Source organism: Isachenkonia alkalipeptolytica, assembly GCF_009910325.1.
In the GTDB taxonomy this organism is placed as follows: Bacteria; Bacillota; Clostridia; order Peptostreptococcales; family T1SED10-28; genus Isachenkonia; species Isachenkonia alkalipeptolytica.
In genome coordinates this window covers 1-57,671 of record NZ_SUMG01000008.1, presented here as the reverse complement: position 1 = coordinate 57,671, position 57,671 = coordinate 1, and the positions used below count along the sequence as shown (strand labels likewise).

At 39.7% G+C, this 57,671-nt stretch carries 57 protein-coding genes, 2 pseudogenes and 1 riboswitch (1 of these 60 running past the window's edge); of the genes and pseudogenes, 13 read left to right on the top strand and 46 right to left on the bottom strand.

Annotated features, from left to right (window positions below; genetic code table 11):
• On the bottom strand, positions 1-85 hold the 5' portion of the coding sequence (locus ISALK_RS08180; RefSeq protein WP_160721102.1) for an ABC transporter ATP-binding protein. Its footprint begins 788 nt before the window's first position; the window shows 85 of its 873 coding nt (coding positions 1-85); its start codon is at positions 83-85; its stop codon lies beyond the left edge, outside the window.
• 179 nt (positions 86-264) lie between these two features.
• Positions 265-1,917, bottom strand: a complete 1,653-nt coding sequence (gene hcp / locus ISALK_RS08175; RefSeq protein WP_160721099.1) for a hydroxylamine reductase — start codon at positions 1,915-1,917, stop codon at positions 265-267.
• Positions 1,918-2,663: 746 nt separating this feature from the next.
• Between hcp and ISALK_RS08170 the strand changes: the two genes are divergently transcribed.
• Positions 2,664-3,389 carry a Crp/Fnr family transcriptional regulator gene (locus ISALK_RS08170; RefSeq protein ID WP_236660329.1) on the top strand — a complete coding sequence of 242 codons (726 nt, stop codon included), beginning with the start codon at positions 2,664-2,666 and terminating at the stop codon, positions 3,387-3,389.
• Between the two features lie 114 nt (positions 3,390-3,503).
• Here ISALK_RS08170 and ISALK_RS08165 read toward each other — a convergent pair whose 3' ends face one another.
• From ISALK_RS08165 to ISALK_RS08140, 6 genes and pseudogenes are all read right to left on the bottom strand, one after another.
• Positions 3,504-4,385, bottom strand: a complete 882-nt coding sequence (locus tag ISALK_RS08165) for a VOC family protein (protein ID WP_160721097.1) — start codon at positions 4,383-4,385, stop codon at positions 3,504-3,506.
• A gap of 340 nt (positions 4,386-4,725) precedes the next feature.
• On the bottom strand, positions 4,726-5,175 hold the full coding sequence (locus ISALK_RS08160; RefSeq protein ID WP_160721095.1) for a universal stress protein: 450 nt from the start codon (positions 5,173-5,175) through the stop codon (positions 4,726-4,728).
• A 70-nt stretch (positions 5,176-5,245) separates the two neighbouring features.
• Complete coding sequence (locus ISALK_RS08155) at positions 5,246-5,692, bottom strand: universal stress protein (protein ID WP_160721093.1); 447 nt, start codon at positions 5,690-5,692, stop codon at positions 5,246-5,248.
• An 83-nt stretch (positions 5,693-5,775) separates the two neighbouring features.
• Positions 5,776-6,306: a macro domain-containing protein gene (locus ISALK_RS08150; protein WP_160721091.1), complete on the bottom strand. Its 531-nt coding sequence runs from the start codon at positions 6,304-6,306 to the stop codon at positions 5,776-5,778.
• 1 nt (position 6,307) lies between these two features.
• Positions 6,308-6,655: pseudogene (locus ISALK_RS08145) on the bottom strand (SoxR reducing system RseC family protein); the annotation flags it as partial.
• A gap of 192 nt (positions 6,656-6,847) precedes the next feature.
• Complete coding sequence (locus tag ISALK_RS08140; protein ID WP_160721085.1) at positions 6,848-8,971, bottom strand: PAS domain-containing protein; 2,124 nt, start codon at positions 8,969-8,971, stop codon at positions 6,848-6,850.
• Positions 8,972-9,147: 176 nt separating this feature from the next.
• Between ISALK_RS08140 and ISALK_RS08135 the strand changes: the two genes are divergently transcribed.
• From ISALK_RS08135 to ISALK_RS08125, 3 genes are all read left to right on the top strand, one after another.
• Positions 9,148-9,315: a rubredoxin gene (locus ISALK_RS08135; protein WP_160721082.1), complete on the top strand. Its 168-nt coding sequence runs from the start codon at positions 9,148-9,150 to the stop codon at positions 9,313-9,315.
• A 97-nt stretch (positions 9,316-9,412) separates the two neighbouring features.
• Positions 9,413-9,604, top strand: a complete 192-nt coding sequence (locus ISALK_RS08130) for a CsbD family protein (RefSeq protein ID WP_160721078.1) — start codon at positions 9,413-9,415, stop codon at positions 9,602-9,604.
• 48 nt (positions 9,605-9,652) lie between these two features.
• Positions 9,653-9,832 carry a CsbD family protein gene (locus tag ISALK_RS08125; RefSeq protein ID WP_160721074.1) on the top strand — a complete coding sequence of 60 codons (180 nt, stop codon included), beginning with the start codon at positions 9,653-9,655 and terminating at the stop codon, positions 9,830-9,832.
• 71 nt (positions 9,833-9,903) lie between these two features.
• On the opposite strand, the gene ISALK_RS08120 is transcribed toward ISALK_RS08125, so the two are convergent.
• The 5 genes from ISALK_RS08120 to pepF form a co-directional block, all read right to left on the bottom strand.
• Positions 9,904-11,007 (bottom strand): AI-2E family transporter, encoded by a 1,104-nt coding sequence (locus ISALK_RS08120; RefSeq protein WP_160721071.1) that lies wholly within the window; start codon positions 11,005-11,007, stop codon positions 9,904-9,906.
• Between the two features lie 26 nt (positions 11,008-11,033).
• Positions 11,034-11,219: a hypothetical protein gene (locus ISALK_RS08115; RefSeq protein ID WP_160721067.1), complete on the bottom strand. Its 186-nt coding sequence runs from the start codon at positions 11,217-11,219 to the stop codon at positions 11,034-11,036.
• Positions 11,220-11,230: 11 nt separating this feature from the next.
• Complete coding sequence (locus ISALK_RS08110) at positions 11,231-11,563, bottom strand: hypothetical protein (RefSeq protein WP_160721064.1); 333 nt, start codon at positions 11,561-11,563, stop codon at positions 11,231-11,233.
• 502 nt (positions 11,564-12,065) lie between these two features.
• Positions 12,066-13,376 carry an MFS transporter gene (locus ISALK_RS08105; protein WP_236660328.1) on the bottom strand — a complete coding sequence of 437 codons (1,311 nt, stop codon included), beginning with the start codon at positions 13,374-13,376 and terminating at the stop codon, positions 12,066-12,068.
• A gap of 601 nt (positions 13,377-13,977) precedes the next feature.
• Positions 13,978-15,792 (bottom strand): oligoendopeptidase F, encoded by a 1,815-nt coding sequence (gene pepF / locus ISALK_RS08100; RefSeq protein WP_160721060.1) that lies wholly within the window; start codon positions 15,790-15,792, stop codon positions 13,978-13,980.
• A gap of 192 nt (positions 15,793-15,984) precedes the next feature.
• Here pepF and ISALK_RS08095 point away from each other — a divergent pair, with 192 nt between their 5' ends.
• From ISALK_RS08095 to ISALK_RS08085, 3 genes are all read left to right on the top strand, one after another.
• A complete protein-coding gene (locus ISALK_RS08095; RefSeq protein WP_160721057.1) occupies positions 15,985-16,533 on the top strand; it encodes a GbsR/MarR family transcriptional regulator in 549 nt (182 codons plus the stop codon).
• Positions 16,534-16,633: 100 nt separating this feature from the next.
• On the top strand, positions 16,634-17,293 hold the full coding sequence (locus ISALK_RS08090) for a cysteine hydrolase family protein (RefSeq protein WP_160721055.1): 660 nt from the start codon (positions 16,634-16,636) through the stop codon (positions 17,291-17,293).
• Positions 17,294-17,372: 79 nt separating this feature from the next.
• Positions 17,373-18,278 (top strand): glycine betaine ABC transporter substrate-binding protein, encoded by a 906-nt coding sequence (locus ISALK_RS08085; RefSeq protein WP_160721053.1) that lies wholly within the window; start codon positions 17,373-17,375, stop codon positions 18,276-18,278.
• Positions 18,279-18,347: 69 nt separating this feature from the next.
• Here ISALK_RS08085 and ISALK_RS08080 read toward each other — a convergent pair whose 3' ends face one another.
• From ISALK_RS08080 to ISALK_RS07980, 21 genes are all read right to left on the bottom strand, one after another.
• Positions 18,348-19,199, bottom strand: a complete 852-nt coding sequence (locus tag ISALK_RS08080) for a glycine betaine ABC transporter substrate-binding protein (RefSeq protein WP_160721051.1) — start codon at positions 19,197-19,199, stop codon at positions 18,348-18,350.
• Between the two features lie 54 nt (positions 19,200-19,253).
• Complete coding sequence (locus ISALK_RS08075) at positions 19,254-19,751, bottom strand: thioesterase family protein (protein WP_236660327.1); 498 nt, start codon at positions 19,749-19,751, stop codon at positions 19,254-19,256.
• 11 nt (positions 19,752-19,762) lie between these two features.
• On the bottom strand, positions 19,763-20,716 hold the full coding sequence (locus tag ISALK_RS08070; protein ID WP_160721049.1) for a 3-hydroxyacyl-CoA dehydrogenase NAD-binding domain-containing protein: 954 nt from the start codon (positions 20,714-20,716) through the stop codon (positions 19,763-19,765).
• 11 nt (positions 20,717-20,727) lie between these two features.
• Positions 20,728-21,606 (bottom strand): beta-keto acid cleavage family enzyme, encoded by an 879-nt coding sequence (locus ISALK_RS08065; RefSeq protein WP_245394413.1) that lies wholly within the window; start codon positions 21,604-21,606, stop codon positions 20,728-20,730.
• A 293-nt stretch (positions 21,607-21,899) separates the two neighbouring features.
• A complete protein-coding gene (locus ISALK_RS08060) occupies positions 21,900-22,445 on the bottom strand; it encodes a TetR/AcrR family transcriptional regulator (protein WP_160721045.1) in 546 nt (181 codons plus the stop codon).
• Positions 22,446-22,598: 153 nt separating this feature from the next.
• Entirely contained in the window at positions 22,599-25,064 is a 2,466-nt protein-coding gene (locus tag ISALK_RS08055) for a glycoside hydrolase family 3 protein (RefSeq protein ID WP_160721043.1), read from the bottom strand.
• A 25-nt stretch (positions 25,065-25,089) separates the two neighbouring features.
• Complete coding sequence (locus ISALK_RS08050; RefSeq protein WP_160721041.1) at positions 25,090-25,968, bottom strand: patatin-like phospholipase family protein; 879 nt, start codon at positions 25,966-25,968, stop codon at positions 25,090-25,092.
• A 277-nt stretch (positions 25,969-26,245) separates the two neighbouring features.
• Positions 26,246-27,565 carry an acetyl-CoA hydrolase/transferase family protein gene (locus tag ISALK_RS08045; protein ID WP_160721039.1) on the bottom strand — a complete coding sequence of 440 codons (1,320 nt, stop codon included), beginning with the start codon at positions 27,563-27,565 and terminating at the stop codon, positions 26,246-26,248.
• 10 nt (positions 27,566-27,575) lie between these two features.
• Positions 27,576-28,592: a 3-oxoacyl-ACP synthase gene (locus ISALK_RS08040; protein ID WP_160721037.1), complete on the bottom strand. Its 1,017-nt coding sequence runs from the start codon at positions 28,590-28,592 to the stop codon at positions 27,576-27,578.
• The gene (locus tag ISALK_RS08035; protein WP_160721035.1) at positions 28,589-29,416 is read right to left on the bottom strand and encodes an alpha/beta fold hydrolase; all 828 of its coding nucleotides are present in this window, start codon (positions 29,414-29,416) and stop codon (positions 28,589-28,591) included. The genes ISALK_RS08040 and ISALK_RS08035 overlap by 4 nt, the downstream gene beginning before the upstream one ends.
• Before the next feature lie 215 nt (positions 29,417-29,631).
• Complete coding sequence (gene phaZ, locus ISALK_RS08030; protein ID WP_160721033.1) at positions 29,632-30,516, bottom strand: intracellular short-chain-length polyhydroxyalkanoate depolymerase; 885 nt, start codon at positions 30,514-30,516, stop codon at positions 29,632-29,634.
• 37 nt (positions 30,517-30,553) lie between these two features.
• On the bottom strand, positions 30,554-31,576 hold the full coding sequence (locus ISALK_RS08025) for a branched-chain amino acid ABC transporter permease (protein ID WP_160721031.1): 1,023 nt from the start codon (positions 31,574-31,576) through the stop codon (positions 30,554-30,556).
• Positions 31,573-32,439, bottom strand: a complete 867-nt coding sequence (locus ISALK_RS08020; protein ID WP_160721028.1) for a branched-chain amino acid ABC transporter permease — start codon at positions 32,437-32,439, stop codon at positions 31,573-31,575. The genes ISALK_RS08025 and ISALK_RS08020 overlap by 4 nt, the downstream gene beginning before the upstream one ends.
• Before the next feature lie 11 nt (positions 32,440-32,450).
• The gene (locus ISALK_RS08015; RefSeq protein ID WP_160721025.1) at positions 32,451-33,158 is read right to left on the bottom strand and encodes an ABC transporter ATP-binding protein; all 708 of its coding nucleotides are present in this window, start codon (positions 33,156-33,158) and stop codon (positions 32,451-32,453) included.
• Complete coding sequence (locus ISALK_RS08010) at positions 33,136-33,912, bottom strand: ABC transporter ATP-binding protein (RefSeq protein ID WP_160721022.1); 777 nt, start codon at positions 33,910-33,912, stop codon at positions 33,136-33,138. Before ISALK_RS08010 ends, ISALK_RS08015 begins: the two co-directional genes overlap by 23 nt.
• Positions 33,913-33,941: 29 nt before the next feature.
• A complete protein-coding gene (locus ISALK_RS08005; protein ID WP_160721019.1) occupies positions 33,942-35,159 on the bottom strand; it encodes a substrate-binding domain-containing protein in 1,218 nt (405 codons plus the stop codon).
• Positions 35,160-35,453: 294 nt separating this feature from the next.
• Complete coding sequence (locus tag ISALK_RS08000) at positions 35,454-36,911, bottom strand: sigma-54 interaction domain-containing protein (RefSeq protein WP_371723740.1); 1,458 nt, start codon at positions 36,909-36,911, stop codon at positions 35,454-35,456.
• Between the two features lie 43 nt (positions 36,912-36,954).
• Positions 36,955-39,960, bottom strand: coding sequence for a homocysteine S-methyltransferase family protein (locus ISALK_RS07995; protein ID WP_160721016.1), 3,006 nt, complete (start codon positions 39,958-39,960; stop codon positions 36,955-36,957).
• A gap of 234 nt (positions 39,961-40,194) precedes the next feature.
• Positions 40,195-40,773 (bottom strand): hypothetical protein, encoded by a 579-nt coding sequence (locus ISALK_RS07990; RefSeq protein WP_160721012.1) that lies wholly within the window; start codon positions 40,771-40,773, stop codon positions 40,195-40,197.
• An 88-nt stretch (positions 40,774-40,861) separates the two neighbouring features.
• A complete protein-coding gene (locus ISALK_RS07985; RefSeq protein ID WP_160721009.1) occupies positions 40,862-41,908 on the bottom strand; it encodes a PTS sugar transporter subunit IIC in 1,047 nt (348 codons plus the stop codon).
• A gap of 188 nt (positions 41,909-42,096) precedes the next feature.
• Positions 42,097-42,203: riboswitch (glycine riboswitch) on the bottom strand.
• Positions 42,204-42,669: 466 nt separating this feature from the next.
• Positions 42,670-43,887, bottom strand: a complete 1,218-nt coding sequence (locus tag ISALK_RS07980) for a PQQ-dependent sugar dehydrogenase (RefSeq protein WP_160721005.1) — start codon at positions 43,885-43,887, stop codon at positions 42,670-42,672.
• A gap of 294 nt (positions 43,888-44,181) precedes the next feature.
• On the opposite strand from ISALK_RS07980, the gene ISALK_RS07975 reads away from it, so the two are divergent.
• On the top strand, positions 44,182-44,529 hold the full coding sequence (locus tag ISALK_RS07975; protein ID WP_160721002.1) for a cupin domain-containing protein: 348 nt from the start codon (positions 44,182-44,184) through the stop codon (positions 44,527-44,529).
• A gap of 330 nt (positions 44,530-44,859) precedes the next feature.
• On the opposite strand, the gene ISALK_RS07970 is transcribed toward ISALK_RS07975, so the two are convergent.
• From ISALK_RS07970 to gloA, 3 genes are all read right to left on the bottom strand, one after another.
• Entirely contained in the window at positions 44,860-46,083 is a 1,224-nt protein-coding gene (locus ISALK_RS07970) for a reductive dehalogenase (RefSeq protein ID WP_160721000.1), read from the bottom strand.
• Between the two features lie 63 nt (positions 46,084-46,146).
• Positions 46,147-46,566: a molybdenum cofactor biosynthesis protein MoaE gene (locus ISALK_RS07965; protein WP_160720997.1), complete on the bottom strand. Its 420-nt coding sequence runs from the start codon at positions 46,564-46,566 to the stop codon at positions 46,147-46,149.
• Positions 46,567-46,593: 27 nt separating this feature from the next.
• Complete coding sequence (gene gloA / locus ISALK_RS07960) at positions 46,594-46,977, bottom strand: lactoylglutathione lyase (RefSeq protein WP_160720993.1); 384 nt, start codon at positions 46,975-46,977, stop codon at positions 46,594-46,596.
• A gap of 256 nt (positions 46,978-47,233) precedes the next feature.
• Between gloA and ISALK_RS07955 the strand changes: the two genes are divergently transcribed.
• From ISALK_RS07955 to ISALK_RS07945, 3 genes are read left to right on the top strand one after another with little or no spacing between them, the layout of a single operon-like run.
• Positions 47,234-47,590 (top strand): PadR family transcriptional regulator, encoded by a 357-nt coding sequence (locus tag ISALK_RS07955; RefSeq protein ID WP_160720991.1) that lies wholly within the window; start codon positions 47,234-47,236, stop codon positions 47,588-47,590.
• 14 nt (positions 47,591-47,604) lie between these two features.
• Positions 47,605-48,327: a permease prefix domain 1-containing protein gene (locus tag ISALK_RS07950; RefSeq protein WP_160720989.1), complete on the top strand. Its 723-nt coding sequence runs from the start codon at positions 47,605-47,607 to the stop codon at positions 48,325-48,327.
• A complete protein-coding gene (locus ISALK_RS07945; protein ID WP_160720987.1) occupies positions 48,320-48,874 on the top strand; it encodes a hypothetical protein in 555 nt (184 codons plus the stop codon). Before ISALK_RS07950 ends, ISALK_RS07945 begins: the two co-directional genes overlap by 8 nt.
• Before the next feature lie 113 nt (positions 48,875-48,987).
• Here the strand turns inward: ISALK_RS07945 and ISALK_RS07940 are convergent, their stop codons facing one another.
• A complete protein-coding gene (locus tag ISALK_RS07940) occupies positions 48,988-49,593 on the bottom strand; it encodes a superoxide dismutase (RefSeq protein ID WP_160720985.1) in 606 nt (201 codons plus the stop codon).
• A gap of 390 nt (positions 49,594-49,983) precedes the next feature.
• Between ISALK_RS07940 and ISALK_RS07935 the strand changes: the two genes are divergently transcribed.
• Positions 49,984-50,319 (top strand): hypothetical protein, encoded by a 336-nt coding sequence (locus ISALK_RS07935; RefSeq protein WP_160720983.1) that lies wholly within the window; start codon positions 49,984-49,986, stop codon positions 50,317-50,319.
• A 44-nt stretch (positions 50,320-50,363) separates the two neighbouring features.
• Here ISALK_RS07935 and ISALK_RS07930 read toward each other — a convergent pair whose 3' ends face one another.
• The 7 genes and pseudogenes from ISALK_RS07930 to cls all read right to left on the bottom strand — a co-directional run bounded on the left by ISALK_RS07930 (position 50,364) and on the right by cls (position 56,018).
• Positions 50,364-50,558 carry a hypothetical protein gene (locus ISALK_RS07930; protein ID WP_160720981.1) on the bottom strand — a complete coding sequence of 65 codons (195 nt, stop codon included), beginning with the start codon at positions 50,556-50,558 and terminating at the stop codon, positions 50,364-50,366.
• Positions 50,559-50,593: 35 nt separating this feature from the next.
• Positions 50,594-50,908, bottom strand: a pseudogene (locus tag ISALK_RS07925) (peroxiredoxin family protein); the annotation flags it as partial.
• A 12-nt stretch (positions 50,909-50,920) separates the two neighbouring features.
• A complete protein-coding gene (locus ISALK_RS15075) occupies positions 50,921-51,052 on the bottom strand; it encodes a thioredoxin domain-containing protein (protein ID WP_236660325.1) in 132 nt (43 codons plus the stop codon).
• A gap of 237 nt (positions 51,053-51,289) precedes the next feature.
• On the bottom strand, positions 51,290-52,639 hold the full coding sequence (locus ISALK_RS07920; RefSeq protein WP_160720977.1) for a DUF2812 domain-containing protein: 1,350 nt from the start codon (positions 52,637-52,639) through the stop codon (positions 51,290-51,292).
• Positions 52,636-52,959 carry a PadR family transcriptional regulator gene (locus tag ISALK_RS07915; protein ID WP_160720975.1) on the bottom strand — a complete coding sequence of 108 codons (324 nt, stop codon included), beginning with the start codon at positions 52,957-52,959 and terminating at the stop codon, positions 52,636-52,638. Before ISALK_RS07915 ends, ISALK_RS07920 begins: the two co-directional genes overlap by 4 nt.
• Positions 52,960-53,148: 189 nt before the next feature.
• Entirely contained in the window at positions 53,149-54,357 is a 1,209-nt protein-coding gene (locus ISALK_RS07910) for a PAS domain-containing sensor histidine kinase (RefSeq protein WP_160720973.1), read from the bottom strand.
• 104 nt (positions 54,358-54,461) lie between these two features.
• Positions 54,462-56,018, bottom strand: a complete 1,557-nt coding sequence (gene cls, locus ISALK_RS07905) for a cardiolipin synthase (protein ID WP_160720971.1) — start codon at positions 56,016-56,018, stop codon at positions 54,462-54,464.
• A gap of 183 nt (positions 56,019-56,201) precedes the next feature.
• Between cls and ISALK_RS07900 the strand changes: the two genes are divergently transcribed.
• Positions 56,202-56,687, top strand: a complete 486-nt coding sequence (locus ISALK_RS07900) for a hypothetical protein (protein ID WP_160720969.1) — start codon at positions 56,202-56,204, stop codon at positions 56,685-56,687.
• 238 nt (positions 56,688-56,925) lie between these two features.
• On the opposite strand, the gene ISALK_RS07895 is transcribed toward ISALK_RS07900, so the two are convergent.
• Positions 56,926-57,671 (bottom strand): RNA-guided endonuclease InsQ/TnpB family protein (locus ISALK_RS07895; RefSeq protein ID WP_160720967.1); only part of this gene is annotated, 746 nt, incomplete at its 5' end.

Sequence of the window (57,671 nt, the reverse complement as noted above, 5' to 3'; positions counted from 1 at the left end):
CCTCCTTGACGGTAATATTTACGTCTTCAATCCCTTTAGTTTTTCCGTAATACTTAGTCAGGTTATTGGTTTCAATAATGTTCATGGGCTAACCCCCTTTTACATCGTTAATTTTTGTACTGATACCCTTAATTCTTATCCCTTCACATAAACATCTAATATTTTTCCAAAAAGAAGAACCTGCGGGGAAAAATATACCCCACAGACTCTCTTACTCGGTACCAAATATTTAACTTCTAAATATAACTTTTAATTAATGATCTTTTATCCTAGGAACTGTTCCATGTCTTCTTCTACGGTTTGTATTCCGTTAATTCCAAATTTCTCTACTAATACATTTGCAACGTTGGGTGATAAGAAAGCCGGCAACGTCGGTCCTAATTTGATATTTTTAATACCTAAGGATAACAACGCTAAAAGTACAATAACCGCTTTTTGTTCGTACCAAGCAATATTATAGGAAATTGGAAGTTCATTGACATCTTCCAGTTCAAATACTTCTTTAAGTTTTAGAGCAATTACCGCAAGGGAATAGGAATCATTACACTGCCCTGCATCTAACACTCTTGGGATCCCGCCAATATCTCCGAGCTCTAATTTATTGTACCGATACTTGGCACATCCTGCGGTTAAAATCACTGTATCCTCGGGGAGTGCCTTGGCAAAATCCGTATAGTACTCCCGGTCTTTCATTCTGCCGTCACAGCCTGCCATAACAAAAAACTGCTTAATTGCTCCGGACTTTACAGCATCCACTACTTTATCCGCCAATTGCATTACCTGATTATGAGCAAAGCCTCCGACGAGTTTTCCTTCTTCTACGCCCGTGGGAGCAGGAAGCTTTTTCGCGTGGTCGATTACTTCGGAAAAGTCTTTTACTCCGCCCTTATCACGATTAGCGATATGTTTAAACCCAGGATATCCTGAAGCCCCCGTCGTATAAATTCGATCAGTGTAGCTTTCCTTCGGAGGCACAATACAGTTTGTTGTAAAGAGCACCGGTCCGTTAAAGGAATCAAACTCTACCTTTTGATTCCACCAGGAGCTTCCATAGTTTCCTACAAAGTGATCATACTTTTTAAAAGCCGGGTAATAATTAGCCGGTAACATTTCCGAATGAGTGTAAATATCTACCCCTTGGTCCTTTGTTTGCTCTAACAGTTCGTCAAAGTCTTTTAAGTCATGACCGCTAACCAGAATTGCGGGCCTATCTCGAACCCCAAGTTCCACCTCTGTAATTTCCGGATTTCCATAAGCGGAGGTGTTGGCTTCATCGAGAAGGGCCATCACTTCTACACCTTTAGCGCCGGTATCCAGTACCAATGCTGTTAAGTCGTCAGCGCTTAAAGAGTCATCTTCCGTAGCCAGTAGGGCTTTTTCTATAAATTCGCTGATTTCCGGATTGTGTTTCCCAAGATTGTAGGCATGTTCTCCATAGGCGGATATGCCTTTGAGACCGAAGAGCACTAAGGATCGAAGACTTCGAACATCTTCGTTTTCATCCCGAAGAATCCCCACTTTTTTCTCTGTGGATTTTTCCTCGTAATTCTTCCGGTTAGTTTCCCATGTAGCAAAGTCGCCGTAAGCTTTTTCTTCCAGTTTTCCTTCATTCTGTAGCGCTTTTTTTATTTCTTCCCTGGTAAACAGCGCTCTGTCAATTCGGTCTTTGATGGCCTCTCCGTCAAAGTTGGCATTGGTAATGGTTGAAAACAGTCCGTCCAGCATCTGCTCATCGGTTTCTGGTTTGTGCAGACCGTGTTTTCTTGCCTGTTGGTTAAATTCCGCCACCCCTTTTAACGTGTAGACCAATAAATCCTGCAGGTTTGCCACCGGTTCCGTTTTACCACAGACTCCGGCTTTCCCACTACATCCCACATTTCTAGCAGCTTCCTGACATTGATGACAAAACATACTCATTTTCTTTCCCCCTGACAAATTATTATATTTCACATCATTTATAATATACCCTAATTTTTGAATATAAACGCGATTTCAATTTTTTAATGCATTACAAAAATAATACCCCATCAATAACCATTGACAAGGCCCTATCTTTATCATGATTCCATGATATAATTAAATTTCCTGAATTTTTTAATCACTGAAATCCATTACTTTTTCAGATGACTACTAAACTCTTTTCCAAAGGCAATCCCTTGTTCCGACCCTTCTTTATTTGGAGTCCAGAGAACTTTTTAACATCATTCATAACATCAAAACTGGAATCTTTTAACCCCTTTTCTATGATTTTCAGAGATTCGCCACTCCATCCATAGCTTCCAAAAGCGGCTCCGGCTTACCCTTTGAATTTCAGTCCCTTAATCATTTCTAAGAGTCCTGCGGTATTGGATAAAATCCAGTTATTTATCGTGGATGATCCAACCAGTACTCCCTGGGATTTGAACACTTCTCTGAGTACATCGTTCCGTCGGTTTTTGCCTCGACAAAATTCCAGTATTGTTCATTATTAACCGCTCTTTTTTTTTATTTTTCCGCTTAATTTCTTTCTCATCCTAAGCTGATTTCTTTGATTTCTTAACCCTATTATAAGGGATTAGAAATTTCCTTGCTGTAATTACAATCACGCATTAACTTTCTATGTTAAAATTTATTTTGAATTTATGATAAGATATAGTTAGCGAACATAAGAAAGGAAGATCGTTATGAACAAAAACCTAACTACCCTGCCTGCCCGTTGTAAAACTTGCAATGAGACTTACTGCGTTAGTAAAATCTCTCTGTTTTCCCATTTGAGTCTAAAGCATATGGAGACGGTTATTAAAAAGATCGACCGCCGGAAATACCAAAAGGGAGACTTTTTATTTCAAGCGGGAGATGCGGCAAAGCGACTTTGGATTCTTAATGAAGGTAGCATTAAGGTATTTAACTATACCCAGGAAGGTAAGGAACAGATTCTTTATCTTCTAAGTTCCGGAGATTTCCTAGGAGATCTGAATCTTTTTAAAGAAAATGCCTATCCCTATTATGCTACAGCCCTAGAGCCCACCCGGTTATGTACTTTAAGTAGGGATAACTTTCAAGAAATTTTAAAAGAAGTTCCTGCGATTAATAAAAAGGTCCTTGCCTATGCCTACGACCGAATTACCAATTTAGAGGAACTGGTGCAAACCGTTACCGCTAAAAATGTAGGGCAACGAATCGCAAAATTACTCCTTCACTTTTTGGAACATTTCGGCCTAGAGCGAAAGGGAATCCTGGAGATTACCTTTCCTATGAGTCGGGAGGATATGGCCAATTATTTAGGCCTCACCCGGGAGACTGTCAGCCGCCAGTTGTCTCAGTTCCAGTCGGAAGGGATAATCGATATGAAAAGCAACCGCCAAATCATCGTTAAAAATAAAAAAGCCCTTGAAGACTATTCCCTGTAGCTAATTTTATCACTTCAGGGTGGTCTAACAGGGCTTTCTATTTGTATGATTTTTGACTTATTTATTCTCTGACATTCCATTACCCCTTCGTACCATAAGGATAATTAATGAACCTTAGGAATCATCACTGCTATAAAGCTTTAAGCACACCGGATTTCCCGAAGGATCTATCGTTACTAAATCCGAACCTACCCCAAGTTTTTCGATTGCGTAACCCTTACTTTCCAATCTTTTCACAGCGGTCTGTCTTTTCCATTCATTCGGGAAATTCATCGTAAAGTTTTTTAAGCCCACCTGCTTTTCATCAAGCTCCTTAGCATCTTTTACTCCCCAGGTATTAATGGCTATGTGGTGATGATAACCCCCACTGGAGAAAAACAGTGCCTGATTCGGGTATTCCATCACAAGATTCAGTCCTAATAAATCGCAGTAAAATTCCTTTGATAGCTGTAGATCTTTTACGGATAAATGAATATGCCCGATTACCGTTTCCTCCGGCATCCTTCTCCACTCTTGATCCTTTGCTTCTTTGATTAATTGTTTCATATTCAGTCGTTCGGTTTTTTCTATTATTTTACCATATTCCCATTTCCAAGTCTCCGGCGGTGTATCCTTATAAACCTCGATGCCATTTTCATCCGGGTCCTCTACATAAATCGCCTTACTGATCCCATGATCCGAAGCCCCCACAATAATGGGAGAATCAAATTTATGAATATGCTCCAACAACGAGCCTAAGGCCTTCCGATCCGGCACTAAAATAGCAAAATGATAAAGACCTATGGTTTTTTTCTTTTTTCTTCTAGCGCCCTTTACCTCTTCTAAAACAATTAATGCTTTTTTTCCATCGGCTGTAAGGCTGACAACATTGTCTTTACGCTCAAGAATTTGGAAACCTAGCACCTCTTCATAAAATTCTAAAGATAAATCAAGACTGCTTACTTTTATTTGAACCTGTTCTACATAAATATTCGGGGGTTGATGAAATTCTGACATAGTTCTCCTCCTTTGGGTTTGTTCTTTTCCTTTTTTGTGTGTACATATTTTAAGCCAATATCAGAAAATTGTAATTTTTCATATAAATATATTTTAACAGGTTTTAATCTTAGATACAATTCTTTTTCTCATATTTCAGACTGAACTTCGACGTCAATTTATAATCCTGATATATGGGGTGGAAGCGGAACATTTGTACAATTAACAAAACCCCCGCTAAGACCGCAAAAAGCCCTTAGAAGGGGTTCTCTATTTAACTTAATTACTCATTTTCTTATTCTTCCTCGGTTGTAGACAACTGTTCGCCGAAACGCTTTTTATGATTACTACATGCTTTTGATTACTTAACCACCATTACGCTTATATTTGTACCTTGTATTACTGAATTGCTAACGCTTCCTAGGACGACTCTTTTTAGCCCGCCAAGGCCTCGACTTCCCATAATAATCAAATCATATTCCCCTTCTTCCGCCACTTCCGTTATAACACTGGCAGGGTGTCCTTGTACTAATTTCACTTCCAGTGTTGCATTGGTATCTTCAAATTTCTTTCCTTCAGTAAAAAGAAATTCTTTTTTTTCTTCAACTTTTTTTGCTTCTAAATCCCTAAGCTTTGATAGGTTTTCGGGAGATGGGGCATATCCATCAGCTGAGGTAGCTACCCAGGAGTAGTCCTCATAGGCATGTAATAATGTAACTTCATGGATCCCACAATCAGTAGTTAGTTGATGAGCCTTATCGATGGCTCTTTGACTGGCCTCAGAACCATCATAACAAACAAGTATTTTCATCGAATCCCTCCTCGTCTTTCAAGTCGCTATTGGACAACAATTATCTTGCTACTACTTACAGTGGCAGCCATTATTTGACCACCATCACGCTTACTTTAGTTCCCTGCATGACAGCATTGCTCACGCTTCCTAAAACCACTTTCCGAATCCCTCCAAGACCACGACTTCCAATGATTATTAAGTCGTACTCTCCCTCTTCCGCTACTTTTGTAATCACTCTTGCCGGATGACCGTGTATTGTTTTTACATCCAAAGAAACTTCAGTATTATCAAAAATTTTTGCAAGCTCTAGAATTTTCTCTTTTTTTTCTTGAACCTGACTCTCTTCAAAATTTTCCAGTTTTTTCAACATGTCCGGAGAAGGAGCATATCCATCTCCCATGGAGAACCAGTAATTTTCTTGATAGGCATGAAGAATTGTGACCTCATGAACTCCAGAGTCTCCTGTTAGTTTATGAGCTTTTTCGATGGCCCGATGGCTTGGATCCGAACCGTCAAAACATACCAATAATTTCATTTTCACCACTCTCCTTAGGTATCCCTAGTATATTCTTAGTATATTTATACCCTGTGTTATGTTTAACAAACCTAAATAAATACTTAATATAGCTTTTTTAATGCCTCTTGATAAACTCTAAGGTCTTCATTGTTATGAAGTACAAATCGTATTGTTTTTACATTTTCTAATGTCGGTATTACTTCTTTAATCGTTAAAAAAACAATTTTTTTCGCTTCATCTATTGGATAACCAAAAGCTCCCGTGGAAATAGATGGAAAAGCAATGGATACAATCCCGTACTCCTCGGCAATCTTCAAAGCTTTTCTGTAGCAATCCCCCAACAATTTATCTTCGGGCTTATCCTGTCCATAAACAGGTCCTAAACAGTGGATCACATGATTGTTAGGCAAATTATAGGCCCCTGTAATCACTGCCTCTCCTGGAGGAATCGGTGCTAGTTTCCGTGTTTCCTTTTCAAGCTTCGGGCCCGCTTCTCGGTGTATGGCTCCCGCGACCCCGCCGCCAATCCGAAGTTCTGCATTCGCTGCATTTACAATCGCCTCCATATCCTCTTGATGAGCAATGTCCCCTTTACTACATTGCACAACTACCTGATCAACTCTTTTCTCCATATTACTCCTCCTTTTCTTTAATAATTTCTTTCATTTGAATACGTGATTCTTCCTGTAAATTATTTTTTCTTCGTTTATCCAAAAGGCTTAGTAAGAGGTAGCTGAGAACCAAAAATATCAACCCAGTGACAACACTGATGATCTCTGCAAAAGCCTCATAGCCAATGTTTTGTCCTACTCTTAAACCTACCAAAACCCCAATTATCATTGCCACCAAGGGGATAATATAAACATAAAATGCACTGCTTGAAATTTTGGGATATTCAATCTCTACCAATACCCTTTGCCCTTGTTTTGCTCCTAATGTATTTTCAACCTCCACGAGTTGATCCTTGCCGGCACAATGGCTGCAAGACTTTTGTGCTCAGCCGCAACCACTTGAGGGCGCAATTAGAACCGTCGCCTTCTTATTTTTCACTGCGGTTATACTTCCAATGGTTTCCATAAATGAATCGCCTCCCTATGATCTGAAGCTTTACTCCGTATTTACCCCGATATCAGGACTTATAATAATTTATTTCTATGATTTAATCCCAGTCTATTATTCCAACCATTTTTTCAAATAACCAATAATCCCTTTCCGTTTTTCATTTCTATTTTTATGACCATGACTTTTATTTGTTTTTCTCCGTTTATTATCAACGGCTTTACTTTTCTCACTTGTTATTTTATCAGAATCAGATTCCATCTTTCTTGCCTGCAAACTATTTTCTTTTTGATTTTGGATCCTTTCGATAAGATTCTCAAGCCGTTTCAAGTCTATCGGTTTACTTAAATATCCGTCCATACCCGCAGCCCTACACTTTTCTTCATCTTCTTTCATGGCATAGGCACTCATTGCAACGATTTCAGGTTGATCAAGTTCCATCTCCCGTATTCTTTTCGTGGCCTCATAGCCATCCATTACCGGCATTTGACAGTCCATTAAAATCAAATCATAGGGTTCGTCCTTTAATCGATCCACGGCTTCGGCTCCATTATCGGCTACATCACAGTGAACCCCCTTTTTTTCTAAAAGTTCCATCATAATCTCCTGGTTCAACTCTTGATCCTCCGCTACTAAAACCTTAGGCTTTTCGAAAATTTCTTCCCTTCCTTCTTTTTTATCTCTTTTATTTTTTTTCACTGTTTTTTCTAATGGATTTCGAGCACTATCAAATGGCAACCTAACCGTAAATATACTTCCCTTGTCATAATCACTTTTCACTTCAATCTCACCGTCCATTAACTCCACTAAGGTTTTGGTAATTTTCAAGCCTAAGCCCGTTCCTCCATATAAGCGGGTGTGACTCTGGTCGATCTGGGAAAATGTTTGATAAAGTTTATCAAAGTCCGTTTCCTTGATTCCAATGCCTGTGTCCTGAACATCAATAATTACGATTATGGTATCGCCCTCATTATCTACTTCCCCTTTGGCGCGTAGCACAACCTCTCCCTGCTCAGTAAATTTAATCCCATTGCTTATCAAATTTGCCAGCACTTGATGCAATCGGGTGGGATCCCCTTTTACAAATTGGGGAAGGCTTTGATCTAAATTCATATGAAGTTCCAACCCTTTCATTTTTGCTTGCTGATAAAACATCCCTATTGCGAACTCCATAGTTTTTCTTATATCAAAGGGAATGGATTCCAGGGCCATTTTATTCGATTCGATTTTTGATAAATCCAATATATCGTTTAGGATATTCATGAGATTTTTCGAGGCATTTTGTACGTTCTCTAAATAACTTCTTTGCTGTTGGCTCATTTCAGTATCAGAAAGAAGCTCTAAAAATCCGATGATCCCATTCATGGGTGTTCGGATTTCATGACTCATATTAGCAAGAAAAGTGGATTTTGCCTGATTTGCAGTTTCCGCTTCTTTTTTTGCCTGACGCAGTTCTTTTTCAATGTTTTTCCGTTTTGTGATATCTATATAAACACCCCGCATTAAAAGAGGGTCTCCTTTTTCCGTCCATCTAATCACTTTCCCTTTTTCTTCGATCCACACCCAATGACCTTCTTTATGTTTCCGCCGGATTTCCAAAGCATAGTTCTTTTGCTCCTTATTAACTACTCTTTGAATTTCAGCCTCCACCTGGGGTAAATCTTCGGGGTGCACAAATTTTTTCCAATTTTCAAGGCTTAAGGGTAAAAGATCTTCCAGTTGGAAACCGCTTATTTTGGTTAAATTTTCAAAATATAAAACCTCACCGGTTTGAATATTCCATTCCCAGGTGCCAATATTTCCAGCCTCTAAGGTGTCGGATAACCGTTGTTTTTCCAATTTAAGATAATTTCGGGTTTCAATCAAAGGGGTTTGATCAACTAAATACCCGCGGATCTGTTTCAGTTTCCCGGAACTATCACGGTCCACCTTACTGTAATCATAGAACCAGCGATAGTTGCCTCTCTTTGTTTTGATACGATAAAAGAGTTCATAAGTATCCTTTTTACTTTTAAGTTTCTCTGAAGATTCTCCCTCGATTCGCTGCAAGTCTTCAGGGTGAATCAAATCCTCGTAGGAAAAATTCGGTGCTACCATTTCTTCAGAAGTATATCCTAAAATATCCTGAACATTTTTAGACACATACTTAATAGGCCAGCCTTTTTCCGGCCCCCATGCAATGATAAGCACCGGACCTGCAAAGAATAGATCTGCTTTTTCATCGTTTTGCTCCGTCATAGTATCACCCCTAAAAAATGCATTCGTATAGCTTACATTCACTTATATAATACCCTATCTTGATGATATATACCTTCTATACCAAGATTTTTCCAGATTTCTTTTTAATTTCCGGTGTTAACATATCTTCTTCCGGGTATATATCCCACACATTATTCATAGAGAGGAGACTTTAAATGAATCATTATAAATGTACCGTCTGTGGTTATACCTATCGTCCGGAAAAAGGAGATAGAGTTCGGGACATCGAACCGGGAACAAGTTTTGAAAAACTTCCGGAGCATTGGCGATGCCCTACATGCAATCAGTTTAAGATGGCCTTTACGGAAATTGACAGTCATTAACCTTTCCAAGCAAGGACTCTTCGGATTCATATTCCAATGTTTATAAAAATATTTTTTCGGGTATGAAATTATTAACACTTCTTAAGGAGGGATTGTTATGTCAAATAAACAACCGGATAGTAATTGGGAGGAGTTTAAGTCAAAAATAAAAAAAATCTGGCAGGACCTCAGCGATGAAGAACTTAATGAATTTGAAGGCGATAAAGACAAAACCTATGAACAAATCGGAAAAAAATACGGTCTGTCACGGGAGGAGATCGATAAAAGAATGGATGAATACGATATATAGAAAGTCAAGATTAAATAGAGCTTTTAAATCTAAGAAGGGGGGGGTATTATGACAAATAAAGACCAAGGGAAATTAAAAGAAAAAATACTGCAGGAATGGCCGGACCTAAATCAAAAAGACTTAGGCGATGTATTGGGAAACCGAGACCAATTGATCCAAAAGCTCGTACGCGAATATGGAATTTCCCACGAAGAAGCTGAAAGACGCCTGAATGAAATCGACGCTTAAAACCACTCCTGAACCTTGACGTCAAAAAACCACCCTTTGGTGGTTTTTTTGACGTCATTAAGATATAACCATTACTCCTCATAACCGGGAAATTTTTTGATAGGATTTTTTTTAATCTTCCATATTTTTCGCCCATGGGTAAACAGGACCCGGACAGATGCAAACAACGGCACCACAAATATCATGCCAATGAGACCCACCAATTGTCCTGCAATCAAAATTAAAAAGATGATGACCAAGGGATGTAAATTAAGTTTTTTACCGATGATTTGAGGAGAAATCAAATTACTCTCAATTTGTTGAATGATAATTATCGCAAGCACCGTAAACAATGCGGTTAAAGGTGATAAAAACAGAGCTACAATCACCGCAGGTACGCTTCCAATCCATGGACCGAAAAACGGAATAATATTGGTAAGGCCGGCGATTATTGCCAATAGCAAAGCATAATCCAAACCGATGATCAAGAAAGCTATCAAACATAGAATACCAACAAACAAACAAACCAATCCCTGTCCTTGTATATAAGAACTAAGAGCTCGGTCTACATCCTTTAAAACCTCCCGAACTTCAGATTGTTGGTTTTGTTGAAACATTTTAACGAAAATATCTTGAAACTTCTTAGAATCCTTCAATACATAAAACAAAACAATCGGAAGCAATATCAATGTAAAGACCGCCGAAGCCACAGATCCTATAAAACTTCCCATACCGGTTAATACTCCTCTTCCCCAATTGTTCAAAGTTTCCATAGCACTGTCAATATATCCGTCGATATCCAAAAACTCCTCTTGCTGAAGCTGACTGATCCGGTTAAACAGATCAATTTCTAAAAACCATTCCTGAATTCCCTCCACAATTTGCGGGATATTGTTGGCAAGTCCCATGACCTGCGATTGCAACACCGGTCCAACAAGTGCCAAACTTAAAATAATGATGCCAAGAAAAAGTAGATAAATCATTAAGATTGAAATTCCCCGGGGCATTTTTTTGTTCAGAAGGTTTACGAAAGGTCTGAGAAGATAAAACAATAGCCCCGCAAGAATTAAGGGAACAAACAGAGTTTGGAATGCCACACGTATTGGATTGAACACCCAAGCAATCAAACTTCCTATGTAGATGATTAAAAATAAAATCAAAATGTTTTTTCCAATAGAGTAGAATTTTTCAATCATTAATCAGTGCTCCTTTACGGTTATTTTTAAAGCATGGGCTCAATGGGTCCCACCATTCTTTTTCCTATTTCCAATAAAATTTTCCGAACACTAAGTTCATTCTGTAAGCTTGCTAAGTCTTCTTCTAACTCATAAGCAATGCTGGAATCTTCTACATTCAACATTTCTTCTTTTAATTCCGCAGTGAAACTTTCACTATGAATGACTACCATACTTTCAGTGCCTAAAAAAACATTACGAGGATCCAGATTAAAAGAAGCCAGGGTACTGGATTATCATTCATCACATAGGTCTTAGCATAAAGAAAATTTTCATTGTTGTATGCATATAGCTTGGAGGATTTTCCAGCAACCGCCTCTTTATATTTATAAGCTGCAACTCTTGCAAACAAATTCGGGTTGGATTTTACAGCGATGGTCATCAAAAAAATCTTCGTAGTATGTTCTTCATCTATTTCCTCAATGTTCGATAGACTATTGATTACTTGTTGCATTTCACCGGTTGAAATAATATATGGACTTTGTACTAAAATTTTTCTTGAGGAATTTTCTGTCAAGGATGACAGTTCCATCAATCTACAAGGTTCTTTTTTCCAACGTTGTATGGGATTTTGAATAAAATTTCCTGGTTTCGTGAGGGGTCTTTAATGCCTCGGGCTTATTAGGAAAATACTTTGGACGATGGCACCTTCCTTTTGAAATTCTATAAGAACAGCCTCGTCCGCTCCTTCAGTATCTCCATAAAATTCTTCAAAGTCGATATCTTCCTGATAACCGGAATCGGAGTAACTGATGAAATTGAATATGAATACTCAACATATCAATACGTACAATAAATAACCAAGGAAAATTATAAGTGTTATTCTGATGATTTTTTCAAGGTTTACCTTTACACATCTTTTCACCTACTATGATTATACAAGTTCAGAACTCTAATTCCCATTTTACCCTATATGTCGAAGATTTAAAACTATCTTTTTATTAACTCGGTGATTTTATTAAAAAAACACCCTACGGTGTTTTTTAATTGTTTTTTATTGAGGTTTAATAATATTATGGCTAACCATGGTATTGATTATAGTCCGGCTTCGGAGATAGGGCGGCACCCACCAAAGCTAACAAAGGAAATATGGCTGTAACCAGTAGAATTTCCGTATAACCACCAAAGTAGTCGAAGGCAAAGCCAAAGGGCAATGGCCCAGCGGCGGACCCAATGACCATCGCCATCATGGTGAAGCCTTTAATACTTCCCAGATTTCCCCGTCCAAAGTAATTCGGCCATATCATATTATTGGTAATGGCAAAATAGCCATTGACTCCACCCCATAGAACTCCCAGGATAATGACTATCGGGATTGAAGCAAGGTTAAAATAACGAATTGACAAAAATCCCAGAAGCACGATAATAAATCCTAAAAAGGTAATCGAAAGTATTTTGTGGTCCTTAAAGCGATCGCCTACTACTCCGGCAATAAAATTGTTGAAAAATTGAGATAATGCATATACACTAAGGGCCAAGGCAGCAGTCATCGGTGCATTAGCTTCAGGAAAACCCAAGTACTCCATGATTGATGCTAAATGAAAAGTTACGCCGGTATTTAACGCCGCAGGCACGGTTACACAAAACATTAATACCCAAAAAGCTCTGGTTTTCATTGATTCCTTTAAGGTCCAGGACTTTTCCTGCTGAGAATTTGTGGCCATCGAAGCTTTCGGGTCAATCACCTCTCCATCGGGAAGAGCGCCGATATCCTCCGGTTTATTCTTCACAAACACTAAGGCTACAGGGAGCATTATCACTAGCAACAAAATCCCCCAAACCTGCCAACCGGTTCGCCATCCGTAATTTATTATGATCCAGGTATTCAACGGCGGAAGTACAAAGGATCCCCCTACGGCTCCAATAGCCATAAAACTCAGTGCCCGCCCCCGCATTTTATAAAACCACTGGGGAATTAACGTTGTAGAAGTTAATGTCATGGATCCCTGTCCAAGCAGTCTTATGGAAAAAAAGCCCACAAGCAACATCCAGGGTGCTGATACTCGGATCATCCAAAAGCAGGCAAGGGCAAATAAAGTTATTACCGCAGGCATAACCTTACGATGTCCTTTCAAGTCCACAAGCTTGCCCACAAAGGAAATTAGTAACCCTGCTGCTAATGTACCTAAAGAATAAAAACTGGACACATAAGATCTTCCCCAGCCAAACTCATCTATATAGGAATCGATAAATACCGAAACCGAATAAGTCTGTCCCGGTCCGGAAAAAAATACTCCAAGTATACTGACTAGTACAATCACCCAGCCATAAAAAAAAGGCACTCGATTTGCCAATGTATGTTTCTCTTGCATCATATCTTGTTCCCTCATCTTAGTCCCCTCCATCTACCGTCACGTTCACTTATTTATTATAAGTTATTTCGAGAGTGGAAACAACTAATTTTTTGTTATTCTATGGTTTTTCGAAAAAATACCGATAATAATTTTGGTTACAAACAACCACGCTTTCAAATTCCAAGCTTTTGGTCAGACATAAGGGCACAAGGATCCCACGGTTTTTTGAAAATATATGATTTCTCCATTATTAAAAATTCCTTTAAATACTTTAAATGCTTTCAATTCCATATATTACATTTTTAAGCATTCCATGGGAGAAAGGTCTTTCAGGTAGAGTTGTTTATACTGCAGGGATTTTTTGTGGTATTCTTTAAAATACTCTTTCCGTCATTCCACGCTGCAAAAACAATGCAATTTCTTCTGACTGCAATTATAGTCCTCATTGGGGATAAGATTTGAAATAATTCAAATAGACCTTAGCAAGCGATTTTTCACAATAAATTAACAGGCATACAAATAACCTCTGAGAAGCTTTTAAACTTATTCCTCAGAGGCCGTTTGTATTTTTGATATTATTCTTGAAACATCCTGTCCAGCAAATATAACCCTTGTTCAACGATTTTCAGTTCTTACTCTATTTCTCATGAATCTCTTCTGTAAGACGCTCAATTTCGTCAATCATGCTTCCAATATAGGCTATGGTGTCCTTCAAGGGCTTTTCCGTGGTAATATCCACTCCAGTAAGTTTAGCAAGACCCACCGGATCCTGTGTGCCCCCGGATTTCATAACTTGTAACCAATCCTTAACCGCCGATTCTCCCTCTTTTAAAATACGCTGATTTACTGCGGTAGCAACAGTTAGACCTGCACTATAGGTATAAGAATACAGTCCATCATAATAGTGGGGTTGACGCATCCAGGTAAGTTCCGCCCCATCGTTAAGTTCCACCGAATCTCCCCAGAAATCTTGTAGGGCTTGTTTTTTAAGTTTGTCTAATGTATTAGCATGAACCGATTCCCCTTGATCAGTCAGCTTGTAAACCTCTCGCTGATAGGTAGCCTCCAATAAATGGGTCACAAAGTTATGATAGTAGGTATTCGCAATCATCGACGAAAGTACCCAACGCTTAAACCGGGGATCATTACTCTTTTTCACCAAATAATTGGTCAAAAACAGTTCATTAATCGTGGATGGTGCTTCAACAAAGTACATTGAGGGATCCTGCTCCAAAAGACTTACATTTTCAGCTGACAGCATAGAATGGCCTGCATGACCGAGCTCATGAACCAATGTGAAAACCTCGTTCATCAGTCCGCTCCAGGAAAGAAGAATGTAGGGATTGTAACCATAAACACCGGCACAAAATCCACCTGTAGATTTTCCCTCATTTTGTGCAAAATCCACCCATCGCTCATCATAAGAACGCATCACTAGGTTCAGATAATCCTCTCCCAAAATGGAAAGTGCCCCCTTAATGTATTCCTTTGATTCTTCAATCGTAACTTGGGGATCATACTCCGGATCCAGGGATATTTTCAAATCTGCAAAGGTTATCTTCTCAAGTTCATGCTCTTTTTGCAAAAGTTTCGCATATCGTCTCATATGAGGGGCTAATTCCTCCATGATTAAATCAATTTGCCGATCATAAAGATTCCGTTCCACTTTTTGATCAAACAGCAAATACTCAAATATGTTCTGATGTCCTCTTAGGTCCGATAATACTTTTTCCTGTTGCAGTTTTGTATAGTAGGTTGAAGCCATGGTGTTTCGATATTTTCGTAGTTCCTTTGAAAAACACTGAAAGGCCCCCCGACGAATTTTTGTATCGGGTTCCATCTGATACTCATTTTCAAATCGCACAAAACTCATGGGATACTCCTGTCCCTCAACTATGAAATTCGGGAAACTTAAATCCGCAAGCTTCGCCTGATTGTAAATCTGATAGGGTGCCTCTAAAACCGGATCCAAATAAGCTAAAGTTTTTTCCACCTCTCGGTGGAGCTTAAAAGGTTTGCTTCGCAGAATGTCCTGAAGTACCACCCGATAGTTCTTGGTTTGTGCCATAGCTTCTTTTAGTATTTCTTCCGGAGCCTCTTTTAGCTCACTTTCAATAAAGGATAAATTTCCCATGACTTTTGAAAAGATCATTTGGGCTTTTGCCACCCGCTGTTGATTTTTTTCATCGGTCTCATCTACCGATGATGCCAAAAAACTGTAGGTACCCGCTTTGGATACTTTCTGTAAAAGACTTTCGTATTCTTCCAAGCAGTATAGAATTGTCTGGGGAGAGTCCAACTGACCTTCAAATTTTTGTTGGATATCTTCACTTTTAGGTATGAAAGTTTTCAACTCCTTTTCAAAATCATCCGCAACTGCATATAGCCTCGTCAGATCCCAGGTTAATGACTCATCCACTTCCCATCGTTTAAGCAGTTTGTTTTCGCTCATTGTTTAACCTCCTGAAATTTGTTTTTACTTTTATTTAGATCCCTTTATTAATAATTCTACACTAATATTCAATATTCCTTTGTTTTCTTTAGCAAATTTTCAAGGATTTATCTGACATCCTAAAATATTTCCGTTATATTGATCCTAGTTGTTCATTTTGTTCTGTATAAATTGAACAAAGGAGGTGTCATTATGGATAATGAGCAAGCAAAAATTCAAGAATCTCGTGATATTATCATTAGTGCCATTGCCCAAACCATGGTTATTTACGGAGTTACTCCATCTGTGGGACGCATTTACGGATTGTTATACTTTTCCGATAAACCCCTGTCCCTTGACGAAATCAAGGATGCAGTAGCCATGAGTAAGGGAAGCGTTAGCACAGGTCTCAGAGAACTATTAGAGACCGAAATGATTATCAAGGTTTGGAAAAAGGGCGATCGAAAAGATCATTACATTGCGGAAAAAGACTTCGTGAAAAATTTCATTACTTTTTTTGTGAAAAATATTCGTCTTGAACGGAGCATAACTTTAAATGCAAGCAGTAATGTGCGTCCAAAACTCGAGGATCTTTCCCAGTACGCCCAGTCCTCAGATATTCGCAGAGAAGCAAAACGTGACTTAGAACTGATGTCTGATACGGAAGCTTATTTCCGTTGGACAAAAAAAATTATTGATGATATGGAAAGCGGAGAGTTTTTCAAACACTATCCAGTTCCGGGTAATGATAAAGGGGTTTAAGAGTATTAAAAAATCTAGACCATCTGATCTGTTCGAGAGCGTCTCAAATAAGGATGTTTAAAGACACCACAAATATCAAAGAAATGAAAGCGAGGAGAAAATGAGATTAGATAAAACTGCTTTACTACTTATCGATTTACAAAACGAAAGTCAGTACGGTATTCAGAGATTAAACGAGGTCATTAACAATGCAGAAACTATCATTCATTATTGTCGAAAAAATCATATTCCGATCATCTACACTCGTCAAATCAATCGTAGCGACGGTCTTGGACTCCCCTATAATGATCCGGTTGATGCGACAGGCAAACCAAAGTTTTATTGTTCAGAGACCAGCGCTGTAGAAATAATTGATGCCGTAGCACCGAAAAAAGGAGATTTGGTCATTGATAAATTCCGTTGGAGCGGTTTTTATGAGACTTCCTTGGATCTGATGCTGAAAAGTCTTGATGTGAAAGAATTGATCATTGGAGGACTTGTTACCGACGGCTGTTTGATGACTTCGGTTTTTGACGGTTTTTTTAAAGATTACCGTATCCATCTTGTAAAGGACCTTTGCAGTACTACTAATGAAGGCGCTCATATGGCTTCAATTCTAATTATGGCCAATTGGGTATATGGAATCGAAATTTATAATAGCAAAGAAATGATTAAACGGCTTAATGGATTTGAGTATAATTCTTGGAAGTCAGAAAGCCCCGATTCTCTTCACTTTACACCAGAAAATATGCGGGAAGTTTTCCACAAACTTGATCAGTAACATTAGAATTATAATCTTCATTGATCTGTTAATCTTTAAAAACCATTAATTTATAAAAAAATAATAAGGAGGCAGTTTTATGTTTACTAGTTATAAGAGCAAAAAAGCAATATTAGTCTTTGCAGTTCTGCTACTTTCGATGATTGTGCTATTCGCTTGCGGTGATAGTGAGGAAGAGGTAGATAATGGCGGCAAAGAAGCAGAGAGTAATGAAACTATTGTATTTGGTATGTCTAATTGGAGCTCCACAAGAGTCCCAACCGATATTATCCGACTAATTCTCGAAGAAGCAGGGTATGAAACCGATGAAACCCACGCAGATCAACCTTTAATTTTTATGGGTCTAGAAAATGAGAATATCGACTTTTTCATGGATGCATGGTTACCTCACACGGAAGAATACCTTTGGGAACAATATCAAGAGTCCTTAATAAAAGTGGCTACAAGTTACGAAGACGTACCTCTTGGCTGGGTTGTACCAACCTATGTGGAAGCAGATTCCATAGACGACTTAGTCGGAAACTCTGATCAGTATACTGATCAGATTATCGGACTTAGCCCCGGTTCAGGAATGACAGAAACTTCTATGCAAATGATGGATGATTACGATCTTGAAGAGTATGAGTACGTATCTTCCAGCGAGTCTGCCATGATGGCTAATGCCGTACGCTTTATCGAAAGAGAAGAAGCAGTGATCTTCCTAGGCTGGAGACCACATTCCATGTTTACACAATTTGACCTTAAGTTCTTGGATGGACAGGATGATTATTTTAAATCTGACAATGTATATGTTATTTCCTATGACGGGATTCAAGAAAAGCATCCCGAAGTATATGATATGCTTTCTCGTTGGAGCATAGATGTTGAGGATTTAGAGGAGATTATGTATCAGCATGAAGAAAATGAAGTCCCCTTTGATGAACTTGCAGAAGAATGGGTTGAGGACAACCGGGATAAAGTGGACTACATTCTCGGAAATGAGTAGTAGATTTTATTAGTTAGTTAAAAGTGTACCAAGGGGTCCGACCCCTTGGTACACTTTTTGTGATTTCTATTAGTTGTTAATCATTTCGTCTACTTTTTCCTGATTATTATCAATCCATTCCTGGGCTACTTCTTCAGGATCTCTTCCTTCGTCTTCGATTTCAACAATCATTTGCTCCACATCACCGATATCAATACTCCAATTTTCAAGAAATGCATATACATCAGGGGCTTTTTCCTGCAACTTCTTATCCACTACCACATGTACCGAGGATTCTTCAAAGTAGCCTCGATCATCATCGATCAATTTGATATCCAGATTTCTAAACATGGTATGGGGTCTCCATCCATAGAATACCACCGGTTCTTCATTTTCCATATTTCTCATAACCTGAGCGATCATGGCGGCTTCCGATGAGTTAACCTGGGTCATTTCCAATCCGTAGCCTTCGATTAATTCATCAATAACTTCCGTAATGCTGGCTCCATCTTCAATGGAATACATTTCATTATTAAATAGCTCTTCATTTCCTAAAATATCTTCGATAGAATTAATATCTTCCATATATTCTGGTACTACCCAGCCTTGCTCTGCTTCGTCGTAGCTTATGGAAATACTTTCCACTTCATCCTCGTAGGTTTCAAAATATACTTCATGGGCAGGAATCCAACCATCCATAAAGATGTCATTGTCATCTCCTGCTAAGCCCATATAAACCCCTGCAGCGTCGGTTTCCATATAGGATACTTCATAACCCATTTCTTGGATAATCAAGCTTGCTACTTCTGTTGGTGGAACCGTACTAGTCCATGGAGTTACACCAAAGGAAATTTCCGCCGCTTCTTCTCCTTCATCATTTCCACAAGCTGTAAATAATAACACGGTTATCAATAATACTCCAAGAATTAATTTTTTCTTCATAATATTTTTCCTCCTGTTTTTTATTAGTATTGTATCACTTAAAATGAGCTGTGATTACTTTCTTCGAATACCGATTTTTCTTCCTACTTCTTTTGGGGTCACCAAATCCTTCTGTGCTCTATGGTATTTCTGTAAGTTTTCATGCATATTCTCAGGAAAGGGAGCGGGACGGTTCGTAGTTTTGTCCATTCCCATAACCATCTGTTCGCTTGTGGCCACAGGTTCTTCCTTAGAATTTTCCATGATCATAAAAAGATGAATCCGTTTTTCATCCCGATCAATCACCTGAGGAAAAACCGTCAAACGCTCACCTTCTTCCACTTCTTTTAAATAACAGATATGGGCCTCTAAGGTGAAAAAAGTGTACTGAAAGTTTTCTTTTCCCCTTTCATCCAGTCCTAAAGCATCGATCCAGTGGTCCAGACTCCTACTGAAGAGCTTCCCATACTCGGCATCATTCATGTGTCCATTATAGTCTACGGACATCGGTAATACTTTCCAAGGGCATAAAAAGATTCCGTTTTCTATATTCATTATTATTTCATCTTCCATAGCCTTCGCTCCTATTCTGTTTTATTAAATAAGGGCCAGTAATCGGAAACCAACTCCAGCTGTTTAACAAGAAACTCATTGCGTTTTTCTTCCAATTCCGCAACGGTTTTGCCTTGTCCACTACTCTCACAGCCTTCAATAACTCGCTCTTTCAAGTCTTCCGTAAGTTCCGGAGCTACGAGCTTCGTCCAAGGGAGTTTCAATGCCGGTCCAAATTGATCGAGCATATGGCGCATACCGGCATCCCCCCCTGCCATATGAAAGGTCATGAAAGGTCCCATTAATGCCCATCGAAGTCCTGCTCCATAGGTTATGGCTCGGTCCACTTCATCGGTTGTTGCTACGCCGTCATTTACTATATGCAGGGCCTCACGCCAAAGAGCTTCCATTAATCGATCCGCTACATGTCCTTCAATTTCTTGATGAATTACCAATGGCTTCATGTCAACCTCTGTAAATAAAGCCTTAGCTTGTTCGATCACCGTTTTTTTCGTTTTTTCTCCGCCTACAACCTCTACTAAGGGTAGAATATATACCGGATTAAATGGATGGGCCACAATTAGCCTTTCAGGGTTTCTCAGTCCCTCCTGAAGCGTTGTCGCTGTAATTCCCGATGTACTGGATCCAATAATCCCTTCAGGCTTTAAATGTTCGTCTATTTCTTGTAAAACTTCTTTTTTCAAGTTCTCCCGCTCCGGTACATTTTCCTGAACATAGGCGGCATCTTCTACGGTTTCTTTTATAGTATTTACAAATTTCAGTTTATCCATTGAGGCCTCTTGCGCTACACCCATATCTTCTAAGGTTGGCCAAATTCGTTCCATTAACCTTCTGGTATTTCCCTCAGCACCTTCCGCTGGATCGAAGGCAACTACATTATACCCCTTCGCCAAAAACCTTGCAATCCATCCATTGCCAATTACACCGGTTCCGACGACGCCTATTTTATTGCTGTTGTTTGCCATATCTATGCCTCCTACTTTAGTTTTCGTAATTGATAATACTCACGGGCTTCCGCTGGGGTCATGATAGAAAATCCGTTTTGCTCCAAAATATTCCCCATTTTATCCACCAGTTCCTCATTTCTTCCTGGAACTCCCTTTTCAAGGTATAAGTTATCCTCAAGACCTACACGAACATTGCCACCCAAAAGAGCTGCTTGTAAAGCCACAGGAAACTGTTTGGAACCAATTCCAAAAGCAGACCAGGAAGCATTTTTCGGAAGCTTGTTTATCATATACATCATGGTTTCCACATCAGCTTCCGCTCCCCAGGGAATCCCTAGACAAAATTGAAACATGGGATCTCCGTCGATTAAACCTTTTTTAATTAAATGTTTTGCATAACGCAGATGACCCGTATCGAAACATTCAATTTCCGGTTTTACACCACTCTCTTGGATAAGCCTCGCCTGTTTTTCCAGCCACGAAGTTGGGCTCATATAGACCATTTCTCCGAAATTGACACTTCCGCAATCCAATGTACACATTTCCGGTAGTAACTCTCCCACAGGTTTATGCCGCTCCTCAGGGGTTTGGATCAGTGTCCCTGTCCCACCAGCTGCGGGGGTATCCAAGCTAGGAATGAAATCTCCACCGCCGCCGGCGGTTATGTTAATGATCACATCAGTATCCGATGCACGAATTCGATCGACGATTTTTTTATAATGCTCGATGTCATGGCTAATGCCTCCGGTTTTTGGATCCCTTGCATGAACATGAGCAACGGTTGCTCCGGCCTTCGCCGATGCGATTGCAGAGTCGGCAATTTCTTCAGGGGTTACGGGAACATATTTGTTCTTATCCGTTGTTTCCCCGGCACCGGTCACCGCTGCTGTTAATAATATCTTTTTCATCATTTTACCTCCTTTGATTTTTACTGTACCATCCAGACGGTTTATTAATCTGTTTATGACTATAACATCTTCCGGAATTCATTTCAAGTTAAAATCTTGATTTTTCTTTTGAAGAGATTCGCTAAAGCCATAAAAAATCAGGGTTTCCTGCATAATAAATTATTCGTAAGAATTTTAAATATAAAAAAAAGACCCCTTCTTAACAGAAGAAATCTCTTATTCTTTCAAGAAGACTCCTTACAATTTCAAGCGATCTCTTCAAAAAGATTCAATTAGACTAAAAACTTTCAGTGCTACTTATCCGATTCCCGAGACCAATCCATTAAAAATTGAAATACTTGATCTTTTTTCTCTTCATTCATTCGATTAATATCAAAGAGTTCTGATAACCAAATACCATCGGCGGCTAACTGGATAACCGATGCTTTAATGGGATCGATTTGATCCTTTGCCATATCCTGCTTCCAACCTTCATAAACTTCCCGTACAGGGTCTAATAACTCCGCATCTACCGCTTTAGCTGCAAGCAGGGTTGCGTTCTTATGTTTGTTTTCTTCCGTTTCATGAAATGTCACATTTACATAAGCTCGAATCCATTTCCCCGGCTCTTTTGACTCTTGATTTTCGTCGTTTTTCACCTTTTCATCGTAGTTGCTGGCCAAATGTTCCACCATTCCCTTTAACAACGCTTCCTTTGTGGGATAATGATACAATAGGCCTCCTTTACTAAACCCTGCTTCTTCTGCAACAGCCTCTAATGTCAGGTTGAAAATACCCCGCTGATTTACAATTTTTGATGCTGCATTAAGAATATCCAGTTTTCTTGAATGTCTTCCCATTTTACCACCTGCCTTCCCTTTCCTAGGATTTTAGTATACTATACAGACGGTTTTAAAACAACCGGACCAAACAGTAAAAACGGCTCCTCAAAAAAGTAGTCAAAAGTGTACAGGCCCCCCTGGTACACTTTTGACTATTTTAGTTCATTCAATTCACCTTTTGATATCCATAATCTCTCTTAAGATTATTTGGGCACTGTGTTGAAGATCTTTTAGCTCCAGATCTTTCTTCTTTAGACTTCGAAGAATCCTCTTTTTGTCCGATTTTTGACCAGGCATGATCAGGTCATTCCCGGCTTTTATACATTGTGCAGGATCTGCAAATTTCTTACCCGTAGCATACCAGTCTGTCATCACTATACCTTCAAATCCCCATTCATTTCGAAGAATTTTTGTACACAAATCATAACTGTTGGCGGTGTAGGTTCCGTTAATACGATTATAACTGGTCATAACCCCCTTCGGCTTGCTTTCCTTAATAGCAATTTCGAATCCCCGAAGATAGATCTCTCGAAGGGCTCGCTCGTTGATATTACTTGATACCCGGTTTCGATTTTCCTCCTGATTGTTTACGCAGAAATGTTTTATGGTTGCTTTGTTTCCGGAATGCTTTTGACACCCACGAATCACAGCTGCTGCCATTTTTCCAGTGAGATAAGGATCTTCACTGTAGTACTCGAAATTCCGGCCACAAAGTGGATTCCGATGAATATTCATGGCAGGACCTAACCAAAAGTCTATATTGTATTCTTGCATTTCTACACCGATTGCTTCTCCCACTTTTTCTATAAGTTCTTCATTCCAGCTTTGAGCCAGAGCAGTGGCAACAGGAAAAGAAGTCGCGAACTGATATGCTACCGGATGTTTTTTTGGATTCCCAAAAATCCTATCTTTAATAAAATTCGGTATATATTCTAAAAACTCCATCGGAGCATCCACCATCTTGATTTTTTTTCTTGAATGAATCGTTACCCTTTTTGAAAGTCTTAACCCCGCAGGTCCATCGGTAAAAACCCCATTGGGAATTCCTTTCGATTTAAGTTTAGACGTAGTATATCCTGCTGCTCCAGGAACATTAAACTGATTCTGATTTAAAAGTGTAGCCTTCATACCGGCACCTACAACCAATTCCACTAATTCACGGACAGTTAATTTATCAAAAATTTTCTTTTTTTCTTCTCCAACGGAAACATCCCTAGTTTTATAGTCGAAGGTATCAATACTGATATCTTTGGGATTCAACTGCAGTCTCGAAAATTCCGGTGCGTCTTTCAATTTTTTTAACTCTTCTTGATAATTGATCTCCGCCGGTTTTATTTCCCGAACCTCCGATCGGGTTTTACATACATTTTGATGAATTGAAATAAAAGCCTGTTGACATAGGGATAACACTACACCGGCCACAGTATTTCTTGAAGAATTTCCGACCCGTAAAATATAATCCCCTTCATCAAGAATAAAGGCTCCCTCTTTTTCATGGTAGCTGGAAAAGCATCTTATATCAACGGTTAACTCAAAAATTTCCTCCTTCCCCGGGGGTAGTTCCGACGTCTTATGAAATGCTACCAACTTTTGATATTCTTTTTTAATATGTACTTGAGGACAGCTAACATAGAACTGTAAAATTTCTTTTCCTGGGTAAACTCCCCCTCTATTCTTTACTCTACAGCGGAGATGCAACTTGGTTTTATATACTTTTGCCTCGATAAGCTGCCATTGAAAATCTGTATAACTCATACCAAAACCAAAAGGATACTGGGGATTAATATTGTATGAATCGCAGTATCGATATCCTACATATATACCCTCTTCATAAAAAGCATTCATTGAATTTCCTCTCATGTAGCTATATTCATTATGAAAGGGAACATCTTCATAGCGTTTATACCAGGTATCACTAAGTTTAGCCGAAAAATTTTTCTCTCCTGTAATAAGGTCCCCCAAGGCCCTACCTCCTTGACTTCCCTGTTGGGCAAAAAATACAATACCTTTAATCTCGGGAATTTGCTCAGTGAAACGAAGATCGAAAGCTCCTCCCACATTAACCACAAGCAGTATGTCCGAGTAAAATCGGGCACATATTCCTATGTTTTCGTGTTCTTGTTTCGAAATACTAAAATCATTCTTTTGAATTCTACGATCGCTTCCTTCCCCGGATTGTCGAGAAATAACATAGATGCAAAGTTTCCCGTCTTTTTCATCTAAGTCTCTTTTTTCTATTCTCCGTCCATAGGGATAACGAAAGGGTAACTCCAGCATTTCCTGAAATTTTCTTCTCTTAAAGTACTCCTGCAAACGTTCTTTATAAGACTTCCGCTCCTCTTCGTATTCCCTTTCATAGTCTTCTATCCAGTCGGTGGATGTAATTTCAAAGCCTTTATCAATTAACCCTTCCATAATACTGATACTATGACGGTCATTTACTTCTCCTGATCCACTGCCCCCTTTAATAGTCCGGTTTGCACCGGCACCAAAAAGGGCTACTTTTCCAGGCTTAACCGGCAGAATGTCTTCATTTTTCAGCAGTACAATTCCTTCTAAAGCAGCTTGGTAAGACAGTTCTTCATGCTTTTTCTCCCGAAAGTTTTTATCCTCTTCAAACCTTGCTTTGGTATTCATGCTGAATCCCCCTTTAAAGTATTTCTTATTTTTCTAGAAATCTTTTCCATTTCTCAACATCTCTTTTTCCTTGCCTATAGCCTAATTCATAGGTCTTGGCAAGCTTTTCAAAATTTCTTTCCCGGTTGGATATAGGCATTTGATCAGGATATACCAAAAATGCTTTCCCTGACTTTTCCATAGCTTCCAATTCATCCAACGTTTGATTGTAGCGTATATGCCTTGTAAGCAAAGCCTCCACAACCTTGGGATATTTCCGGTAATAGGCTTTAATCAGAGGCCCAAACTTCACCGGAGATTTCCTATAGCCCTTCGGTCGGGTAAGTATGACAAAATACTTCTTATAACCATCTTTTTTTGCTGCCTCAAGGGCTACGCCTCCGGCAATCCCGCCATCTAAATAATTCCGCCCTTTAAATTCTGTGATGGGCATGAACATCGGCATGGAAGAAGATGCACGGACCATCTTCATCAAATCCTTCATTTCTCTCACTTCTTCTTTTTTTAAGTAAACAATTTCCCCTTTGTTGATGTCAAAGGCTCCCACACGCATTTTAGCAGGATTATCCATAAAGGTTTCAAAATCTAAAGGAAGTGCTGCATTCTTATGAGGAGTATCCTCATAAATGTATTTTGCCCTAAAATATCCTTCTCCTTTTATCAAGGATCCCCATCCCCCGAAATTCGGATCCTTTACCAACTCCACAAAAGATTTTCTCGTTCGTTCTTGGTCCCTGGATAAATAATTCACACTATGGCTTGCCCCGGCAGATATTCCCGCAACATAATCAAAATATAGTTCATTTTCCAGTAATTGATTTACAAATCCTGCGGTATAACTGGCCCGCATACCGCCACCTTCAAATATCAGTGCCGTGTCATAAATATTGCTTTGAATTACCATAACATATCTCCTTAGTTTAATTAATAAATTATTATAACTCCTTACCTATTACATTCTTCTATTTAATTTCGTTATATTTTTCATTATATCCTATATTTTACATTAGGTTAAGGCAGTTTAGTAAATTTTTAATCCTTAATCTTCACTTCATAATTTCTTTATAATATTTCACCAAAGAAAAACACAGCAAAAGAAAATTCAGGATTCATCCCTTAAATTTTCTTTGCTGTGCCCTTCTTGGTCTTGCTGTATTTAATAATTCTTTAAGGAGGCTATTTTACCAAATCATCAATTCTTTTGCTGATGCTTTCAAATCCTCTTTGAAATCCGGATGAGCAATGCCTATTAAACGCTTAACTCTTTCTTTCAAGGGGGTTCCCCTAAGGGAGGCCACACCATACTCTGTCACAACGTAGTCCACATCATTTCTTGATAGAGTAACGGCGGCTCCTACTGTTAAGTTCGGAACGATCTTAGAAATGGTCTTGCGCTCTCCAGTCTCCGGATCTTTCACTTTAGTTGTGGAGTAAAGGGCAATAATGGATTTCCCTTCTTTGCAAATTTGTGCTCCAATAGCAGTATCCGCTTGGCCACCGGTCCCACTAAATTGACGGTGACCTATGGATTCCGAGGCGCACTGACCGGTGAGGTCAATCTCTATAGTTGTGTTAATGGAAACCATTTTATGGTTTTTCCCTATCACATTAGGATCATTGACCCATCTCCCCCGCAAAATTTGTACCGCTGGATTGTCATCAATAAAATCATAAAGCACCTTACTTCCTAAAGCGAAGGTCGCCACCATTTTCCCCGGCATCAATGTTTTTTCGTTATTGGTTATGGCACCGCTTTTAAAAAGCTCCACCATCCCATCGGTAAACATTTCCGTGTGAATTCCCAAATTCTTCTTTGTTTTCAATTCAGAAGCTACCGCATTGGGTATCCCTCCTATGCCTAATTGGATGGTGGATCCGTCTTCCACTAGGTCTACGATATGTTTTCCGATCAGCTGATCTTTTTCGCTGGGCTGTGTGATCGGAAGTTCCGGAAGCTCATAATCCTGTTCGATAAGATAATCAATCTCACTAATATGAATCACCGTATCCCCAAAAGTTCTTGGCATATTAGGATTAACTTCCAGTATGGTAATCTCCGCATGCTCTAACATCTCCCGCTCATAGGTAGCGCTTAAAGACAGGGAAATGTAACCATGTTTATCCATGGGACTTGCCGTGCCGATAAATATATTCGGTCGTTTGTAGTCCAACCTCCGCTCCGCTGCTAAATGAAGATGATTGGGAATAAAGGAAACATTTCTGTTTTTATGAGCTTTTCGTATTTCCGGGCTGTAAAACCAACCCTCCATTTGAATACGATCTTTATACTTAGGGTTTTGAAAATACTCGTATCCTCCCATAGGCAGGCAGGTAACCACCGTAACATTCTTTACCCGATCCCCGACTTCATGGATCCGGCTTACAATTCCCCGGGGTTCCGCAGCTCCTAAGGCAGAAACAATCTCATCATCACTTTTAATAAAAGATAAAGCCTTATCCACTGAAATTATTCGTTCATTATACAACTTTTGAATGTCCATTTTACTCCTCCTAACTGCCCCATTTTATGGTACAGGCATCCCAAGCATAGCCAATCCCTGCGCTAACCCAGGTAATCACGGAACCATTTTTAATCTTTCCGCTTTCCATGGCAAGCTCCATGGAAAGAATTTGGTCCACCTGACCGATATGTCCGAAGTCCTCTAAATATATGGATTGTTCCAGGCTAAGACCTAACTCCGATAATACAAACTCATGAGCCGAGCGTTTCATATGAAGAATCGCCAAGTAGTCCAAGTCTTCTCTCTCATATCCGCTTTTACTTAGAGAATCATCGATAACCTTTAAAAAATTCGGCATACTCACCTCAGCCAGTCCTTGTTTCATATGTTCGGGATCAAATACATCCAAAGATTTCTTGCTTTCTTCCACATTTTCTTCATTTACCGGGTGTTTTGTGCCGCCGTACCGAACACCAACATCCTTTGCAAAGGATCCATCACTAATAATACAACTCTCCAGCAGACGGTTTTTCCCATAATTCTTCTTTAGAAGGATCGCGCCGCCCCCTGCCGCTAGATTAAACATAAAGCTTACCCGGGGATTTTGATAATCGATCAGGTCCCCATTTCGATATCCCCCCGCAATCAACACTGTATTGATGGTATCGTCCTCAAGCATCATGGCCTTAGCGATTTTCATTGATGCCACCGCGGTTCCGCAGCGCTGGGCTATGTCAAATCCCCAAGCATTTTTTGCTCCAACCTTTTCTTGGATGTAAATCCCAGTGGTTACTAAGGGATATTCCTTATATTCCTCACCGATGGATATTACTAAATCAATTTCCAAGGGATCCACTCCCGTGCTTTCAAGGCAGGCCTTAGCCGCTTTAACCCCCATCTCCATGGTACCGTCCCCCTCACCGGGAACCGGTTTTTGATGAAAACCGAACTTGTTCTTAATTACATCCACAGGTATCCCCGACTTCTCAGAGATCTCTTCTGCGGTTTCGACTTCCTTCGGGATGTACGTACCAAATCCTACTACTCCCACATGGTTTTCTTTCATGCCCTTCCCTCCTCTTCCAATCTTCTAATACCCAAGAACCCTAAAACCTGTATATTAAACTCCTGTGGTTTTTCATAGCATGAGGCATGACCGCATTCAGGGATCATGACAAAAGACGCATTCGTTATTTTTTTATAAATTTTATAAGTTTCCTCGTAAGGGGTTACAATATCCCGATCTGCTCCAATCACAAGAGTTGGCGCTTCAATGTTATAGATTTCCGCTTCAATATTATACTTTCCATGGCTTGAAGATAGACGTAAATACCGAGTAAACCAGTTTTTCGTCAAAACATCTTTAAAACTTTTTTCTCGCTCCTTTAACCAGTCATAATGAGTTTCATAAAACACATCGGAATAAATCAAAGGCATGGCAATTCGAAAAAACCGTTCACCGTCATAAAGTTTTGCCGCTTCATCCCATGCATCTCCAATTCCTTTTAAAAAATTGCTGAGTCTCGAACTGGTATTGGCTAAAATCAGCCGTCCAATACATTTTTTATATTTTAATGCAAAAATCATTCCCACCTGCCCGCCATAGGAAATCCCTAAAATATGGGTCTTTTTTATAGCTAGTTGATCTAAAAGAACTTTTAAGTCCTCAGCATGTTGTTCGATCTCATAGTCAACCGGAGAAGATCCGGATTTCCCCTGATCTCTAAAATCAACCGTAAGGATTCGATATCCTGATTTTATATAATCCTTTTTTATTTCTGTCCAACTTCCACTGCTCATCATAATTCCGTTCAGAATTGTCAGAACCTCTCCTGATTCTCCCGTAAGTTCATAGTATATTTCCACATCATTTATCAACATTGTTGCCATATATACACCGCCTTTTAACTACGATTCTATGATGTCTGTAAATTAACAGCTAAGCAATCTCAGGAAATCTACTTAATCATGTATTTCAGGATCTTTTAAAGAATCAAAGAGATGAGTTCTAAAAGATCCCCACCACCTTTTACAATCTCTTCAGTAGATTTCTAATCACTTTATTGAAAAATAACTAACCCCTATCTTTGATTTTAAAGAGTCATTCACTCAATAAAACCCTCTATTTTCTCAATCAACTCCTCCGTTACATCGGTAATAGGTGAGTGCCCGGAGTCTTTGAAAATATACAACTCTCCATATTCACCAAAAGCCTTTGACGTTTCTTCCACCATACTCAGGGGCACTACATAATCCAACTCCGCTCCCAATATTAACGTTGGTTGCTTAATGTTGTTTATTTTTCCGTTCCCTTCCACCATTCCGTTATGTTCTTCGGATATGTTAAATGTGGCCAGAGCCCAGTCAATATCCACTAAGTTTCTTTGCTTTAATGTTTCTTCCAGGTACTCACGATATTTGTTTTCTTCCGGTTTATTTACCACATAAATCGCTGCATCCCAGATTTGTTTCATGGTATTAAAATCTTGATTCTCTATGGCTAAAACCGCAGGAAGTACTTGTACAGGATCTTTTGCCATCGCTTCTTTCGTCTCATAGAACTCTCCGGGAATAGGCTCACCTTTATCATTTTTTTTAAATAAGGGGTATCCCTTTGGTGATACGGACTCCACCAAAATCAACTTATCCACCAGATCTGGATAATCCGCTGCTAGTTCCATGGCAATACCGCCTCCTGTAGACCAACCGGCTACACCAAGGTCTCTTAGCTTTAAAATCTCACAAAACTCCGCTAAGTCATCGGCCAATTCCTTTAAGGAGTCAAAACGGCTATGATAACTGGATTCTCCCATTCCCCGCAAATCCACGGCGAATATCTTATACTTTTCCTTCATTTTCTCATAAACCGGCTCCCAGTGCTTTGAGGATGACATGTTGCCATGGATTAGGAGTAGGGTTTTTTCGCCGCCACCCACTTCCCGATAAAAAATACTTTCTCCATTGGATAAATCAACGGTTCCTAAATTCATTATTCTTCCCTCCAAATCTAATAGATCTTGCTTAGTATTATTTCTCGGCAGTTTGTTTAATTGCATGATTTTTTATTTTCGCTTTTCTTTTATCGGTGATGCTATAATATAATCCCATAAAACCCTTTGGCATAAATATTACAACGATTACATACATGGCTCCGAAAAAAAGTAGCCATCGTTCAAAAATCGGATGCACACTTCGAAAATTCAGCAACTGACTTTGTACAATGTTCACAAAGCCACTGCCAATAATTGCTCCATACAACGTCCCGGTTCCCCCAACCAAGGTCATTAGCAATGCGTTTAAGGTTTGTTGCACCGTTAGAAGCTCCGTATTGACAAATCTATTGAGCACTCCAAACATTACTCCTGAGAAGCCTGAAGCAATTCCCGCAACCTGAAGACCGATGAGTTTGTATTTTTCAGTATCAAAACCAAGGAACTCTGCCCGTTGTTCATTTTCTCGAATAGACATCAGTACCCTTCCCGTAGGTGAGTTGATAAATTGTCTTAATACTAACGTCATAACAATTAAAAAAACTAAGGCATAATAATAAAACATGGTTCGATCAGAAAATATCGGCGGGATTCGAAAACTCAGACCATCTGCACCCATGGTTACATCTCTCCAACGCTCAGCCGTATGTCTGACAATCTCTCCAAGGGCTAATGTTGTCATCGCTCCGGCTACAACGCTGGCAGCCCCGCCACCCTTACTTCTAAAAACAATTTTCCCCATAATAAATGCGGCTACGGAGGAATATACCAAGGTAATCACAATCGCTAACATAAACATCGGGAAGGTGTTTCCAATGTTGTTAAATAGAATACCCACAATATAGGCTCCGCTCCCAAAGAAAAGGGCATGCCCTAAGTTGATAAAGCCCATATATCCACGAAGTATATCATAACTCATTGCATAGATCGCCATAATAAAAATCCTACTGAATAATGTGGTAGTGGATAATGTGCTGACATGAGGAAGAATGAGTAATGCCGCTAATAAAAGCCCAAGAAATATCATCATATTTTTCGATAAGTCTTTTTTTAGAATCATTTCTTCACCGCCAATCCAAACAGCCCGCTAGGCTTAAATGCAAGCACAATAGCCATGAGTCCAACGTTTGCTACAGTTGCCAATCCTGGAGCAAACCACGCAACTCCGGAACCCATCAGACCTAAAATCACACTGCCACCGGCGGATCCGATAAAACTTCCCATTCCACCAACAACCACAACAATAAAGGCCAGTACCTGATTGTGCATTCCCGCTGTGGACGTCATGCTCCCTACCAACGGAGCATACAAAGCGCCGGCTAAACCCGCCAGAGCTGCTCCTCCGGCAAAAACTAAAGTGAAATAAGTATTGATATTAATTCCCAGCGCCCGGACCATATCCGGTCTTTGCACTCCAGCTCGTACGATCATACCGATTTTTGTTTTATTCAGTAACAAGTGTATTCCTACTGCAATAACCAAACCAATTGCGATTAAGAAAACTCGATAATGCACGATCACTACTCCACTTATATCCCAAGCACCGGCAAGAAAAGCAGGTCGTCCAATACTTAAGGGAGTAGCACCCCAAATTACTCTTACCAGCTCCGTGAAAATCACCTGTAGACCCAGGGTAATTAAGATCTGAGCCGGAACATTTCCATAAACTCGACTTACAAAAAACTTCTCAAAGAATACTCCCATGGCAAAAGCAACCACTACTGCTCCAAGCAGACCTAAAACAAAGCTTCCCGTTAATCCAAATATCCAAATATAGACGTAACCGCCCCAAATAAACAATGTACCATGGGTAAAGTTAACAACTCCCATCAAACCAAGAATAATAGAAAGACCTGAGGCCAAAAGAAACAGGAGGGCCCCTTGTGCCAATCCGTTTATCGCTAATGTAACAAATATATCCATAGTGACCTCCTTTATACAACACCTAGATGTTTATTTTGCAACTCTTTATCTTGCATTAAATCTTTAATATTTCCGCTTTCTACTGTCTTTCCTTCACTGATAATGAAAAATTTATCCGCAACAGCACAAGCCATGGCGAAGTTTTGTTCCACTAATAAAACCGTAGTATTTTGACTGATTTCTTTTAACGCATGAGCAAGCTTTTCTATCACTACGGGAGCTAACCCTTTACTGGGTTCATCAATCAATAAAATTTGATTCTTATTTACCAAAGCCCGTGAAATAGAAAGCATCTGACGTTGTCCACCGCTCAAGGTTTTAGCCATACGCTTATATGCTATTTTAAGATCTGGAAATAATTCAAGAATGTAATCCAGTCTCTCTAAGGTTTCCTTGTCCTCTTTCCACATAGCTACTTTTAAATTTTCTTCTATGGTTAAGGCATCAAATACCCCATAGTCTTCCGGAACATACCCAATACCCATTTTCGCAATTTTATGAGTCGGAACACCTACAAGGGATTTTCCGTTTAATTCAATAGAACCAGAACGGGTATCCACAAGATTCATTAAGGTTTTTAGAAAGGTTGTTTTCCCTGCTCCATTTCTTCCCAATAGAGCTACGGCTTCGCCTTTATTAATCTCCAGGTTCACATCATGGAGGATTGTAAATAAACCGATATAAGATTCCAAGTTATCAACCTTTAACAGCGAGCTCATCTAAAACACCTCCTCCTAAGTACGCTTTTAACACTTCGGGATCCTTTGATACCGTCTCCGGATCCCCCTCCGTAAGAAACATCCCATTTACGATGATAATTAGTTTATCAGATAAGGCTTTAACCATATCCATTTTATGTTCAATCAAAATTATGGTGGTACCGCTATTTTGAATATTTCTCATAATATCGATCATAACCGGTACTTCTTCAATGGCCATTCCTGCAGTTGGTTCATCTAACAATAGAATCTCAGGATCCAGGGCCATTACCATACCAAGTTCCAGTTTCCGTTGTTCTCCATGACTTAGTTCACTAGCTAAAAAGTCTTTTTTATCTTTAAGTAATACTTTTTCCAGAATTTCATCGGTTTTTTTATTTAAGTCTTTATATTTTCGATGATCAGTAAAAATTTTAAAGCCTATATTCTCTTTTGACTGCATTGCAAGGCGAACATTTTCAAAAGCCGTTAAGGCGCCGAATACATTGGTTAACTGAAAGGACCTGCCCATACCCATTTTGATTCTCTTTAGAGGGGACAGATGTGTAACATCCGTCCCCTTAAAGAAAACCTGTCCTTCTGTAGGCTCGAGGAGTCCGCTAATCAAATTAAACAGTGTGGTTTTTCCTGCTCCGTTAGGTCCTAAAATTGTAGTGAGTTTTCCTTTTTCTAGCTTAACATTCACTTTATTTACAGCCTTATGACCACCGAAGCTGATTCCGATATCTTTCGTCTCAATTAATATCTCACCCATAACCTACATCCTTTCTTTATGTCCTTGGTTTATCGAGGTGCCCCGTCAGGAACATTGATAGGAGGTGCAATATCCTCGCCATCTATGGTTCTTCTGTGTACCGGTACAGGATGATCTACCCCATCTTCCTCTGTAAGTTCTATTTCAAATAAGGGTTGAATCGCTTGATGATCTTCCGAGCGGAAATATCTGGTTCCGGTTGGACTCTCAAATTCCATCCCTCTCATAACTTCGATCAACTCATCGGTGTCCATACTTCCTCCATTTTCCTCAATTGCGGTTACAATGGCAATCGCTGATGCCATTCCTCCTGAAGTAAAAATATCCGGTGGCATATCATATTCTTCCTGATGTCTGTCCACTAGCCAGTCATTCACTTCATTATCGGGTACACTATGGTAATATACCGTAAATCCGGTCATGCCTACTAACGGGTCCATCATTCTAAGAGCTGCAATCTCCGGAGCCCCTGTGGTAATTTCAATTCCATAGTCTTCTAAGTTGTGTTCCATCAACTCTCCCCAGGGATTATTAGCTCCTGCCCAAATTACATAGGCATAATCCGGTGCTTCTTCTCGAATCCGTAAAATATAAGATGAAAAATCCGTAGTCTCTGCAGGAGGAAATTCTTGAATTACCAACTCGCCGCCCATTTCTTCTAAAGCTACTTCAAAGGGGGCTACCATAGACTGACCAAAAGCACTGTCCGGAGCCAAGGTTGCTACCTTAGCATCAGGATTAGCATTAGTGATAATTTCTGCCATAGCTCTGGCATCCTGAGCAGAGTTTCTTCCGGTTCTAAATAAGTAACGATTCCAGTCTGCCCCGGTTAAGCTGTCTGCCGCGGCGGGTTCTATCATCAGTATGGTTTCAAACTCTTCTGCCAGACTTAGCATAGCTCCTGCATCTGCTGAAGATGCGGGGCCAACCAGGATGTCCACGTTTTCTTCTTCTAATAAAATCAATGCCCTCTCCCTAGCAACTTCCGGTTCTGTTGCCGTATCTTCCCATAATACTTCAATCGGTCGTCCATCAATTTCCATAGTACCATCAGTTGCGTACTCTAATCCTAGTTCAAATCCCCGCTGCATTTGTTCTCCATAATCTTGTAGTGCGCCACTTAGAGAGGTAATACCACCGATTTTAATCGGTCCTTCTTCGGTATTTTCTTCATCCCCGCAACCTGTTAGAAAAATACTTGCCATCAATAATGTGATGATCAATAATACGAAAACTTTTTTCTTCACTTAAAACTCCTCCTTTAGAATTGTTTTGTTGTTTACACTGTATAATAAGCAATACCTATGCCAGTTTTTTAATATGTGAACAGATTGTTCAGCTTCTGTACAATATTTTGTTGTTGAATCGATTGAAATTTCAATATCTTTCACTTTGAAATATAGTTGATTCATATTAATTTTTTTTGTGTGATTTTTAGTAAAAAAAAAGAACTGTCTTAGATTCAGACAATTCCCTCCAAAGCCATGTACGAAAATCATACACTTGTGCTTTTTTCATACATTTTGGTTACCATTCTCTTTTTACAACCCAAACTCTTTAATTTTATCATAGAGACTGGATCTGGAAATCCCCAGTTCCTGAGCCGCTCTTACCTTATTACCCATTGTAAGATAAAGAGCTTCTTTTATGATATTTTTTTCCATGTTTTCTACGCTCTTCTTTAAATCGGGGATCTTTCTGTTATCTGTCCTCACATTATTCTCAGCAGGTCTTTCTTCTTCTAATAAATAAATGGGAAAGTGCTTAACCTGAATTGTTTCGCCATCACAAATATTAATTGCCCGTTCTAAAACATTCTCCAGTTCCCGAACGTTACCAGGCCAATTATGATTTTTTAATATATCCATGGCTTCTTTTGAAATGCCTGTTACGTATTTGCCCAAATGTCGGGATATTTTTTTTATAAGATATTGGGATAATTCTTCGATGTCTGCAATACGGTGCTTAAGTGAGGGAACCTCAATGCTCATTACATTCAGTCGGTAGTACAAATCTTCCCGAAATAAATTCTTTTTCACTTGTTCCTTAAGATTTTTATTTGTAGCTGCAATTATTCGAATATCTATTTTTACCGTCCGACTGTCACCCAGCTTTTGAATTTCTTTTTCCTGAATAACTCTAAGCAACTTCACTTGCATATTCATAGGTAAATCCCCGATTTCATCCAAAAAAATGCTTCCTTTGTGGGCCAATTCAAATTTACCGATCTGGCCCCCTTTTCTTGAACCGGTAAAAGCGCCTTCAACATAGCCAAAAAGCTCAGATTCTAAAAGTTCATAGGGAATCGCCCCGCAGTTCACCTTTATAAAAGGGCCGTCTTGGCGCTTGCTGTCATTATGAATCGCATGGGCAAAAAGTTCTTTTCCGGTTCCGCTTTCTCCCGTTATTAAAACCGTGGACTCGGTTTCCGATGCTTTCGTACCGAAATGTTTTGCTTCTTTAATGGCTTCGCTTTCGCCAATAATACTCTCCCAACTATAGTGCGCTCCCTGAATTTTTTTAAGTACTTTTTTATAATGTTTTAACTCCGTGGTCAGTAGTTCATTCTTCTCTATGATCTGTTTCAGTTCTTCTATGTTATCAAATAAGACCATTCCGAAGCCGTATTCCGACTCTCCCTTTCGGTTCAATATAGGGATCCTATGAACTATGGCGGTCTCACCGTTCTGAAAGGTATGTTTCCAGGCAATTTCCGATTTTTTTCTCTCCATCACGTAGGGAAATCGGGTGTTTCGATTGATCTCTCCCACAGTTTTACCTGTGGCCTTCTCCTTCGTTACTCCCAAAAAGTCAGCAAAGGACTGGCTGATCATTAAAATTTTGGAATAGGCATCTATCAAAATAATGGATACCGGTATGCGGTCAAAAATAGAGTCCAGCACATTGATCACATTCTCATCTACTTGAATATCCTTATTTTGATTTATTCCCGCGGACTCTGTTCCTTCAAACACTTTTGAAACACTCCATTTATTCACTTAATCTCCCCCTTGTTGTGACAATCGGTTTATGAAAACAGCGTTATAGCAGCCAAGTTTTCACCCGGTGAACGCCCTCCCTAGCATCTTTTGCATAGGCATCTGCTCCTAGTTCCCGAGCATAGTCTTCCGTCAGTACCGCTCCACCCACAATGATCTTGCATTCGGGGTGCTGATTTTTAATCGCTCTTATTGTTTTTTCCATAGATCCTAAAGTAGTGGTCATTAAAGCTGATAAACCAACAACTAAATACTCCTCCCTTTCCATTTCCTCTAAAATCACTTTAGTTTTCACGTCTTTTCCCAAATCCTTGACGAAATAACCATAATTATCTACCAAAGTCCGAAAAATATTTTTTCCGATATCATGCAGGTCTCCTTCTACGGTTGCCAACAAAATTCGTCCTTTTTTCTTGGCATTACCATCGGAAGTCCCTTGGTTGATCAATTCTAAACCGGATTTTAGAACTTCCGCCCCTTGGATCAGTTGAGGCAAATACACTTCTCCCTGATCATAACGATTTCCTATCTGATCGAAGGCTTTCAGTAGCTCCTCTTCAATGAAGTTCTCATAATCAGCCAGATTAAAGAAATGCTTTTTTATCCACTGAAAAATTTCCCTTCTAAATTCCCGAGGATCACCATCCAGCAATAAACTTTCCCAGGATTTTTTAGGTGTTTTTTCTTTGAGTTCTCTGCTTTTATCCTCTATTCGATTGAAATAAAATGAATTTGAGCCTTCTTCATTCAAGTTTGAAAAAGTACGGAGGTAATTTTTCCCTTGGGGATCCTGATTCGAAAGAAGCTTAAATAAAGTAAGACTCTCATTCATACCGGGATCTCCAGGGTCCATCATTAGTACGTCCAGGCCTTCATATAAGGCTAAGGTTAAAAAACATTGGTTGATTTTACTTCTTTGCGGCATTCCGTAAGAGATGTTGCTTAATCCGAGAATGGTTTTACAGCCTAAATCCTTCTTAATCATTCCTAAGGCCTTTAGGCTTTCGGTTACCTGCTCCGGTTCGTGGGCTACGGTCAGAGCTAAGGGGTCGAAAATGATTCGTTCTTTTGGAATATCTAAAGCTTTAGCTCGACGCAGGATTTTCCCAGCAATTTGAATTCTTCTATCAGCGGTTTTAGGTATTCCCTGTTCGTCAAAAGTTAAAGCAATAATGCTGCATCCATATTTTTTTGCTAAAGGGAGTACGTTTTGTAAGGATTCTTCCCCACCGTTTACGGAATTAATTATCGGTACACCGTTATAGATTCGAAGGGCGTTTTCGAGTGCCTGCACATTGGAGGTATCTATCTGTAAGGGTAAGGGGATCACCTGTTGGATAGCTTCAATTACCTCGGGAAGCACAACATCTTCCGGTACGCCGGAAGTCCCGGTATTAATATCTAATATATCCGCCCCCTCTTTTTTCTGAAGGATCCCTTCCTGTATAATGCTGCTATAATTTCGACTTCTCAACGCGCTTTCAATAAAAGGCTTTCCTGTGGGATTGATCCGTTCACCAACTATAACGGATTCTTCAATGAACAGTCCTTGATTGTAGGAACAGGTAAAAGGATAAACCCTTTCTCTTTTAGGTGACTGATAAACCTTACCCCGCAGTTTGCTTTTTACTGCTTCAATCGTCTTAGGACCGGTTCCACAACACCCTCCGATAATTTGCACTCCCAGATCCAATAGTTCTTCTGTGAAGGCGGCATAGTCCTTCGGAGCTAAAGGGAATCGATCCTCTCCCTTATGATGTATGGGAAGGCCTGCATTTCCCTGAACCATTACGGGTTTTGAAAGATAAGGGATGCTCTCCCCCAACCAGGGGATTATTTCCTTCGGACCTACAGAACAATTGATGCCCACAACATCAGCACCAAAGGCTTCCAGGGCACGAAGAGCAACCTTCGGTTCCAGTCCGAGAAAAGTTCTCCCATTTTTCTCAAAGGACATGGTGGCAAAAACCGGAAGGTCCGTTTGCTCCTTCGCCGCAAAGATCGCCGCTTTTATTTCGTATAAATCTGTGAAAGTCTCCAGTAAAATCCCGTCTACACCTTCTTCTACCCCAATTTTGATTGTCTCGTGAAAAAGTCGGTAGGCTTCTTCGAAGGAGAAATCCCCCTGGGGCTTCATAAGCACTCCAAGAGGTCCGATATCTAAGAAAACCTTTTTCGGTTTTGCTTTTTTTGCTATTTCTATACCTTTAGTAAGGATCCTTTGTAATCGATCTTTGTTTTGAATTTTCAAGGGGTTTGCGCCGAAAGTGTTCGTGGAAAGGTATTCTGAACCCGCCTTAACATAGGCTTCATGGGCCTTATATACTGCCTCTGGATGAGAGATATTAAGTGTTGTTAGATTCTCCACATGTTTAAATCCTTGCCGTTGCAGTTCCGTTCCCAGCCCACCATCGAAAAGTATTGTTTTTTCATTATGATGAAAAGTGCAATGCTCTCCTAAGGAACAATCATCACATTTCCCGTTATTCTCCATACCGATACTATTGCTCAAGGGAATAACCCCCGTGATTGTTTTTCTTGGAATCAACAAATGATGCTTGGTTATATGAATTCCCAAGTGATTTTCTGAGTCCAAAAGCTCAAGAATTTCCTTATGAAGACTTAATGGACAATCTCCATAGCCGGGACTAAAAGAGTTGAAAACACCCTCCCATTCCTTTTGCAACTCTTGTCTCAAATCTTCCACAGCAACTTCCGTATACACACTGCCTATGGCCTCAAAAGCCAAACCTTCCAAGGTAGATCGAGTTTTCCCTTCTTCAATCATCCTCTCCATTTCCTCTCCTAAAGTCACAACAAAAACTGCACCATGACTGACCTTGTTAAAATATTTTCTTAAGTTCTTTCCGGAGATGATCCACTCTAACTCTTTTTTTGGAAAAACCTTCAATGCACTTTTGGGTTGTACTTTTTCCCTAACTCTGGAAAGGCAATTTTCCAGTAGTTCCTCTAAGTCATTCGAAAGGACTCCATCGGGGTGTCCCATATAACGAAGTATCTTTTTTCGATCTTCTTGTAGTAATCGCATCTCCACCCCTCCTTAATCCGAAATTTATCCTTGCCTTGATTTAAGTAATTTCTCCAACAGTTCCTTTTACACAAGTCGGTCCGTTAAGTAGTCCTTTCCTTGAAAAAAATTCTCCCTAATACCCATACCCTCATTCGTTTTAAAGATAAATTGAGTGTATTATGAATCTTTAAAACTGTCAATTCCAATAAGGATTTTTTTATCTTCGAAAGCTATTACCCCAAAACGAAACAATTACCCTACATGTAAAAAGGAGATTATCGTCGCTGTAATACCGATTACTGTTCCAAGTAGTAATTCACTTATATCATGACGTTTCAACTTTAACCTCGACCAAAAGACTAATGGCATCACTAAAAATACCAGACCGGCTTTAAAACCAAAGACAAAAGTTATCAGAGTTATCGGTCCCGAAACTCCACAGGCATGGCCGCTAGCCTTTTTTCCAATAATAAAGTTGGTAACCGACAATAGAATACCTGCCACAAGGTAAACCATAAACAATGCCTTCACACCTTGTGGCGCTTGTAAATATAATGTCCCTAGAAATCCTAAGACCTGTCCTGTCACCCCAGTGACAAATGCCAGATTCCGCTCCCATGTTCTTCCCTTTGTTCTGAATTTAGGAACCAAATATTTTATAGCATAAGCACTGGAGGGTACGATCACTAAAAAAACAATGGACCAGATAACCCAAAACTCCTGTTTATTATAAAAAGAAAAATCAATAAGATATATACTCATAATAGTTAATAAGGCTACCATCGGTACTACGGTTATGACGCTGATTCCTAAAGCCAGTTTGTTTTTCATACACTTCTCCCCCTCTTATGATTCATCTGTTTTTCTTTGAAAACTGTATCAGAGGAATATGAACTGAATATGAACTGTAAAGCCCGGTTTAAACGGCGGAGGCTTCCATGGGGTTATTGGATTCTTTTCCTTCTTTTTTTCCAATTCGTGGTTGATAGTTCCTAAAGGTTTTTGCACCGATGATTCCTGCAAGGATCCCTCCTGCCATGGCAAACACTAAAGAAAGGAATACCGTCAGAGGGCTATTAAATGCAAAGGGGGCAATAAGGCCGGGAATTGGAGATGCGGTACCCGGTGCGTGATTCACTATACCGAAATACGCTGCAGAGAGTCCTGCAAGGGCTCCCCCTAGAAAGTTGGAAAGATAAATGGGAATAGCATTCGCACTTACTATATCCGCCTGAGTTAACGGTTCCAACATGATTGCCAGGCTTTGACCACGGTCTCCGAGTTTCAGTTTTGAAAAAACGATTCCGTTGGTGAACGCACCGCCAAAGGTGGCAATGGCTGCAATGCCCATAGGTAGCCCTGTAAGGCCCAACATAGCAGTAAGGGCCATGGAACTTAACGGTGAGGTGCACATTACCTTCATAAGCCCTCCTAAGATAATGCCCATAAAAAGTGGTGACTGCAGCGCGGCTACAGAGATCATCTGACCAATACTGGAAAGCGTGGAATCCACCATAGGCCCACTGCTAAGGGCAATTATTCTCGCGAGTGGAGCTACTAATAATGCCCCAAATATAACATTCATTCCCGCAGGTATGCGTCGCTCAATATGGGGGGTGACTAAACCCAGGATGTAACCTGCAATGAATCCCGGAAGAATTCCCGCTCCTCCCACTGCTACGCCCGCGGATACCGCAAGGACAGGATTCACTTTCATTTGAATCATTGTAAGAGCAACCGCCGCGACTCCTCCCATGCTCCCGGAGACTTTGCCTACTTCTCCAAGAAATGCAATGTCCAGAAAATCTCCGGTAATATACAAATGGATGGCCTCCACTAAGAAAGTGGCAATCGCCGCACTGGCCAATCCGGACATAGCCTCTTGACCCTTAGGGGCCTTAAGACTAAAAATCGAAAAAATCAAAAGCATTGCAATTAACATCATGGTTCCAAGTAATATTTCCATGTTCCTTCCTCCTCATAAATTTATGTAGTATTCCTGTGACTAACCTTTAACTAACTTAATATAGTTTTGAGATTATTCCTTTCAGTAAAGCTGTAAATCCCCTCCTTCTTTTTACCGATTTTCCGGATTATTTTTAAATTGACAACAAAAAAAGGACGGAGAAACAATCGCACGCAAATTAAACATGCCTATTGTTCTCTGTCCTTTGTATCTGAAAGTTTCATAAGGATTCTTTGTTTTAGATCCCTTACTTGCTTCGTCGACGACCCCTCGGGTACTCTCCAGAGTTGTGTCCCGGTATTTGTACATAACCTGAAAGCTTCGGTACACCTTATGGCTTAGTGTCCCTTTCTCCTACGGTATGGGCTTTACCCATTCTCCAAATACCAATCAACCACATATAAAGTTTTAATCTGATTTCATCATAACGAAATTCATTCGAAAGGTCAATGAATTTTATAATATATAAGAAATTTAAGTTAAAAAGTGTACCAAGGGGTCGGACCCCATGGTACACTTTTCAGCCTTTTCTCCGAATAATATATTGCAGCAACGTAAAAAACAAAGATAAGACCACCATGGCGAACCAGGGGATGATAACAACCATATTGCCAAAATCAAATCGCCAAACCCACTTAATAAAAATTTCAAAAGGAAAGTAGCGGAATCCGAACAATAGTAAATTTACAGCAACTGTTAAAATGAGGGATAATATTATCATTCGTTTAATATATTCTAAGAATTTCACGCTGACTGCTCCTCTACTCTAATAGTATTGGTGTAATTCGTATAATCCGATCATCCTCCGATGCGGGGACCCCTCTACCATCCCGGTTGTTTGTAGCGATATATAAGGATCCTTCATGATAAACTACGGTCCTAATTCTACCGTAATCCTGAAACAGGGCTTCCTGACGCAGGAACTCTCCTTCCCGGTTAAAGTCAATACGCATAACCATATTGCCTCTCAATCCTGCAACATAAAGGGATTCCTCCACAAGATCTTCATGATGATAAAAGTCCATCCCTGAAGGGGCCAATGTAAATTCTGTATAACATACTACCGCTTCCTCAAAATCCGAGTCCTCTTCATCGCAGGTAATCTCGGGCCAACCGTAATTGCCTCCGGGATGTATATGATTGATCACGTCTAATCGCGTAGGCCCGTGCCCACTGGAAAAAAGCTCTTCTGTCCCCGGATGCCAGGCCAACCCCTGGGGATTGCGTATCCCATAGGCGTAAACCGGACTCTGATCAAAGGGATTGTCTTCGGGAATTCCTCCGTCGGGATGCAATCGTAAAATCATTCCTGCCAAAGAATCCACATTCTGGGCAAGTTCCGGATCCGCAGCGTCCCCCGTGGCAATATAAAGCATTTCATCGGGACCAAATTTGATCCGCCCGCCATTATGAATTCTTCCTCCAGGAATACCCTCTATTACCACTTCTTCTTCTCCTATTTGGTCTTCTTCAAAGGTATAACGAGCAACACGGTTGTAAAAATCCCCATCTTCCCGGTAGGTATAATATAAGTACAAATAAGCATCCTCTTCAAATGTCGGACTAAGGGCCATTCCTAGTAGGCCACCTTCCCCCGCATGCTCTACGGAATGAATCGTGGCAATTTCCCCCTCGTCTAAAATTTTAACCCGACCGGGGCGTTCTGTAACCAATATTCTGCCGTCGGGAAGATGAACAATTTCCCAAGGGATCTCAAGATTCTCTGCAACCACCTCGATCTCATAGTCGATATTCTCTATAGAGTGTCTTTCGCCCTCCTCTTCCCTAACAGGTTCTTTTTCATCTCCCTCTTCATCCCTGTGAGCGGTGGAATCTTCCCCGGGAAGTAACTCTTCCTCGAAATCCGGAGCAAAAATCGTTCTTGCTAAAAAATAATTAACAGCCCCGGTTTGCCACAAGAGAATTCCGGTCACCGCAATTACAAGTACAATCCATAAAGCCGTTCTTTTTTTCTTCATCTCTCTCCCCCTTATAATTCATTCTATTGATTTTGTTTTAATTATTTTCACTCTTTCTCTTCACTATGCTTTACTATGCATCAAAAAAAGTTGACTCGTCTTACCCTTGGATTTTCAATTAAGTACACTGCTTGACATTACATTTTATATTTTTAAATTGCCTTACATTTATATATACCACAATTTTTAAACGTTATCCCATGGAATTATCCGCGATAAGATTTTTTCCGATAATTTCGGGTACAAATAGAGCAAGGTAAGACTTAAATTAATAATCGAGAAGGAGATGAAATTATGGCAATCGGAGATATTAATGAGTTAGAAGCTAAAAAAATGAATCATCCGGAAGTAAAAGATGCTACTATGAAAGTCGCAATTTCTCCCAAAGAAGGATGGGAAGATCATGTGATGCGGATTATGGAAGTGGAGCCCGAGGGTTTCACACCGAAACATAACCATCCCTGGCCCCATATTAATTATGTAATCCAAGGAAACGGCACCTTATTGCTAGATGGTATGGAAAACCCTATTAAAGCAGGTTCCTATGCTTTTGTTCCCGCTGAAAAGCTTCATCAGTTTAAAAATACCGGGAGTGATACGTTAAAGTTTATTTGCATCGTTCCCGTAGAAGGTCATCAATAACAACTACTCCGTTTTTTAAATCATAAAACCTCCCTTTCAAGATTTTATATCCTATAGGGAGGTTTTATGATTTATTTTACTTCATTAAACAAAACTATTTAGCCGCCAAGCGGTTACGACTTTTGGATCAATATTTTCCTTTGGTCTTGTCATATCCGAATCCCTCACGTCCTTTCTGATACAGTGGTAGTCTCTTTTCTATTTCATCTTAAGAAACGAGACAAAACCATATTGTTATTTTAGCAGATTACAAAGCTTACTACCTCATTTTAAAGTTTCAAAAGTTAGACCCGGCAAAAGGTTCTATAAACCCTTTACCAGGTTTCTTTTTTATAGCCCCCGTCTTCGCGGGATCATTACTTCTCCACGATCTGCCCACCGTTCCTGTTTTAAATAGCCGTTTTCTATTCTATACAAAGTATTCGTTTGTAGAATACATCCCCGATCCCGTTCTGCACAGCCTTTGCATTCAAAACACTGCATGGATTCAAATCCATAAGTGAAAGGACACACGGCAATACAATTTGCACAACTGGCTCCATTTTCTTGCCAAAAATTCAAACAGCGCTCCCCCTTTATATACCATTTTTTCACTCCGGAGTTTCCAGTGATCTGGTTACAATCGATTGTTTGCTCTCCCTGGGTGATGGCTTCCGGTGGACAATGTTCTGCACAAAGAATACAGTTTTCGCAGAACTCAGTAATACCGAAATCAATTGGCTGATCGGGTTCCAAGGGCATGTCCGTAAGGACTTTTGCCAGTCGAACGTTGGAACCATATTCTGGTGTAATCAAAAGACCGTGTCGACCCAATTGACCAAGGCCTGCATCCACGGCAAGAGGAATACTTAAGGCCGTATCATTCATGGAAGGTATTGCCCGATACCCTAAGGCCCGGATATATTCCGCTAAAGATACTGCGGTTATACCCATCCTGGAATATCCGAAGGAAGTAGCTACACTGGCGTCTAGCTCCGGGGATTCATAAATCATCTCCTCATCCATCAAAAAAGCCAGTACAATTGCCCGGTTCATGGATCTGGGAATATAAAAACCCTCTTCCTTTTCCTCCGGCTCTCCTTCATCGATAATAATGAAAGGCTTTTCCATATCCTTGGAGTAAATCCATTTTTCATCCAGTTCCGTAATTCCCGTCAGATCTGATCCATATAGCTTTGCCGTATTTTTCACCATATCCGTCAACTCTTTGGAGGAATTACCCACCGGCATCTTCGAAAGATGTTCCGGAACAATCATAGACTTCCACTGCAAAAACTGATGATTGGGAAAGCCATAGGAACCCAGTATCAAATTCATTGCATTTGCCCCTAAATCCCTGGCATTCTCTTCCCTAGAAAAGCCTTTATCTCCTTGTTGCATACGGGTGCCCAGGTTCTTATGCATTTTTTCAAGAAAACCTAAATAGCTGGGCTCTCCCATATCTCGGGTGCTGACAATGGCAAAGGCCTGGTTTGTTACGGGGAATCGTTGGTAAATACTTCCATCCACCCTATAAGGTTTTTGATCAACTTTCATTTCATCTCTTGAAAGCAAGGTGATTCCTCCTTTATCCTTCCGAATAAACAACTTTTCCTACTTACCCATCTACAACTAACCTTATTGATGTTTTGAGTCGGATATTTCGATTTCAGTAACGCACTCATTTTTTATTTTTCCGACGGCAAATTGCAGGGCATCAATCACTCGCGGTCGAATATCCCCTCCAATGAGAACAAACATAATGTCGTCACCGACTTCCAATACCCCTTCATTTAACCAAACCTTTACATGGAAGATCCCCTCAAGTTCTTTTGTCTCTTCTATTACTTTCAAGACTTTCTCCGAGTCATAGGAAAACTCCAGTTTATTTATGATCCGTCCCTCATCAATTCCCTGTCGTACTTTAATCTTCGGAGTTTTTCGAACCACTCCATTATGGACCAGGTACATGCCTTCTTCATGGGCTTCAGGACCTTTTTTTACTTCCTTTAGCCATTCATCCATGGATGGTGGGGCCTTTTTTTGTTTATGATTCATGGTCAGAACCCTCCTAACTTTGGTTGTTTAAGCCCTTCGAATAATCTCCACTTCGTATCCGTCGGGGTCCGTGAGAAAATAATACCTTGGAGGTGAACCGGGAAGTCCCATTAGCTCCGTCACCTCATAACCCATTTCCTTATGTCTTCGTTGGGAGGCTTCCAAATCCTCCACGGATAGAGCCATATGACTGAATCCATCTCCAATGGTATAGGGCTTTTCCTGATTGTAGTTATAGGTCAGTTCAATTTCATGATTTTCAGCTTCATCGGCTAAAAACACCAAGGTAAATTCATGCTCTGGAAAATCCTTTCTTCGGGTTTCTTTTAACCCTAAAGCCTTCGTATAAAACTCCAGGGATTTTTCCAGATCCTTCACCCGTAGGCAGGTATGCAACATTTTATATTTCATTTTTAACGCCTCCATTATTTTTTTCTCACTTGGATATATATCCTTTATTTAATTGGATAATCAATTTGAAACTTAGATTTTCTGCTTTCTTATTATTATTGTATCTAAAATCTCCGCAAAAACCTACTATTTTTTAATTTTCAGAAAATCTTGACTTGCATAGTTCTTCTATGTATAATTTAAGCATAGATACTCTATGTATGTTTCTATCTTATTAACTTATTCTTTTTGTGTAATAAACCAAAGGAGGTAAATCATGAAATATGATAAAGGTTTAATCGGAGGAAGCACGGTACTGCTCCTGTTATCCCTTCTCAAAGAGCAGGATCGCTACGGCTATGAGATCATTAAGGAGTTGGAACTTCGATCGGAAAATGCTTTTCAGTTTAAGGAAGGAACCCTTTATCCCGTACTGCATCGTTTGGAGGCTAAGGGCTATGTAAAATCCTATCAAGCTAAAGGGGATACGGGAAAAAACCGCAAATATTACAAGATCACAAAATCCGGTCTAGAGGAATTGGAAGTGGAAACCGAAGCCTGGAAGTCCTTTTCTGAAAATGTGCAGAAAGTGCTTGCGGGTGGCAATGGAAAAACCTTGAATACTTACGGCTAGGGAGGTGGACATGAATGCAAACTAAGGATCCTGAAATAAACGATTTCATTAAAGAACTATTAAGAGAAATTCGTTTTTTCCCTGCAAAGAAAGAAATAGAACAGGAATACAGTGATCATCTTGAAGATAAAATTCGGGATTTAATCATTGAAGAAAGGATGACTAGAGAAGAAGCCCTTTTCATAACTCTAGAAGAAATGGGAGACCCTCGTGAAATCGGCAAAGCACTTAACGAAGTTCATAACCCTTTCTTAGGCTGGGCACTGTTAGTAAGTCGGGGGCTTTTGATTGTTTTCGGAGCTTTTGCTCTTCATTTGCTAATCTCTTTTAGCAGCGAATTGTTATTTCATAGCACGAGGGATATCGGAATAGAAGAAGACCTTGTGATTTCAGAAATTCCCATTGATCGAGAAATTGAAATGGATGCCACAACCTACTATTTTGACCGTGCGGTTATTCAAAATAACGGCGAAGCTTTTATTCTTATTGAAACCTTATCTTATACTAGACCTCCACGTATTCGAGGATTGTTTTTCACTTCCGTTCAAGATAATTTAGGAAACACTTATTACGACCTTACGATTCCTTATCGTTCACGGATTTTTCGGAAAGATTTAGTACTTCCTCTAAAAAACATAGCGGAAGAAGCCGAGTTTCTTACCTTGGAATTCGATCGTTATAACCGAGCGTTTGAAATTAACCTACCCCTTCCCGAAAGGAGGGATCCCTATGAATAAAAAGAAGAAATTAATTTTACAGATTCTTCTCTTACTAATCATACTTCTATTTATTATTAGCCAACAACAGCTTTTCTTTACCTGGGAGTCCGCCTACCGTCATGTTGAAAGATATATCCATTTTGGACCTGCCACGGAATTACATACTGTGGACAATCCTGAAGGCCGCTACATCATTGCAGCTTACGACGTCTGGATTGCCGTTTTTCATCTCGATCAACGCTACGGATTATTCTATACACCGCGCTCTATGCTGGGAGATCTTAACGTCAAAAAAGATGACAATATCGCCTTTGAAACGGTCCATTACTATTTTGCAGACAATGAGATGCACTATGTTCTTTGGGCCTATGCAAAGGATCCTGATACCTCCCTCGAGGTGAAACGCAGTGATGGTTCTACCGTTATGATGGAACCATTCGGTGAAAATATTTATTTTGCCCATTGGCCCTCCGAGGATCAAGTAAGCACTGTTGCAATCGATCCGATTGTAATTCGAGGTTATGATGGATCCGGGGAACTTATACAAGAAAAAGAGTTTGAATAAATAAACAAACCCAAAAAAAACACCAACAAGAATGAAGTAAACATTCTGTGGGTGTTTTTCTTTAGTTTGCTCCGATGCTGCATTTTTAATCAAAATTATCTTTTTATAGTTTCTTATTTAGCCTTTTCCCAACGACTTTCAACCCTGGACCAGTCCACCACATTCCAAAAAGCATCCACGTAGTCCGGTCTCCGATTTTGATAGTTCAGATAATAGGCATGTTCCCAAACATCCAAGCCCAGAAGTTCAATCTGCCCATTAGAAATCGGGGAGTCTTGATTGGGAGTACTGGTGATTTTCAATTCCCCTTGATCCATTACCAGCCAAGCCCATCCGCTTCCAAAACGCTTTAACGCCGCATCTTTAAAGTCATTTTTAAAATTCTCCATGGATCCGAAGGCATCTTCTATGGCCTTTTTAAAATCTTCACCGGGTTCTACCTCCTCCGGTGAAAGGATTGCCCAAAATAAGGTGTGGTTGTAATGACCCCCTCCATTATTTCGTACTGCGGTCTGAATATCCTTAGGTAATTTCTCAAGATTCTTTAATAGATCCTGAATATCCCAGGATTCAAGATCTTTTTGTACTTCCAAGGCCGCATTCAGTTTTTCCACATAACCGTTGTGGTGTTTTCCATGATGGATTTCCATGGTTTTTGCATCAATGTGAGGTTCGTAAGCATCAAAACTGTGTCTTAACTCCGGTAATTTAAATTTCATTGTAGCATTCCTCCTATAAAATATATTCGATTTTATCCGATGGCTTGCAAAGGTAAAATATGACAATTTGTTTTAAGCCATTAAACTTTGAATGCACCACCATGGGATAATAATTGATAACCATTACTATGATACCCGGCATTATTAATGATAATCATTTTTACTTGATTTTTGTTATCTTTATCGACCGGCATTATAAAACAATGAACCAAGAGCCTTTATATAAAACAACTTCTAATAACAGAATTATTCAGTAAACCGCAAACAAAAAGAATTTGTAAGTATAAATTAGTAAATTATTTGATAGAAATAAAGGTTTTTTTAAATGCTTTATAGAAGATAATATACAGACGGGAAAACGGGAACAAATACTTTAATGGAGGAACATCTATGTGGTGGTTTGGACGATGGGATTCAACAAAAGGCGCCTGGGATATCGACATGAAATCAAGTCCTAAGAACCGAAAACGAAAAGAAGGGATTCGCGCAGTCAAGAAGGGATTTATTATACTGCTGATCGTTTTTGTGCTCCTATTTCTTACTACAGAGCTGGCGGATACTTTGGACTTTACTACCGATGGTTTATTTCTTCAGTTTGTCGGAGGATTTCTAACAATTTTGATATTCGGTTTATCTTTTATTGGCCTTTTTCTACTGGTTTACATTTTTGTCGGTATTTATTATTTTATTAAATACTTCAAGTATTCCGATGAGGATGGGAAATAAAAAAATTGCGGCATCTATAGATGCCGCAATATGTATTATTCTGATTATTCCCCACGAATGCCTTCTATAATCAACATGGTACAAAAAATAACCAAAAAAATCAGAGTCACCAATAACCTGTGGGTCGCCGATACTTCCGTTGAGGCATACCCTAAACCATTGATTAACGGGGTTATCAATATTAAAGATCCTAAGTAAATCACAATGGATCCCAATAAAGCCAGGTTCAAATTCCTCATTCGTACTCCCCTCCCATAAATTCAGAGTCATGTCCTTAATCCTCTATCAACTCTAAAATTTCCTTGTTATCGGGAATATCCTTCATGGAATGACCATAATGTACATAGCGAAGTACTCCTTCTTTATTGATCAGCATTTGCGCAGGCATTCGCCCGAGCTTAAAGATTTTCATTTCCTGTTCGTATAGTTTTAATACCTTTCCCTCAGGATCCGGAAGTCCATAAAATTTGAAATCATGCTCTTCAAAATAGCTCTTAAACTTGTCAGGTTTTTCCGGTCCAACTGCCACGATGGCTGTGTCCTTTTCTTGAAACTTCCGGTAATCTTGATGCAACTGCATCATATGCTTTTGGCAAAAGGGTCACATAAATCCTCTATTCAATACCAATAATACACTTTTTTCTCCTCTAAATTCAGAGAGCTTGAATGTATGACCATGAAAATCTTCCACTTCAAAATCCGGTGCGGTTTTATTGACCTCGATATTTCCCATGTTTTCACTCCTTATGGTTTCTATTTTTGTCCACTGGTAGACTTTCTTTTCAAAAATATTTAATGACTTCATTTGTAGTACATACCCTGACATCTTTTGTATACACAGTTTTTCATTATATGTCTATTATCTTCTATAAATCAGTAACGATAACTTAAGACCTCTCAGCAGATTGTAAAAACAAAACCAGTGCTTCCCTGTTTATTGCTTATAGCTCCAGAACCCAAGATGCTTTTGCTAAGGAGAGGTCACAATTACTCCTTCTTGTTGGGAACTTCTAAAGAATAAGCGTTCTACATCCTCAATGAGTTCTTCATCTCTAAAGTCCAGATTCCCTCGAATCTGAAGAATTTTGTCATCCTGAAGAATAAATACGTGATTACGGCTTCCGATAAATCCGATCCTTTCCACGTCCCAAAGAGAGTTTATGGGGTGGTCTTCTCGAAAGTCTTGTCCTCTTTCATCCAAAAGTCGTTCATAAAGATATTCAGCAACCCCAGGACTAATAGCTCGGTAGTAAGCGTAATTATAAATCCCTTCCTGTTGATTTACAGGATATCGCACCTCATAATATTCCGGTACCAAGAGACTGCTTTGGGTGTAATAACGAAATTCTTCAGCTGCTTCTTCTTCGAAGTCTCCCCAGGGACCTCCGGATAATAGCGGATATTTTTCCGGGAGCGGTCCCTGTCCTCTTCCTTTTTCGCCAATGATCATACTCGGTGGAAGTATCAGTATCAATAGTAATAAAACTATGGTCAGCCCATTGTATAACAGGTTGTCATTTTTGATTTGTTGATCCTTTTGAATCCACCGGCTTGCTAAATGGGTTGCTAAGATTATTACCGGCGTGCCTACTAGGGCTATGACTATGCCTTGATTGCCTCCGAGAAGGTCTCCCAGCATTCCAGCGGCAAAAGACACCCCTAAAAACAAGGGAATTACCCCAAGGAACCATGCTCTTTTTCTTGCTTTTCCATAATTTCTGCTCTCAAAGATTTCCTGGCGATCCACTTTCTTTTGCATTTGATAACGGACCAGAACTAAATAAACCAGGACCACGATTAAATATACCCAAAACAACGGTAACATCAGAGCCAGTAATGTATTGGTATTATTCATTAGATTCTCAGGCCCTATGGGAAAATGAGAAAAAAGCAAGGATGTCAGTATTAATATCGAAACAATGACTGATGCTACTCGGCGATTCCAAATAGAGGTGGATACGATCCGAGCCTCCGTCTCAAGATCCGTTTGTATCGGCTTCGGAGGTTTTTCAGCCTCACTGTAGAAAAATTGCAAATACCCCTTACCATCGATATAATTCCAGCCCGCCGCCTCACATAAATCCCGGTATTCCTTGGCTTCCACCGGATCTTTTTCTCCTTTGTATTTCGGTATCTCAAACACATCTACTGTAAAATGTACTTTCTTCGGATCGGTTCTTTCAAAGGTTGCATAAAATAAATTGGTTTCCTTTAACATCCATCCCCGTAGGGCCATATCTTCCAAGTATACTTCCATAGCTTTATAATCCAGTTCAAAAATATTCCAAGCTACCCGTTTACGCTTCTCTTTTGATTTCATGATTGTCTCTCCCTTGTTAATATTCGGTCTCCATCCCGTACTAACCGTTGTAGTCGTTGATATTCTTTTTCTAAAACATCCCGCCCTTTTTCCGTGATCACATAAGTTTTTTTACGTTCTCCCACGGAATCGATTCGGATCAGCTTCTCGGCGGTAAACTTTGAGAGCAGGCTATAGAGGGTTCCTGCTCCGATTTCCACTCTTCCTTCGGTAAAGGTATGAACTTTTTGCATGATTCCGTAACCGTGATGGGGGTTGGTTAATATTAGTAAAATATAATACATCGGTTCCGTCAGATTTCTTGTTTGGCCATTTTTCATTGCAATCATTCTCCTCTAGCATGCTTATTAATATATCGCTGCGAAATATATCGCTTACCGTTATATATCGCCTATCGCTATAATATCATCAGAAAAATAATCTGTCAATCAGAAAAATGGTAAAATTGCATCAAAAAAGCCTACCCCTATTTTCGGGATAGACCTTGTTTTAAATAATTTTTGATAATGTTAGGGTTTGCTCGGGATTTTCAATCCCATGGTCGTTCCTTTGCCCTCAGCGCTTGCGATAATCCACTTTGCATCGGTCCCATCAATTAAATCTTTGGATATCAACAAACCGAGGCCTGTCCCTTTTTCGTTTTCGGTTCCCGTGTTGGATTGAGATTCCTTTCTTTTGATTCTTTGAATCATATCCTCGCCCATACCGGTACCGTTATCAACCACCTGTATTGTAACTCCGTTCTGGTTTTTATGAGCGGAAAGCGTGATCCGTCCACCTTTATTCGTGAACTTCAGTGCGTTATTGGTAAAATTCCGGAACACGGTACTTAGCATATTGAAGTCTCCGATTGCGATCAGATCTTCGTCCTCCGGAAGTTCAATACACAAGTCAATTCCCTTTTGCATTGCATGAATTTTAAACATATCATAGATATTTTTAAACAGGGCGGCAATTCGAACTTCCTCTTTTTCAAGTTTCATCGTGCCTTGTTGAACATGAGCCCAATGCAGCAAATTCTCCAACAGGGTCATACTGTTCTGGGAAGCTTCAAATACTTCCCGCTTGATTTCATCTTCCTCCTTTGCTTCGAAAAATTCCGGGTCTTGGAGCATCAACTCAAAAATATTGACCACATTTCCCAAGGAGTTTTTTAAATCATGGGCCATAATCCTCATCATTTGATCTTTAATTTGATTAGTTTTTTTCAATTCCCTTTCGGATTCAATAAGTCTTTGTTCCGCCAGTTTCTGTTCGGTGATATCGAATACAATACCTTTAACTGTATGGGGGCTTCCGTCTTCCGTTCTTTTTATAATCACTCCCCGGTCATAGAACCACTTAATCTTTCCGGTTCTGGTTACAATTTTATACTCGGTTTCGTACACCGGTTTTTTTCCGATTAGATGGTCCTTCATATCCTGATAGGCCCGGTCCCGATCTTCAGGATGAATCATCCCCACAAAATCTTCAATGGTAAAATGATCCTTTTTAGGATCATACTCCAAGGCTTCGATTTTCAAGGGATTGGCTATAACTTTTCGATTAACCAGATCCATTTCCCAGTGCCCTAGATTTCCAGCCCAAGGAAATTGAAGCTTCTCTGCTTCCATCTGTTGATGTTTTAATTCAAACTTTTCCCGCTTCAATAATTCTACTTCTTCCTTGCACTGCTGTAGCTTTTCTTGTAAGTAGGCCATACGCTCTTCTTTTTTCAAAAAAATGCTCCTTTGCTATGTTTGAATTATTTCCTATATTTTAACTCATTCTTTTCCAATCTACTATTTGTTAACGATTGTTAAAAATCTTCAGATCCATAATTTTACATCCACGGAGAGAATAACCGCAGAACCGAACGCCCTAGTACTCTCGGCCAAGAGGCTCCGCTAACCTCTCTAAACTCCACTTGATGACATTTCCCTAAGGTTTCAAAGAAGTCGGCTTTCATAGCTTCCAAGGAGGAAGCCTCATGCATCCAAACTCCGCATTCAAAGTGCAGGTAAAGACTTCGGTAATCCATATTAATAGTACCCACCACCCCATACTCATCGTCCACAATAAAGGTTTTCGAATGAATAAATCCGGGAGTATACTCATATATTTTCACACCGCTATTAATTAACATCCCATAATACGATCTGGTCACCTTATGAACATACCATTTATCCGGGATATGGGGCGTTATAATACGAACATCCACACCGGATTTTGCGGCACTGGTAATGGCTGTAAGCATTCCGTGATCGAGGATCAGGTAAGGAGTTGTAATACAAATCGTCTTTTTTGCTTTGGTAATCAGATTCAGATACACATTTTCTCCAACGGTTTCACCATCCAAGGGGCTGTCAAAAAAAGGCTGAACAACCCCCGGTTCTTTTTCAAGTTTTTGTAGTTCCTCTTTTGAATATTTATTCTTAAAGGGAAGAAAACCTTCCACCTCATCCCGTAAATAATCCCATAGACTTAAAAACATCACCGTAAAACTCCATACGCCTTCCCCTTGGATCATAACGGAGGAATCTTTCCAGTGGCCATGTTTTTCGTATACATTAATGTATTCATCACCGATATTGATCCCTCCGGTAAAGGCAACTTTCCCGTCGATTACTGCGATTTTTCTGTGATCCCGGTTATTATGCAAAGAAGAGAGTACTGGAATTACCGGATTAAATACGCAGGTTTTTATGCCCATGGCTTCTAAGGTCAAGTGATAATTTTTCGGCAGTGTCAACATACACCCTACATCATCGTAAATGACTCGAACATCCACCCCTTCTTTTACCTTTTGTTTCAAAATATCTAATATTTTATTCCATAGTTTCCCCTCAGCAATAATAAAATACTCCAAAAAAATAAATTTTTCAGCTTCATGGAGCTTTTCTATGAGCTTTTCAAATTTTCTCTCTCCCGTTTCTAAATAGTAGGTTTGAGTCTTTTTATAAGGAGGATACAATCCAAAATCATTGATATATCGTATTTGGTTTGCCGCATCGCGGTTAGTTTCATCCATTTTCTTAGGAATTTCCATATTTTTAGGCAAGACTTCCCCACTTTTTTCCATCAAATGCCCCATTTTCCGACGAGCGTTCCGACTGATCCGGTTCTGTGCCATCATAAGATAAAAAAGCCCTCCAAAAATAGGAAAGAGTAGTATAGGGATTACCCATACCAGTTTATACTCCGGATGAATGTTCTTATTGATAACCCAGATAACCACAGCAATGCTCAACAGGATACTAAACCCGTAAAAAACTACAAAATAAGCTTGAAAGCCCAACAGCACACCGATGATTAATGCAATCTGCAATAGAAAGGCGACCAGCAGATACGCCACCCGGTGGAACATTACCTTTTTAATTCCCTTAATCACTCTATACATAGTTTTCTCCTTAATTTGATTTAATTTTCTATTTCAGAAGGTTCTTTGCTACCTTTCCTTTTCCCCTCAAATAGAGTATTCTTTATTTAATTCTATCAATTATAAAACTATTTGCAAGATTTTTTATTAATGGTAAAATACAGTAAAGCTTGATTGAACCTTTATATCAAAGGAGGCTTGTAAATGTCAGGATTGGATACTGTACTACTGATCGTTATTATCACTATATTAGGAAAAGATGTGGGTCCTAAAATCATAGGCTATTTTAATGCAAAAAAAGGTGGTGTATTAGAAACCCCTATCGCTCCTTATATTTCCAAACGTACCCGCTTAATCTCCCACGGAATTTTTGTGTTGGTTTTTTTAATCCTTATCATCCATTTTGATGCGTTAGATCTACTCACACTAGTTTTTTTTATTTCTCTGGTTATTATGGAGTTAATCCCTCAACCTCATGGGGTATATGAAAAAGGACTTCGGGCCAAAGGACATTTTTATTATTGGGAAAATATCCAAAAAATTACGGTCCCTAAAAAAACTTCTGTTTTTGAAATTAAACTGAAACGAAAGCTGCTTTTTAAAGTTTCTTTCTCTGTTTCTAGCGCTGACCGAGAAACCTTGATCAAAGCACTAAGTGGTAAACCGGTTGAGCTAGAAGTCGGAAGATAAAATTACAAAAGTGTCGCCGCGGTACACCAAGTTTTCTCACAAACAAAACCTTTCATGATTGAAATTCAATAGATTCGATTTTCCTCGCCTTCGGCTCTTTTTCCCTTTATAGCACTTTAATATACTAATGAGTGACATACTCCCACCACTTATAGAAGTGGGGGCTTCTCGTTCGAGTAGCCTACCGGCTACAGCATAAGCGAGCTAACCCCGTGTGCCCCACGGTTTTATGTAGAAGTTATGCCAATGTCATACGCATTCCTTCTTTTTTGATATTGATACTTGCATTATGATCCCGGTCTAGGGTCATCCCGCACGTTTCACAGTGGTATACCCGCTCTGACAGGAGAAGTTCTGCTTTCTTTTCACCACAACCACTGCAGAGTTTAGAGCTTGGGAACCATTTGTCGATTTTGATGATTGCTTTTCCTTGATCCTTCAGTTTGTAATCCAGCATACTGACAAAGAGGCCAAACCCATTATCGGAAACGCTTTTGCCAAAGTGAAGGGCTCTAGACATCCCCTTCATGTTCAGGTCTTCGATGCACACGCGATCAGCCGCATTGGTTATCTGCCGTGATAACTTGTGCAAAAAGTCTTTCCGTTGATTTCGGACTTTCTCATGGAGTCTCGCTACCTTGATGCGCTGCTTGTTTCGATTTTGACTTCCCCTTTGACATTTAGAAAGTTTTCGCTGTTCCTTCTGTAGCTTTATAAGGGCTTGATGGTAAAACCTTGGATACGCAGCCGGAATCCCTTCGGAGGAAACGAATAGTTCTCTCATGGAATAATCCAATCCTAGAAACACCTTTGGTTCCACTATGTTGATCTCTTGATCATACTGATACAGCATGCTTGCGTAGTATTTCCCCGATGGTGTTTGACTAATGGTTACGGATTTCAGGGTATAATCCTCCGGGATCTCCCGATGCTGCTTGATTTTTACGCCTTTGAGCTTTGGAAGGACCAACAAGCCCTTTTCCA

Excerpts from the sequence above, each read along its gene's own strand:
- ISALK_RS07920 (WP_160720977.1), bottom strand. The coding sequence starts at position 52,639 with ATGAAATCAAAAGAGAAGCGTAAACGGGTAGCTTGGAATATTTTTGAA.
- ISALK_RS07985 (WP_160721009.1), bottom strand. The coding sequence starts at position 41,908 with ATGGAAATATTACTTGGAACCATGATGTTAATTGCAATGCTTTTGATT.
- ISALK_RS08095 (WP_160721057.1), top strand. The coding sequence starts at position 15,985 with ATGGATAATGAGCAAGCAAAAATTCAAGAATCTCGTGATATTATCATT.
- phaZ (WP_160721033.1), bottom strand. The coding sequence starts at position 30,516 with ATGAATTTAGGAACCGTTGATTTATCCAATGGAGAAAGTATTTTTTAT.
- ISALK_RS08010 (WP_160721022.1), bottom strand. The coding sequence starts at position 33,912 with ATGGGTGAGATATTAATTGAGACGAAAGATATCGGAATCAGCTTCGGT.
- ISALK_RS08165 (WP_160721097.1), bottom strand. The coding sequence starts at position 4,385 with ATGTCAGAATTTCATCAACCCCCGAATATTTATGTAGAACAGGTTCAA.
- ISALK_RS07995 (WP_160721016.1), bottom strand. The coding sequence starts at position 39,960 with ATGCGATTACTACAAGAAGATCGAAAAAAGATACTTCGTTATATGGGA.
- hcp (WP_160721099.1), bottom strand. The coding sequence starts at position 1,917 with ATGAGTATGTTTTGTCATCAATGTCAGGAAGCTGCTAGAAATGTGGGA.
- ISALK_RS08105 (WP_236660328.1), bottom strand. The coding sequence starts at position 13,376 with ATGAGGGAACAAGATATGATGCAAGAGAAACATACATTGGCAAATCGA.
- ISALK_RS07950 (WP_160720989.1), top strand. The coding sequence starts at position 47,605 with ATGCAAACTAAGGATCCTGAAATAAACGATTTCATTAAAGAACTATTA.
- ISALK_RS08075 (WP_236660327.1), bottom strand. The coding sequence starts at position 19,751 with ATGGAAGATGAAATAATAATGAATATAGAAAACGGAATCTTTTTATGC.
- gloA (WP_160720993.1), bottom strand. The coding sequence starts at position 46,977 with ATGAAATATAAAATGTTGCATACCTGCCTACGGGTGAAGGATCTGGAA.
- ISALK_RS07965 (WP_160720997.1), bottom strand. The coding sequence starts at position 46,566 with ATGAATCATAAACAAAAAAAGGCCCCACCATCCATGGATGAATGGCTA.
- ISALK_RS07945 (WP_160720987.1), top strand. The coding sequence starts at position 48,320 with ATGAATAAAAAGAAGAAATTAATTTTACAGATTCTTCTCTTACTAATC.
- ISALK_RS08035 (WP_160721035.1), bottom strand. The coding sequence starts at position 29,416 with ATGGCAACAATGTTGATAAATGATGTGGAAATATACTATGAACTTACG.
- ISALK_RS08155 (WP_160721093.1), bottom strand. The coding sequence starts at position 5,692 with ATGAAATTATTGGTATGTTTTGACGGTTCGGATCCAAGCCATCGGGCC.
- ISALK_RS08115 (WP_160721067.1), bottom strand. The coding sequence starts at position 11,219 with ATGGTAGTCATTCATAGTGAAAGTTTCACTGCGGAATTAAAAGAAGAA.
- ISALK_RS08170 (WP_236660329.1), top strand. The coding sequence starts at position 2,664 with ATGAACAAAAACCTAACTACCCTGCCTGCCCGTTGTAAAACTTGCAAT.
- ISALK_RS07955 (WP_160720991.1), top strand. The coding sequence starts at position 47,234 with ATGAAATATGATAAAGGTTTAATCGGAGGAAGCACGGTACTGCTCCTG.
- ISALK_RS08020 (WP_160721028.1), bottom strand. The coding sequence starts at position 32,439 with ATGGATATATTTGTTACATTAGCGATAAACGGATTGGCACAAGGGGCC.
- ISALK_RS07990 (WP_160721012.1), bottom strand. The coding sequence starts at position 40,773 with ATGAAAAACAAACTGGCTTTAGGAATCAGCGTCATAACCGTAGTACCG.
- ISALK_RS08060 (WP_160721045.1), bottom strand. The coding sequence starts at position 22,445 with ATGGGAAGACATTCAAGAAAACTGGATATTCTTAATGCAGCATCAAAA.
- pepF (WP_160721060.1), bottom strand. The coding sequence starts at position 15,792 with ATGAGCGAAAACAAACTGCTTAAACGATGGGAAGTGGATGAGTCATTA.
- ISALK_RS07980 (WP_160721005.1), bottom strand. The coding sequence starts at position 43,887 with ATGAAGAAAAAAAGAACGGCTTTATGGATTGTACTTGTAATTGCGGTG.
- ISALK_RS08055 (WP_160721043.1), bottom strand. The coding sequence starts at position 25,064 with ATGAATACCAAAGCAAGGTTTGAAGAGGATAAAAACTTTCGGGAGAAA.
- ISALK_RS08135 (WP_160721082.1), top strand. The coding sequence starts at position 9,148 with ATGAATCATTATAAATGTACCGTCTGTGGTTATACCTATCGTCCGGAA.
- ISALK_RS07930 (WP_160720981.1), bottom strand. The coding sequence starts at position 50,558 with ATGAGGAATTTGAACCTGGCTTTATTGGGATCCATTGTGATTTACTTA.
- ISALK_RS08085 (WP_160721053.1), top strand. The coding sequence starts at position 17,373 with ATGTTTACTAGTTATAAGAGCAAAAAAGCAATATTAGTCTTTGCAGTT.
- ISALK_RS07975 (WP_160721002.1), top strand. The coding sequence starts at position 44,182 with ATGGCAATCGGAGATATTAATGAGTTAGAAGCTAAAAAAATGAATCAT.
- ISALK_RS08120 (WP_160721071.1), bottom strand. The coding sequence starts at position 11,007 with ATGATTGAAAAATTCTACTCTATTGGAAAAAACATTTTGATTTTATTT.
- ISALK_RS07935 (WP_160720983.1), top strand. The coding sequence starts at position 49,984 with ATGTGGTGGTTTGGACGATGGGATTCAACAAAAGGCGCCTGGGATATC.
- ISALK_RS08040 (WP_160721037.1), bottom strand. The coding sequence starts at position 28,592 with ATGAAAGAAAACCATGTGGGAGTAGTAGGATTTGGTACGTACATCCCG.
- ISALK_RS08025 (WP_160721031.1), bottom strand. The coding sequence starts at position 31,576 with ATGATTCTAAAAAAAGACTTATCGAAAAATATGATGATATTTCTTGGG.
- ISALK_RS08015 (WP_160721025.1), bottom strand. The coding sequence starts at position 33,158 with ATGAGCTCGCTGTTAAAGGTTGATAACTTGGAATCTTATATCGGTTTA.
- ISALK_RS08090 (WP_160721055.1), top strand. The coding sequence starts at position 16,634 with ATGAGATTAGATAAAACTGCTTTACTACTTATCGATTTACAAAACGAA.
- ISALK_RS08070 (WP_160721049.1), bottom strand. The coding sequence starts at position 20,716 with ATGGCAAACAACAGCAATAAAATAGGCGTCGTCGGAACCGGTGTAATT.
- ISALK_RS07900 (WP_160720969.1), top strand. The coding sequence starts at position 56,202 with ATGTCAGGATTGGATACTGTACTACTGATCGTTATTATCACTATATTA.
- ISALK_RS08140 (WP_160721085.1), bottom strand. The coding sequence starts at position 8,971 with ATGACGGAGCAAAACGATGAAAAAGCAGATCTATTCTTTGCAGGTCCG.
- ISALK_RS08065 (WP_245394413.1), bottom strand. The coding sequence starts at position 21,606 with ATGAAAAAGATATTATTAACAGCAGCGGTGACCGGTGCCGGGGAAACA.
- ISALK_RS08045 (WP_160721039.1), bottom strand. The coding sequence starts at position 27,565 with ATGGACATTCAAAAGTTGTATAATGAACGAATAATTTCAGTGGATAAG.
- cls (WP_160720971.1), bottom strand. The coding sequence starts at position 56,018 with ATGTATAGAGTGATTAAGGGAATTAAAAAGGTAATGTTCCACCGGGTG.
- ISALK_RS08080 (WP_160721051.1), bottom strand. The coding sequence starts at position 19,199 with ATGAAGAAAAAATTAATTCTTGGAGTATTATTGATAACCGTGTTATTA.
- ISALK_RS08160 (WP_160721095.1), bottom strand. The coding sequence starts at position 5,175 with ATGAAAATACTTGTTTGTTATGATGGTTCTGAGGCCAGTCAAAGAGCC.
- ISALK_RS15075 (WP_236660325.1), bottom strand. The coding sequence starts at position 51,052 with ATGGGAAATATCGAGGTCAATAAAACCGCACCGGATTTTGAAGTGGAA.
- ISALK_RS08130 (WP_160721078.1), top strand. The coding sequence starts at position 9,413 with ATGTCAAATAAACAACCGGATAGTAATTGGGAGGAGTTTAAGTCAAAA.
- ISALK_RS08050 (WP_160721041.1), bottom strand. The coding sequence starts at position 25,968 with ATGGTAATTCAAAGCAATATTTATGACACGGCACTGATATTTGAAGGT.
- ISALK_RS08150 (WP_160721091.1), bottom strand. The coding sequence starts at position 6,306 with ATGGAGAAAAGAGTTGATCAGGTAGTTGTGCAATGTAGTAAAGGGGAC.
- ISALK_RS07915 (WP_160720975.1), bottom strand. The coding sequence starts at position 52,959 with ATGAAAAATGGCCAAACAAGAAATCTGACGGAACCGATGTATTATATT.
- ISALK_RS07940 (WP_160720985.1), bottom strand. The coding sequence starts at position 49,593 with ATGAAATTTAAATTACCGGAGTTAAGACACAGTTTTGATGCTTACGAA.
- ISALK_RS08125 (WP_160721074.1), top strand. The coding sequence starts at position 9,653 with ATGACAAATAAAGACCAAGGGAAATTAAAAGAAAAAATACTGCAGGAA.